The sequence below is a fragment of the Streptomyces sp. NPDC002787 genome (assembly GCF_053592095.1).
Genome location: NZ_JBSFVC010000005.1, coordinates 340,857 through 397,337 on the forward strand (window position 1 = coordinate 340,857; position 56,481 = coordinate 397,337).

At 70.7% G+C, this 56,481-nt stretch carries 53 protein-coding genes (2 of these 53 running past the window's edge); 30 read left to right on the forward strand and 23 right to left on the reverse strand.

The window, feature by feature from the left end; translation table 11 throughout:
• From ACWD26_RS09535 to ACWD26_RS09555, 5 genes are all read right to left on the reverse strand, one after another.
• On the reverse strand, positions 1-70 hold the 5' end (the start) of the coding sequence (locus ACWD26_RS09535) for a succinate dehydrogenase iron-sulfur subunit (protein ID WP_451267910.1). 710 nt of this gene lie to the left of the window's left edge; the window shows 70 of its 780 coding nt (coding positions 1-70); its start codon is at positions 68-70; the stop codon falls past the left edge of the window.
• Positions 70-1,824 carry a succinate dehydrogenase flavoprotein subunit gene (sdhA, locus tag ACWD26_RS09540; RefSeq protein ID WP_451267912.1) on the reverse strand — a complete coding sequence of 585 codons (1,755 nt, stop codon included), beginning with the start codon at positions 1,822-1,824 and terminating at the stop codon, positions 70-72. The genes ACWD26_RS09535 and sdhA overlap by 1 nt, the downstream gene beginning before the upstream one ends.
• Before the next feature lie 23 nt (positions 1,825-1,847).
• A complete protein-coding gene (locus ACWD26_RS09545) occupies positions 1,848-2,339 on the reverse strand; it encodes a succinate dehydrogenase hydrophobic membrane anchor subunit (RefSeq protein ID WP_451267914.1) in 492 nt (163 codons plus the stop codon).
• Positions 2,340-2,344: 5 nt separating this feature from the next.
• On the reverse strand, positions 2,345-2,725 hold the full coding sequence (gene sdhC, locus ACWD26_RS09550; RefSeq protein ID WP_078936941.1) for a succinate dehydrogenase, cytochrome b556 subunit: 381 nt from the start codon (positions 2,723-2,725) through the stop codon (positions 2,345-2,347).
• 284 nt (positions 2,726-3,009) lie between these two features.
• Positions 3,010-3,636, reverse strand: coding sequence for a 2-oxo-4-hydroxy-4-carboxy-5-ureidoimidazoline decarboxylase (locus ACWD26_RS09555; RefSeq protein ID WP_451267916.1), 627 nt, complete (start codon positions 3,634-3,636; stop codon positions 3,010-3,012).
• Positions 3,637-3,832: 196 nt separating this feature from the next.
• Between ACWD26_RS09555 and ACWD26_RS09560 the strand changes: the two genes are divergently transcribed.
• The 5 genes from ACWD26_RS09560 to ACWD26_RS09580 all read left to right on the forward strand — a co-directional run bounded on the left by ACWD26_RS09560 (position 3,833) and on the right by ACWD26_RS09580 (position 8,292).
• Positions 3,833-5,479, forward strand: a complete 1,647-nt coding sequence (locus tag ACWD26_RS09560; RefSeq protein ID WP_451267918.1) for a beta-N-acetylhexosaminidase — start codon at positions 3,833-3,835, stop codon at positions 5,477-5,479.
• A 151-nt stretch (positions 5,480-5,630) separates the two neighbouring features.
• Positions 5,631-6,437: a DUF4328 domain-containing protein gene (locus ACWD26_RS09565; protein ID WP_451267920.1), complete on the forward strand. Its 807-nt coding sequence runs from the start codon at positions 5,631-5,633 to the stop codon at positions 6,435-6,437.
• Positions 6,438-6,502: 65 nt separating this feature from the next.
• Positions 6,503-7,030: a hypothetical protein gene (locus ACWD26_RS09570; RefSeq protein WP_451267922.1), complete on the forward strand. Its 528-nt coding sequence runs from the start codon at positions 6,503-6,505 to the stop codon at positions 7,028-7,030.
• Between the two features lie 85 nt (positions 7,031-7,115).
• Entirely contained in the window at positions 7,116-7,685 is a 570-nt protein-coding gene (locus ACWD26_RS09575) for a hypothetical protein (RefSeq protein WP_451267924.1), read from the forward strand.
• A gap of 133 nt (positions 7,686-7,818) precedes the next feature.
• Positions 7,819-8,292, forward strand: a complete 474-nt coding sequence (locus ACWD26_RS09580; RefSeq protein WP_451267926.1) for a hypothetical protein — start codon at positions 7,819-7,821, stop codon at positions 8,290-8,292.
• Between the two features lie 235 nt (positions 8,293-8,527).
• Here the strand turns inward: ACWD26_RS09580 and ACWD26_RS09585 are convergent, their stop codons facing one another.
• On the reverse strand, positions 8,528-11,071 hold the full coding sequence (locus ACWD26_RS09585) for an FG-GAP-like repeat-containing protein (RefSeq protein WP_451267928.1): 2,544 nt from the start codon (positions 11,069-11,071) through the stop codon (positions 8,528-8,530).
• A 302-nt stretch (positions 11,072-11,373) separates the two neighbouring features.
• Here ACWD26_RS09585 and ACWD26_RS09590 point away from each other — a divergent pair, with 302 nt between their 5' ends.
• From ACWD26_RS09590 to ACWD26_RS09605, 4 genes are all read left to right on the forward strand, one after another.
• Positions 11,374-11,964 (forward strand): RNA polymerase sigma factor, encoded by a 591-nt coding sequence (locus ACWD26_RS09590; protein WP_451267930.1) that lies wholly within the window; start codon positions 11,374-11,376, stop codon positions 11,962-11,964.
• On the forward strand, positions 11,961-13,085 hold the full coding sequence (locus ACWD26_RS09595; protein ID WP_451267932.1) for a hypothetical protein: 1,125 nt from the start codon (positions 11,961-11,963) through the stop codon (positions 13,083-13,085). The genes ACWD26_RS09590 and ACWD26_RS09595 overlap by 4 nt, the downstream gene beginning before the upstream one ends.
• A 420-nt stretch (positions 13,086-13,505) precedes the next feature.
• On the forward strand, positions 13,506-14,192 hold the full coding sequence (locus ACWD26_RS09600; protein WP_451267934.1) for an RNA polymerase sigma factor: 687 nt from the start codon (positions 13,506-13,508) through the stop codon (positions 14,190-14,192).
• Positions 14,192-15,505 carry a hypothetical protein gene (locus ACWD26_RS09605; RefSeq protein ID WP_451267936.1) on the forward strand — a complete coding sequence of 438 codons (1,314 nt, stop codon included), beginning with the start codon at positions 14,192-14,194 and terminating at the stop codon, positions 15,503-15,505. The genes ACWD26_RS09600 and ACWD26_RS09605 overlap by 1 nt, the downstream gene beginning before the upstream one ends.
• 376 nt (positions 15,506-15,881) lie before the next feature.
• On the opposite strand, the gene ACWD26_RS09610 is transcribed toward ACWD26_RS09605, so the two are convergent.
• Positions 15,882-16,802, reverse strand: coding sequence for a L,D-transpeptidase family protein (locus tag ACWD26_RS09610; RefSeq protein ID WP_451267938.1), 921 nt, complete (start codon positions 16,800-16,802; stop codon positions 15,882-15,884).
• A 256-nt stretch (positions 16,803-17,058) separates the two neighbouring features.
• Between ACWD26_RS09610 and ACWD26_RS09615 the strand changes: the two genes are divergently transcribed.
• Together ACWD26_RS09615 and leuE are read left to right on the forward strand one after the other, a co-directional pair.
• Entirely contained in the window at positions 17,059-18,639 is a 1,581-nt protein-coding gene (locus tag ACWD26_RS09615; RefSeq protein WP_451267940.1) for an acyl-CoA mutase large subunit family protein, read from the forward strand.
• Between the two features lie 83 nt (positions 18,640-18,722).
• Positions 18,723-19,376, forward strand: a complete 654-nt coding sequence (gene leuE, locus ACWD26_RS09620) for a leucine efflux protein LeuE (RefSeq protein WP_451267942.1) — start codon at positions 18,723-18,725, stop codon at positions 19,374-19,376.
• 91 nt (positions 19,377-19,467) lie between these two features.
• On the opposite strand, the gene ACWD26_RS09625 is transcribed toward leuE, so the two are convergent.
• The 4 genes from ACWD26_RS09625 to ACWD26_RS09640 all read right to left on the reverse strand — a co-directional run bounded on the left by ACWD26_RS09625 (position 19,468) and on the right by ACWD26_RS09640 (position 24,090).
• Positions 19,468-20,409 (reverse strand): class I SAM-dependent methyltransferase, encoded by a 942-nt coding sequence (locus ACWD26_RS09625; RefSeq protein WP_451267944.1) that lies wholly within the window; start codon positions 20,407-20,409, stop codon positions 19,468-19,470.
• Between the two features lie 180 nt (positions 20,410-20,589).
• Positions 20,590-21,774: an acyltransferase family protein gene (locus ACWD26_RS09630; protein WP_451267946.1), complete on the reverse strand. Its 1,185-nt coding sequence runs from the start codon at positions 21,772-21,774 to the stop codon at positions 20,590-20,592.
• A gap of 7 nt (positions 21,775-21,781) precedes the next feature.
• Positions 21,782-23,116, reverse strand: coding sequence for an alpha-2,8-polysialyltransferase family protein (locus tag ACWD26_RS09635; RefSeq protein WP_451267948.1), 1,335 nt, complete (start codon positions 23,114-23,116; stop codon positions 21,782-21,784).
• Positions 23,113-24,090 (reverse strand): glycosyltransferase family 2 protein, encoded by a 978-nt coding sequence (locus tag ACWD26_RS09640; protein WP_451267950.1) that lies wholly within the window; start codon positions 24,088-24,090, stop codon positions 23,113-23,115. Before ACWD26_RS09640 ends, ACWD26_RS09635 begins: the two co-directional genes overlap by 4 nt.
• A 198-nt stretch (positions 24,091-24,288) precedes the next feature.
• Between ACWD26_RS09640 and ACWD26_RS09645 the strand changes: the two genes are divergently transcribed.
• From ACWD26_RS09645 to ACWD26_RS09715, 15 genes are all read left to right on the forward strand, one after another.
• Complete coding sequence (locus tag ACWD26_RS09645; RefSeq protein ID WP_451267952.1) at positions 24,289-25,632, forward strand: DUF6716 putative glycosyltransferase; 1,344 nt, start codon at positions 24,289-24,291, stop codon at positions 25,630-25,632.
• Positions 25,633-25,676: 44 nt separating this feature from the next.
• Complete coding sequence (locus tag ACWD26_RS09650) at positions 25,677-26,978, forward strand: cytidylyltransferase domain-containing protein (protein ID WP_451267954.1); 1,302 nt, start codon at positions 25,677-25,679, stop codon at positions 26,976-26,978.
• A gap of 14 nt (positions 26,979-26,992) precedes the next feature.
• On the forward strand, positions 26,993-27,931 hold the full coding sequence (locus tag ACWD26_RS09655) for an N-acetylneuraminate synthase family protein (RefSeq protein ID WP_451267956.1): 939 nt from the start codon (positions 26,993-26,995) through the stop codon (positions 27,929-27,931).
• Positions 27,932-27,975: 44 nt separating this feature from the next.
• A complete protein-coding gene (locus ACWD26_RS09660; protein ID WP_451267958.1) occupies positions 27,976-29,082 on the forward strand; it encodes a hypothetical protein in 1,107 nt (368 codons plus the stop codon).
• A gap of 13 nt (positions 29,083-29,095) precedes the next feature.
• Positions 29,096-29,356: a low temperature requirement protein A gene (locus tag ACWD26_RS09665; protein WP_451267960.1), complete on the forward strand. Its 261-nt coding sequence runs from the start codon at positions 29,096-29,098 to the stop codon at positions 29,354-29,356.
• A 557-nt stretch (positions 29,357-29,913) separates the two neighbouring features.
• Positions 29,914-31,167, forward strand: coding sequence for an amidohydrolase (locus ACWD26_RS09670; protein WP_451267962.1), 1,254 nt, complete (start codon positions 29,914-29,916; stop codon positions 31,165-31,167).
• Positions 31,168-31,470: 303 nt separating this feature from the next.
• Positions 31,471-32,529 carry a BMP family lipoprotein gene (locus ACWD26_RS09675; protein WP_451267964.1) on the forward strand — a complete coding sequence of 353 codons (1,059 nt, stop codon included), beginning with the start codon at positions 31,471-31,473 and terminating at the stop codon, positions 32,527-32,529.
• Positions 32,530-32,870: 341 nt separating this feature from the next.
• Entirely contained in the window at positions 32,871-33,923 is a 1,053-nt protein-coding gene (locus tag ACWD26_RS09680) for a BMP family lipoprotein (RefSeq protein ID WP_451267966.1), read from the forward strand.
• Positions 33,924-34,173: 250 nt separating this feature from the next.
• Positions 34,174-35,742, forward strand: a complete 1,569-nt coding sequence (locus ACWD26_RS09685; protein ID WP_451268039.1) for an ABC transporter ATP-binding protein — start codon at positions 34,174-34,176, stop codon at positions 35,740-35,742.
• The gene (locus ACWD26_RS09690) at positions 35,742-36,881 is read left to right on the forward strand and encodes an ABC transporter permease (RefSeq protein ID WP_451267968.1); all 1,140 of its coding nucleotides are present in this window, start codon (positions 35,742-35,744) and stop codon (positions 36,879-36,881) included. Before ACWD26_RS09685 ends, ACWD26_RS09690 begins: the two co-directional genes overlap by 1 nt.
• Positions 36,878-38,152, forward strand: coding sequence for an ABC transporter permease (locus ACWD26_RS09695; RefSeq protein WP_451267970.1), 1,275 nt, complete (start codon positions 36,878-36,880; stop codon positions 38,150-38,152). The genes ACWD26_RS09690 and ACWD26_RS09695 overlap by 4 nt, the downstream gene beginning before the upstream one ends.
• Positions 38,149-38,556, forward strand: a complete 408-nt coding sequence (locus tag ACWD26_RS09700) for a cytidine deaminase (RefSeq protein ID WP_451267972.1) — start codon at positions 38,149-38,151, stop codon at positions 38,554-38,556. Before ACWD26_RS09695 ends, ACWD26_RS09700 begins: the two co-directional genes overlap by 4 nt.
• Before the next feature lie 69 nt (positions 38,557-38,625).
• On the forward strand, positions 38,626-39,909 hold the full coding sequence (locus ACWD26_RS09705; RefSeq protein ID WP_451267974.1) for a thymidine phosphorylase: 1,284 nt from the start codon (positions 38,626-38,628) through the stop codon (positions 39,907-39,909).
• A 98-nt stretch (positions 39,910-40,007) separates the two neighbouring features.
• Entirely contained in the window at positions 40,008-40,586 is a 579-nt protein-coding gene (locus ACWD26_RS09710) for a Uma2 family endonuclease (RefSeq protein WP_451267976.1), read from the forward strand.
• 42 nt (positions 40,587-40,628) lie between these two features.
• Entirely contained in the window at positions 40,629-41,015 is a 387-nt protein-coding gene (locus ACWD26_RS09715) for an STAS domain-containing protein (RefSeq protein WP_451267978.1), read from the forward strand.
• Here ACWD26_RS09715 and ACWD26_RS09720 read toward each other — a convergent pair.
• Positions 40,908-41,915 carry a sigma-70 family RNA polymerase sigma factor gene (locus ACWD26_RS09720; protein ID WP_451267980.1) on the reverse strand — a complete coding sequence of 336 codons (1,008 nt, stop codon included), beginning with the start codon at positions 41,913-41,915 and terminating at the stop codon, positions 40,908-40,910. The genes ACWD26_RS09715 and ACWD26_RS09720 overlap by 108 nt on opposite strands.
• Before the next feature lie 234 nt (positions 41,916-42,149).
• Positions 42,150-43,436, reverse strand: a complete 1,287-nt coding sequence (locus ACWD26_RS09725; RefSeq protein ID WP_451267982.1) for an MFS transporter — start codon at positions 43,434-43,436, stop codon at positions 42,150-42,152.
• Between the two features lie 66 nt (positions 43,437-43,502).
• On the opposite strand from ACWD26_RS09725, the gene ACWD26_RS09730 reads away from it, so the two are divergent.
• Positions 43,503-44,495, forward strand: a complete 993-nt coding sequence (locus ACWD26_RS09730; protein WP_451268041.1) for a LysR substrate-binding domain-containing protein — start codon at positions 43,503-43,505, stop codon at positions 44,493-44,495.
• Positions 44,496-44,575: 80 nt separating this feature from the next.
• On the opposite strand, the gene ACWD26_RS09735 is transcribed toward ACWD26_RS09730, so the two are convergent.
• Entirely contained in the window at positions 44,576-45,346 is a 771-nt protein-coding gene (locus ACWD26_RS09735) for an alpha/beta hydrolase (RefSeq protein ID WP_451267984.1), read from the reverse strand.
• Between the two features lie 113 nt (positions 45,347-45,459).
• Between ACWD26_RS09735 and ACWD26_RS09740 the strand changes: the two genes are divergently transcribed.
• Positions 45,460-46,617 (forward strand): adenosine deaminase, encoded by a 1,158-nt coding sequence (locus tag ACWD26_RS09740; protein ID WP_451267986.1) that lies wholly within the window; start codon positions 45,460-45,462, stop codon positions 46,615-46,617.
• Positions 46,618-46,756: 139 nt separating this feature from the next.
• Positions 46,757-47,128, forward strand: coding sequence for an ATP-binding protein (locus ACWD26_RS09745; RefSeq protein ID WP_451267988.1), 372 nt, complete (start codon positions 46,757-46,759; stop codon positions 47,126-47,128).
• 116 nt (positions 47,129-47,244) lie between these two features.
• On the opposite strand, the gene ACWD26_RS09750 is transcribed toward ACWD26_RS09745, so the two are convergent.
• From ACWD26_RS09750 to afsQ1, 5 genes are all read right to left on the reverse strand, one after another.
• Positions 47,245-47,445: a PspC domain-containing protein gene (locus tag ACWD26_RS09750; protein ID WP_451267990.1), complete on the reverse strand. Its 201-nt coding sequence runs from the start codon at positions 47,443-47,445 to the stop codon at positions 47,245-47,247.
• A 125-nt stretch (positions 47,446-47,570) separates the two neighbouring features.
• Positions 47,571-48,089 carry a VanZ family protein gene (locus tag ACWD26_RS09755; RefSeq protein WP_451268043.1) on the reverse strand — a complete coding sequence of 173 codons (519 nt, stop codon included), beginning with the start codon at positions 48,087-48,089 and terminating at the stop codon, positions 47,571-47,573.
• A gap of 260 nt (positions 48,090-48,349) precedes the next feature.
• Complete coding sequence (locus tag ACWD26_RS09760) at positions 48,350-48,994, reverse strand: hypothetical protein (RefSeq protein WP_451267992.1); 645 nt, start codon at positions 48,992-48,994, stop codon at positions 48,350-48,352.
• Between the two features lie 44 nt (positions 48,995-49,038).
• Complete coding sequence (locus tag ACWD26_RS09765) at positions 49,039-50,631, reverse strand: ATP-binding protein (RefSeq protein WP_451267994.1); 1,593 nt, start codon at positions 50,629-50,631, stop codon at positions 49,039-49,041.
• Positions 50,628-51,305: a two-component system response regulator AfsQ1 gene (gene afsQ1 / locus ACWD26_RS09770; protein WP_013001223.1), complete on the reverse strand. Its 678-nt coding sequence runs from the start codon at positions 51,303-51,305 to the stop codon at positions 50,628-50,630. Before afsQ1 ends, ACWD26_RS09765 begins: the two co-directional genes overlap by 4 nt.
• Positions 51,306-51,627: 322 nt before the next feature.
• On the opposite strand from afsQ1, the gene ACWD26_RS09775 reads away from it, so the two are divergent.
• Positions 51,628-52,395: a SigE family RNA polymerase sigma factor gene (locus ACWD26_RS09775; RefSeq protein WP_451267997.1), complete on the forward strand. Its 768-nt coding sequence runs from the start codon at positions 51,628-51,630 to the stop codon at positions 52,393-52,395.
• Positions 52,396-52,622: 227 nt separating this feature from the next.
• Here the strand turns inward: ACWD26_RS09775 and ACWD26_RS09780 are convergent, their stop codons facing one another.
• The 4 genes from ACWD26_RS09780 to deoC form a co-directional block, all read right to left on the reverse strand.
• A complete protein-coding gene (locus ACWD26_RS09780) occupies positions 52,623-53,255 on the reverse strand; it encodes a uridine kinase family protein (protein WP_451267999.1) in 633 nt (210 codons plus the stop codon).
• Between the two features lie 268 nt (positions 53,256-53,523).
• Complete coding sequence (locus tag ACWD26_RS09785) at positions 53,524-54,435, reverse strand: aldehyde dehydrogenase family protein (RefSeq protein ID WP_451268001.1); 912 nt, start codon at positions 54,433-54,435, stop codon at positions 53,524-53,526.
• Positions 54,428-55,864, reverse strand: a complete 1,437-nt coding sequence (locus ACWD26_RS09790) for an aldehyde dehydrogenase family protein (RefSeq protein WP_451268003.1) — start codon at positions 55,862-55,864, stop codon at positions 54,428-54,430. The genes ACWD26_RS09785 and ACWD26_RS09790 overlap by 8 nt, the downstream gene beginning before the upstream one ends.
• A 5-nt stretch (positions 55,865-55,869) precedes the next feature.
• A protein-coding gene (gene deoC / locus ACWD26_RS09795; RefSeq protein ID WP_451268045.1) for a deoxyribose-phosphate aldolase crosses the window boundary here: on the reverse strand, positions 55,870-56,481 show its 3' portion. The gene runs 342 nt beyond the window's last position; only the last 612 of its 954 coding nucleotides appear in the window; the start codon falls outside the window, past its right edge — the gene reads right to left on this strand; the stop codon is at positions 55,870-55,872.

Genomic DNA, 56,481 nt, shown 5'->3' on the forward strand with positions numbered 1-56,481 from the left:
ACGGGGAGTCGGCGAAGCCGGGCTCGGGGCTGCCGGCCGCGTCCGCCTTGTCCAGGGTCGGGGTTGCCATCAGTACTTACGCTCCATCGGCTGGTAGCGGGTCTGGACGACCGGCTTGTAGTCGAGGCGGACGGTCTCGGAGCCGTCGTCGCCGACCTCGCGGTACGCCATGGTGTGACGCATGAAGTTGACGTCGTCGCGGTTCGGGTAGTCCTCGCGGTAGTGACCACCGCGGGACTCCTTGCGGGCCAGCGCCGACACGGCCATGACCTCGGCGAGGTCGAGCAGGTTGCCCAGCTCGACGGCCTCCAGGAGGTCGGTGTTGAACCGCTTGCCCTTGTCCTGGATCGCCACGTTCTTGTAGCGCTCGCGCAGCTCGGCGATCTTCTCGACGGCCGTCTTGATCGTCTGCTCGGTGCGGAACACCATGACGTTGGCGTCCATGGTCTCCTGCAGCTCACGCCGCAGCTCCGCCACGCGCTCGTTGCCCGTGGAGGCGCGCAGCCGCTCGATCTGCTCGACGACCAGGGACTCCGGGTTCTCCGGCAGCTCGACGAAGTCGGCCTTCTGGGAGTAGTCGGCGGCCGCGATGCCCGCCCGGCGCCCGAACACGTTGATGTCGAGCAGCGAGTTGGTGCCGAGACGGTTGGCGCCGTGCACGGAGACACAGGCGACCTCACCGGCGGCGTACAGACCCGGGACGACGGTGGTGTTGTCCGCCAGGACCTCACCCTCGACGTTCGTCGGGATGCCGCCCATGGCGTAGTGCGCGGTCGGCTGGATCGGGATCGGGTCCGTGTAGGGCTCGATGCCGAGGTAAGTCCGCGCGAACTCGGTGATGTCCGGGAGCTTGGCGTCGAGCTGCTCCGGCGGGAGGTGGGTGAGGTCGAGGTAGACGTGGTCACCCTCGGGGCCACAGCCGCGGCCCTCACGGATCTCCGTGTAGATCGACCTCGACACCACGTCTCGCGACGCGAGGTCCTTCATCACCGGCGCGTACTTCTCCATGAAGCGCTCGCCGTCCTTGTTGCGGAGGATGCCGCCCTCACCGCGGGCGCCCTCCGTCAGCAGGATGCCCATGCGCCAGATGCCGGTCGGGTGGAACTGGAAGAACTCCATGTCCTCCAGCGGCAGACCCCGGCGGTACACGGCCGCCTGGCCGTCACCGGTCAGGGTGTGCGCGTTGGACGTCACCTTGAAGAACTTGCCGCAGCCGCCGGAGGCGTAGATCACGGCCTTCGCCTGGAAGATGTGGATCTCTCCGGTCGCCAGCTCGTACGCGACGACACCGGCGGACTTCTTGACGCCGTCGACCTCGGTGATCAGCTGGTCCAGGACGTAGAACTCGTTGAAGAACTCCACGCCGTGCTTGACGCAGTTCTGGTACAGCGTCTGGAGGATCATGTGGCCGGTGCGGTCGGCCGCGTAGCAGGAGCGGCGGACCGGGGCCTCGCCGTGGTTCCGGCTGTGACCGCCGAAGCGGCGCTGGTCGATCGTGCCGTTGGGCGTGCGGTTGAACGGCAGGCCCATCTTCTCCAGGTCGAGGACGGAGTCGATGGCCTCCTTCGCCAGGATCTCGGCGGCGTCCTGGTCGACCAGGTAGTCACCGCCCTTGACCGTGTCGAAGGTGTGCCACTCCCAGTTGTCCTCCTCCACGTTGGCGAGCGCGGCGGCCATGCCGCCCTGCGCGGCGCCCGTGTGGGAGCGGGTGGGGTACAGCTTGGTCAGCACGGCGGTACGGCTGCGCTGCGTGGACTCGATGGCCGCGCGCATTCCGGCGCCGCCGGCGCCGACGATGACGGTGTCGTACTTGTGGATCTTCATGATCGGTTGCCTCAGCCCCGTGCCTAGCGGATGTTCGGGTCGAAGGTGAAGATCACCAGCGTGCCCAGCAGGATGGTGAACACCGTGGCGGTGTAGAGCAGGCCCTTCAGCCACAGGCGGGTGTTCGCGCGCTCCGCGTAGTCGTTGATGACCGTGCGCAGGCCGTTGGCGCCGTGCAGCATCGCCAGCCACAGCATCAGCAGGTCCCAGACCTGCCAGAACGGGGACGCCCAGCGGCCCGCGACGAACGCGAAGCCGATCTTGGAGACGCCGCCGTCGAGGACGAGCTGGATGAGCAGGTGGCCGATGACCAGGACGACCAGGACGATCCCGGACAGTCGCATGAAGAGCCACGCGACCATCTCGAAGTTGCCGCGGGTCGTCTTGGGGGTCTTCTTGGTGCGCTTGCGGGGCGGCTCGATGAGCGGGGCCGGGTGCTCGGGGCTGTAGCCCGACAGCTCGCCCGCGCCCTCGACCGGGCCGATACCGGATGCGGTGGTCTCAGTGGTGGACATCTGCCTCAGCTCCCGAAGACTTCACGAGCGGCGTGCCCGAGGACGGGGTACAGGGCCCCGATCATCAGCACGAGCCAGATACCGACGACCGACCAGAGCATCGTCTTCTGGTGACGGGGGCCGTTCGACCAGAAGTCGACGGCGATGACCCGAAGACCGTTCAGCGCGTGGAAGAGGATGGCGGCGACGAGGCCGTACTCCAGCAGCGCGACGATCGGCGTCTTGTACGTGGCCACGACCTTGTCGTAGGCGTCGGGGGACACACGGACGAGAGCGGTGTCCAGCACGTGTACGAACAGGAAGAAGAAGATGAGGACGCCGGTGACTCGATGAGCCACCCAGGACCACATTCCTTCCCGGCCGCGGTACAGCGTTCCAGCCGGCACGGAAGAACCCTCCGGGAGCGGGGATTGGGGCCGGCCGGCTTGCTTGTCGGTCTGACCCGGCCGGGTACGGTCCACCGGCCCCGGCCATGGTAGCGACGTCGTTGCACTTGGCTTAAGCCGGGAGGGTTGGTGTGATCAAACTGGCATACAAAGGTGCACGTAAGGGTGAGTAGCGGGCGGCTTCCGGGGAGGGGGTGCCCTGTGAAGTGCCGGGTGCGGGTGTGGTGTGGCTGGTCGCGCGGTTCCGCGCGCCCCTGAAAGACGCGCAGTTCCCGGCGCCCTTCTTAATGCGGGGCGGGGGTCGGAAAGTTCCCCAGCAGGCGTGCCAGGCGGTGTCGGGCCAGGCGGCGCAGCTCCTCCGCCACCACGACCCGTTCCTCCTCCGGGTCGTTCGCCAGGCGGGTGCGGATGCCCTCCAGGGCCCGGTCGAGGAGTTCGCCGGGGTCGGTGCCGTCCAGGGCGATGACGAAGACATGGCCGAAGCGGGCCTCGTAGGCGGCGTGGGCGGCGTTCAGGGCGGTGTGGGCGATGCCGTAGGTGTCCGGGGGGAGGGCGGGGAGGGTTTCGCCGGCCAGGGCCTCCGCCAGGTCCGTGGCCGTGAGGTCGTACGCGGCCTCGTCGGAGGCGGCCAGGAGGGCGTCGAGGTCGGGGTAGGGGCGGTGGTCGGCGAGGCGGTGGGCCCAGCGGAGGCTGCGGAGGCAGGTGAGCAGGGCCTGGCGGGCGGTCTCGGCGGGCGCGTGGTTGAACCGCTCCAGGGCCGACGGGCTCGGGGTGTGAGCCTGCTCCGGTATGGCGACCTGGCCGGGGAGGTGGGGGAGGCGGTGCGGAGGCAGCGTGGGTCCTCGGCGGTGCGTAGGGGGTGGCGGGTCAGGCTGTGAGAGATGCGCCACCACGTTATCGAGGCGGGTCATGGGCTGTCCGTTCGATGCCCGAAATTCACCCGAACGGGAGAGTTTCGGAAGCTGTGGTGGACGGGTGGGGCGGCTGGACGTCGTAGGTTCGATAAGGGGCTCGGAAGAGAGCCGGGAGAGAGGCGGGGGCAAGTCGCGGGCGAGAGGTGTGTGAGAGGTCGTGAACGGTGACCGGGATCGGGACCGAGGGCGCGGCGTGAACCGTGGTCGGCGCAGGGCACCCCGCAGGAAGACGGCGATCACGTCGAAAGGGTTGCTCCTGGGCACGGGAGTGGTTCTGGCGGGCGGTGCGGTCGCGGTGGCCGTGACCGTGTGGCCGGGCGGTGAGACGCGGACGCCGAGCGGGTCGCAGCCGTCGCCGCCCGGGTCGTCCGTGAGCGCCGCCGAGAGCTCACCCTCCCCGTCGCCCTCGCGCTCGTATCCGCTGTCCCAGAAACCGCGGACCGTCCCGGCCGTACGGCAGCACGAGGCCGCCCGTGGTCCCGGCTGGAAGCCCGCCGACGGCGGGCGGGTCGTCGTACGGAACGCGGCGCTGGCGGACGAGGGGCGGCTGACCGCCGACGAGCTGGGGCTGGCGTACGCGGGGGACTCGGCACCCCGGGACGGGGACGTGGAGCTGGCGCTGACCGGGTCGGACGAGCCGAGGTCGGAGGCGTACACGCTGACGGTGAAGGACCGGCGGGTGCGGATAGCCGCGCCCGCCGAGGCGGGCGTCTTCTACGGGACCCGCACACTGAAACAGGAGGTGCGCGGCGGCGGTACGGCTCCGGAGGGCGTCGTACGGGACGAGCCGGCCAAGCCGCGGCGCGGGTTCATGCTCGACATCGCGCGCAAGCACTTCACGGCGGGCTGGATCGAGGACCGCATCCGTGAGCTGGGCGACCTCAAGTACAACGAGCTCGGTCTGCACTTCTCGGACGACCAGGGCTTCCGGATCGAGTCCACGTCCCACCCCGAGGTGGTGTCGGAGCAGCACCTCACCAAGGCCCAGGTGCGAAAGATCCTGGACCTCGCGAAGAGCCGGCACATCGAGGTCGTCCCGGAGATCGACTCGCCCGGGCATCTGGGGGCCGTGATCGCCGCGAATCCCGCGCTCCAGCTGGTCAACGCGCAGGGTGTCGCCGCCCGCGGGGCCGTGGACATCTCCAAGCCGGCCGCCGCCGAGGTCGTCGACGAACTGCTCGACGAGTACGCCGGCCTCTTCGACGGCGCGTACTGGCATCTCGGCGCCGACGAGTACCGGGCGCTGATGGTGTCGAACCCCGAGGCCTCGTATCCGCAGCTGGCCGCCGCCGCGCGGCAGAAGTACGGCGCCGGCGCGACCGTCGCCGACCTCGCGACCGGGTGGCTGAACGACCGCGCCAAGGTGATGCGCGGGCACGAGCGGACCGTGCGGGCCTGGAACGACGGGATCTTCCGGGGCGGGTCGGTCCAGGCGGACAAGGCGATCCAGGTCGCCTACTGGACCGGCAAGGAGATCGGGGCCCGGCCGCCGGTCGAGTATCTGAGCGCCGGGCGGCAGGTGATCAACTACAACGACGAGTACCTGTACTACGTCCTCGGCGAGCCCAACCAGTTCTTCTACCCGACCGGGCAGCGCATCTACGAGTCCTGGACCCCACGGGTGCTGCGCGGTACGACCGCCGTCCCCGCCCAGTACGACGACCAGATCCTGGGCGGTGTCTTCGCCGTCTGGTGCGACCTGGCGAACCGGCAGACCGAGGCGCAGGTCGCCGCGGGTGTCCGGATGCCGCTGCGGGCGCTGTCGCAGAAGCTCTGGGATCCGGTGAAGCCGGGGATGAGCTGGGCGGAGTTCCGGGACCTGGCGGGGAAGGTGAGCTGAGTTCCCGGGCGGCCGGGAAAACGGGAGCCGGAGACCGAAACGGGTGGACGGGTGGGGCGGGTGAACCGTATGTTCCGCGTGTTCTGATTGCCGAGCGTGAGGGTCTGGGGAGGACCGCGTTCGGCGGGTTCGATTTCACGGGGGCTGGACGATGAACTGTGCGCGCTGCGGGAACTATGCGGCGGCACCCGGCGGTGAGGTGTGCCGGCAGTGCGAGGCGGCTGACCTGCACCCGGCCGCACCGGGGCTTTCGCCCGCGAGCACGGCGCTGCCCATTCAGTCGCCGCACGGTCCCGCCTGGCTGCGGTCGCCGGTGGGGCTCGGCCGGGCGGTGGCCGTCCTGCTGGGTGTGGTCATCGTGACCGACCTGGTCGCGGTGTGGGCGGACCTCGCGGTGCTCGACGTGCTGGGCAGGATGCGGGACGGCGAGGGCGGGCTCGCCCTCGACGCGGAGATCGAGCGGGCCGACCGGTTCTCCGGCCTGGCCGGCAGCGCGCAGATGACCGCCTATCTCGCCACCGTCGTCGTCTTCCTGATCTGGTTCCACCGGGTGCGGGTCAACGCCGAGGTGTTCGAACCGTTCGGGCACCGGAAGAAGCGGGGCTGGGCGATCGCCGGTTGGATCGTGCCGATCGTGAACCTCTGGTTCCCGCGCCGGATCGCCCTCGACAGCTGGGACGCCAGCAGCCCGGGAGGCAGGCCCCGCTCGCACGGGCTCGTCAACGCCTGGTGGACGATGTGGATCATCGGCGGGTTCGCGAGCCAGGCGAGCGTGGCCACCTACCGCCGGGCCGAGACGGCCGAGGACATGCATACGGCCACCGAGCAGGTGCTGTTCGCCGACGCCTTCGAGGTCCCCACCGCCGTGCTCGCCATCCTCTTCGTCCTGGCACTCACGCGGATGCAGGACGACATGGCGCGGAGCGGCCCGCGTGAGCCGGAGCCGGTCGCCGTCTGAGACCGGTAGCCCGGATTGCCCGATTCCGGGCGCGAACTGCCGTGCGGATGTGGTGTATTCCCGGCATGGGGTACTGGGGGTACTACGTCGTGGGCCGGAGCGAGCGGCCGCTCGTGGAGCTGGGCGCGTTGGCCGGGGCGGAGGGCATGGCCCTGCGGGCGACGGCCGCCGAGGGGTGGCAGGTGTGGGAGTACCCGACCGGCGCCGCCGGTGAGGAAGGCGCCGGGGACGTCGGGAACATGAACGCGCTCGCCCTGGAGACGGGGGCGCCCGCGCTGTTCGGGTACGTCATGGGCAGTGACTGCGTGGTCGTGGAGGCCGCCGGGCCGGAGAGCGGGGCGTGGACCACCTGCCTCGCGCGGCGTGCCATGGCCGCGTACCTGGGCGACGGTGAGGGACTCACCGTCGAGGACTACTTCCTCGAACCGCGCGACGCGGCCGAACGGGCCGCCGCCTGGGCGGCGGAGGCGGGGCGGGTCGTCGTCGAGCAGTCGCTGGCCGATGTGTTGGCCTCGGAGCCTGGACCGGCGGACCCCCTGGCTGAAAACATTCTCTTCCGGTTGCTCGACCGGCTCGGGGTCGTCCCTCTGTGACACTCCCGTGTCGTCGCACGCAGTAAGGGGAAGTGTGGGCTCCGTATATCCGGGGCGTGGTCGAGCGGGATCTAGGGGAGGCGTGATGAGCCTGGTGGAGCTGATCGTCCAGGCCGACGAACGCGGTCTGGCGGCAAGCGGGTTGGCTTGTTTGGACCGCTGCGTACCGCTTCTCGGAGGCGACGACGAGGTGCTGCGTCCGCTGTGGGCGGGGCTGGTGGACGACGGGGCGGGGTGGGGGGAGAAGGTGGCGAAGGTACGCGGTGAGTTGGGGGCCGCGGCTTCGTCGTCCTCCGGCGAGGAGGAAGAGGTCGTCCTGCTCGCCCGCCGGATGCTCGACGCGGTTCCTACGGAGCGGTCCGGTGACGGGCTGCGGGAGTGGGCCGACGTGTGTTCCGTCTCGGCCCTGCGGATCCATCAGTTGCTCGACCCGTTGGACCGCGGTGGTGAGGACTCCGTGGCGGCCTGTCGTGCGGGCCGTACCGAGGGCGCCTCCCATCTCGTCGCCGCCGAACTGCGTCGTCAGGTCGTGGTGTTGGAGCTGCTCGCGCAGCACGGTGCGGCGGGGGTCCGGCAGGCGCTCGGTGTGTCCACGGAGGGGCGACGGGTGTTGCGGGCGGTCGTGTCGCGGCGGGCGCGTGGGGCTCGGCGCTGAGCGCGGGCGGTAAACCCCGCTTTCTGAGCGGGTCCTGTGGGTGTCCTGGGGCGGGGTGTGGTGGTCCTGCACCGGTGTCGCGCACGCGCCGAAATCGCGAAACGTCTCGTGGGGGTCGGGCGCTTCTCCGAGTGTGAGCGCACAGCAGACATTCAGTTCGGTCAGCACGTCCCGTACGACCGGAACCGCGTCCGGTACCGAGTCCCGTGCCGCGTCCGGTGCTTTCGGGAGCTTCGGGAACCGGTCCGGGAGTGCGGCGAAGCCCGTTCGGTGGGCGGCCGACGCGGTGGCGATGATGCGGGAGGGGGCGCGGGTGCGCCTCGACTACTCCACGCAGAGTCTGTGGCGGGTGGACCGGATGATCGAGGAGATACGGCGGGAGGGGGCGCCGTACGCCGCGGTGGAGGGTGTCTTGCGGGGGTTCGGGGCGTACGGGGGTGAGGTCGTCGTGCGGTGGGCCGGAGGTGAGTGGGTCGAGTCGGGCGGGGGGTACTGGGTGCGGGCCGGGGACGGGCGCTTCTGGGATCCCTTCGACGAGGCTCGGCGGTGTTTTGTGAGTGACGGGTCGCTGCGGTTGCTGTGCCGCGATGCGATGGCCTCCGGGTGAGGCCTGGCTTTTTCTCGCCCCCGCCGCCCTACCCGTCCCTCCCCCACTCTCGGCTTCGCTCGAGCGGGAGGTGCCCCCACCAAGGGCTGCGCCCCTTCGACCCCCAGCCGCGGGTCCGGTGGGGGCTGGTCGCGCAGTTCCCCGCGCCCCTGAACAGCAGGGGCTGCGCCCCGTGCTGTTCAGGGGCGCGAGCAACCACAACACCACCCGTACCCGCCGGCGCACCGAACCTCCTCTACGGGGTCAGGAGTTGGCCCAGGCGGGCGCCCGTGGGTGTGGCCAGTTGGGGGAGGCCGTAGTACGACGACCTCGTCGGGGCCGGGGTGCCGTTCGGGGACGGGACGTACAGGATCGTGCCGTTGCCCGTGTCCTCGCCCTCCGTGCCGGTGAGGAGGTCGGCGTGGCCGTCGCCCGTGACGTCGGTGAGGGAGGCGGCGGAGCCGAACCTGTCGTCCGTCTCGGTGGAGCCGGGCACGTCGGGGGCGTCCTGGGAGAGGGCGAGGGAGCCGGTGCCGGTCAGCCCGGAGGCCGTGCCCTTGAGGAGCCATACCGAGCCCGCGTTGGCCCGGTTCCTCCCGGCACGGGTGATGTCCTCGTTGGGCGCGCCGGTGAGGACGTCGGCGTGGCCGTCTCCGTCGACATCGCCGACGGAGACGGAGGAACCGAAGCCGTCGGACGTCTCCGACGCGCCCTCGACGTTGGCCGAGGCCTGGTGGACCGTCGTCATGCCGGTGGTGGTGAAGCCGGTGGACGTGCCGGGGACCAGGGTGACCTGGCCGCCCGCGTTGCCGCCGGACTCGGAGGCGTACGGCTGGCCGATGACGATGTCGTCGTAGCCGTTGCCGTTGACGTCGCCCGCGGCGATGGACCGGCCGCCCTTGACGGTCAGCGTCGCGACCTTCGTCAGCCCCAGCGACCTGGAGCCCTTGAACCAGGTCACCTTGCCCACGCCGGAGGCGTCACGGTAGTTGAGGGCCACGTCCGCGTAGCCGTCCCGGTTGAAGTCGCCGGTCGCGGCGTCCGCGTACGCCAGCGTGCCCGTCGCGGTGGTGAGGTCACCGGCGACCTCGTGGCCGTCGTCGAAACGGGCCGCCCAGTTCCCGCCCGTACCGGTGGCCGCGGTGAACACGTCCGCCCTGCCGTCGGCGTTGAAGTCCCCGACCGCCACCGTCGCGCCGAACCGCGCCCCGCTCGGCTCGTAGTCGTCGCCGAGGGCCATCGTGTCGGCGCCGGCGGTGAACGAGGGCCCGTAGAGGATCGTCACCGCGCCCCGGTCCGCGTGCCCGGTCGTGTCGTCCTCGCCGGGCGCGCCGACCGCGAGGTCCGCGTAACCGTCGCCGTCGATGTCGCCCCACGCGGTGGCCGCGCCCCACTCGTCGCCGGACTCGGCGGCGCCCGGCACACCCGTGCTCGCCTGGTCGAGGCGCAGCCTGGACGCGGAGACGGGACCGTTCGCACCGCCCGGGACCAGGGTGATCGAGCCGCTGCCGGTCCGGTGCGTCGGTGCCACGAGGTCGCTGACGCCGTCGCCGGTGTGGTCGGCGGTCGGGATCGCGGAGCTACGACCGGGGGAGGCGGCGTAGCGGCGTATCTCGGGGAGTTTCGTGTAGAGGTTCGCGCCCGGGGACGTGGTGGTCGCCGCGTCCCGGCCGCCGGAGATCACGTCCAGCTCGGCCGACTCGCCCCGCGCGTACACGCCGGTGTCCTCGGCCGCGGTCAGCGTCACCTTCCCGGTCGGGTCACCGGCGTACTGGCCGAGCTTCCACGCCGCCAGCCGCGCCACGGACTCCACGGCCGCCCGGCTCGCCCTGCCGCCGCTCTGGAAGTCGCCGAGGACGGCGATGCCCGTCGAGTCCCCGTCGAAGCCGGGGGTGTGCTCGCCGCGCACCGACAGGTTCGTGCCGCCGGCCCGGCCTTCGTACACCCGACCGCACTTGTCCACCACGAAGTTGGGGCCGAGGTCGCCCCGGCCGGCCGTCCGGATGTCGTACGCCATGAGCGCGCGGATCAGGGAGGGGGACTCGGCGCAGCTGTAGGAGTTGGTGCCGCCCGTGTGCTGGACGAACACCGCGCTGATCCTGTCGACGTACTCGGCCGTACCTGTCACGGTCGATTCGTCGGCGCCCCAACGGGCCCGGCTGACGATCGGCGGGCGCGTGACCGTCGAGGCGAGGGGGGTGGGCACGTCGTCGGCGACGAACGCGGCATTGCTCATACCGCCGTCGGCCGGCATCCGGTCCCCCGACTCCTCCGCCGTCACCCCGGGATCGACCAGACTGATCTCAAGTTCCTTCGGCAGCGCGGTGCTTGGGGACCCGTCGGCCGCCACGACGCGGGCCTCCACGCCGTCGCTGGGGCCGACCCAGAGGGGCTCGGAGGCGCCGCGTGCGGCCCCGGCGGTGCGGGCGGTGGCCGGGGTGGCGAGCGTGCGCCAGTCGGTCCACTCGCCGGTGGCGGCGCTGCGCGTGCGTATCCGGGCGGTGCCGTCGAGCGGGGCGTCGGAGCCGGCCCAGGAGAGGCCGAGGAGCGAGAAGGGCTCGGTGGTGGTGCGCGCGAGGGCGCGTCGGCCGCCGTCGGCGCCGGTGAGCTTCAGGTCGTGCACCTCGGAGGAGCGCTCGGCCCGCGCGTCGAACGTGCTCCTGGCGGCGTCGGGCCCGGCCACGGCGTACGACACCACGCCCGCGCCACCGGCCACGACGGTGCCGAGCGTCAGCCACGCCCTGCGCTTCAGGCTCAGCGGCTCGTACACATGGTTCCTGCGGCGACTCAAATTCCCCACCCCTGGATGAACAGCGCGAAGACCCCACCCGGCACATGGGTGGCCATCTATTCAGCACACAGGCCGCCGTGAACATCGTCATCGGAGGGCGCTCGTGTGGCCCATGTCACGGGGGAGGCCGGTAATTCCCCTTCCGGGTGATCTTGGGGGCCGGTGCTGGACGCCCTGTGACACTTCCGGGAGGTCCGACGCAGATGAGCGTGGGGGCTTGGCGGCGGCCGGGACGGCCCCCGAGAAGCGATCCCGGCACTGACGTGGCACTGTCTCGGACAGCTTGGGGCCAGGGAGGGGAACCTCGGCGCGTGCAGCCGTACGACGGGGAACTGGGCGCGGCCGTAGCGCGGGCCCAGGACGGGGACGAGGCCGCGTTCGCGGTGGCGTACCGGCTCGTGCAGCCCGGGCTGCTGGGGTATCTGCGCGGCATCGTCGGGGACGACGCGGAGGACGTCGCATCGGACGCCTGGCTGGAGATCGCGCGGGACCTCGGACGGTTCAAGGGCGACGGGGCCGGCTTCCGGGGCTGGACCGCGACCATCGCCCGGCACCGGGCCCTGGACCATCTGCGGCGCCAGAAGGTCCGGCCCCGGGCGACCGCGCTGGAGAACGACCTGCTGGAACTGCCGGGCACCCACAGCACCCATGACCAGGCCCTGGAGTCCCTCTCCACCGAACAGGCCCTCGCGCTGGTCGCGCGCCTGCCCCGCGACCAGGCCGAGGCCGTCCTGCTGCGCGTGGTCGTCGGCCTCGACGGCCCCGCCGCGGCCCGCGTCCTCGGCAAGCGCCCCGGCGCGGTCCGTACGGCCACCCACCGCGGCCTGAAGCGCCTCGCCCAGCTCCTGCGGACCGAGGGTGTGACGGATGACGGCCCCCAGACGCTGGGGGAGTCGAGATGACCGACAGCGGCGACAGCGGCGACGGCGGCATAGGCAGGTACAGCGCCGACGGCCGGCGCGGCCTCGGCCGTGAGGGTGGCAGCGGTGGGGGCCATCGCGGCCGTGACAGCAACAGGAAGTACGGCGACGACAAGGAAGGGCGCGAGATGCCGTCGGGCGGGACGGAGTCGGACATGGACGAAGGGCGCGACAGCGGGAGGCGGAACGATCACCGCCGGTCCGCGGGCGACGCCTTCGCCGATGACCGTGCTTCCGGCGACCGTGCCGCCCCCACGCCCGGCCCCTTCACCCTCGGCGCCCCTTCCCTCGACGCCCTCCTCGCCTCCGCCGTGCGCGGTGGGACCGAGGTCGGTAGTGACGGGGAGGCGCGGGCGGTGGCTGCCTTTCTGGCGGTGCGGGAGAGAGGGGTGCGTACCGCGCGCACCCGGCGCCGGGATGACTGGCGGCCGAACGCCCGGCGCCGCGTCCAGCTCTCGATACGCACCACCCTGGCCGTACTCCTGGCCAGCCTGACCCTCGGCGGAGTCGCCTTCGCGGCGATCGGCTCGGCCGCGCGCCACCACGAGGGCGCCGGCGCGGGCCTCGGCGACCAGGACCGGCGTACCCGGACGACGGAAAGCGCCCCCACCCGGCCCGGCCCCTCGGACGCCCCGCGCGCGAACCCCTCCACCACCGACCGGCCCGCCCCCGCCCAGGACACCGAGGCCCACTGCCGCGCGTACGAGAAGAAGACCGAGGGACGCGGCAACGCCCTGGACTCCACCGCCTGGCGTCGGCTCACGGAGGCGGCCGGCGGCACGGCGGACGCGGATGTCCAGGCGTACTGCGCCGAGCGACTCGACGCCACCGGGAAGCGGCAGAAGGGCAGGGAGCGCGCCACCCCTGAGCCGGAGAAGACCGACCGGCCGACCAACGGCGTAGGCGGTGGCGACGGCAATGGCCTCGGTAGCGGCGACGGCAAGGGCGACGGCGACGGCGACAGGCCGGAGGGCGCCACCGGACGCGGAGAGCCGAACACATCGGGTGAGTCGGGGGAGTCAAGGGGGCCGAACGAGCCGAGTCGGCCGGGCGCGTCCGGGGCCCGGTCGGGGCAGGCGGGCAAGACCCGGGAAGCGAAGTAGGGCTCGGGAACGAAGCAGGGCCCGGGAACGAAGTGAGGCCGGCGTGCTCGCAAGACCCCCGTACTCGCAAGACACCCGGCCGACTCCGCCGATGGCAACGGTCGGGGCCGCCACCCCCCACAGGAGAGGCCCCGACCGTCGCGCGGCACGGGCCGCGCGGCGACCCGTACTCCCTACAGCGCCGAGCCCGCGCTTTCTGTCACACCTCGCCGCATCACGAGTTAGTTGCATGTTCTATGGACATGGACGGTCAGCGGTTTCAGGCCGTAACGTGCCTTTCGCGCCGGATCGCGGATGGCGGGAGACCACTGCAACCATCCAGCGGTCCTGAGACCGCAACCATTGATCGAGGAACCACGACGGCGAGAAACCGGTCCGCGAGAGCGGCGCCGGTTTAGGCGCAAAGAGGGGCGCGCGTAGGTGCTGGGGGACGACGCGGAGCTGACCGCCGCGGTGCTTGCGGCACAGGACGGGGACGAGACCGCGTTCCGGACTGTGTACCGCTCGGTGCACCCACGGCTGCTCGGGTACGTGCGGACGCTGGTCGGCGATCCGGACGCGGAGGACGTCACCTCCGAGGCCTGGCTCCAGATAGCCCGTGACCTGGAGCGGTTCAGCGGAGACGCGGACCGGTTCCGCGGCTGGGCTGCCCGGATCGCCCGCAACCGCGCCCTCGACCACATACGCATGCGGGGCCGTCGGCCCGCGATAGGCGGCGACGAGACCGAGCTGACCAGCAAGGCCGCCGAGTCCGACACGGCCGGCGAGGCCATGGAGGCCCTGGCGACCGATCAGGCACTGTCGCTCATCGCCCAACTGCCGCAGGACCAGGCGGAGGCGGTGGTCCTGCGCGTCGTGGTCGGACTCGACGCGAAGACCGCCGCGCAGACGCTGGGCAAGCGCGCCGGAGCCGTACGAACGGCCGCGCACCGGGGGCTGAAGCGGCTCGCCGAACTGATCGGGGAGAATCCGGAGACGGCTTCGGAGGCCGAACCGGAATCCGGTGACCCACTGGACGCCGTACCCCCACCGAGAGAACCGCGTGCCCGCGCGGCCACGTCCGCCGGTGTGACGCATACGCGTTCGCGGACGCAGAAGGATGTGTGATGGCCGACGAGCAGTACAGGTGGCTGAACCGCGATGCCGCGGAGCGGCTGCTGCGTGGGGAGCCGCTCGAAGCCGTCGACGCCGACACCCGGGCCTGTGCCGACCGGCTCGCCGAGGCACTCGGTGCCCTGGCCGCCGAGGCCGCGCCGGTGTCCCCTGAGTGTGCCGAACTCCCGGGCGAAGAAGCGGCGTTGGCTGCCTTCCGTACGGCCCGTACGTCCCGTACCGCCCGCTCCGCAGAGAACGCGAAGAGCCCGAAGGACGCCAGGAGCGCCAGGAGCGCCGGGAACGCCGAGGCGGCGGAACCCGGCCGCGGCAGTCGTCCGCACAGCATCACGGCCTCCGCCGCGGACGCCGGGCTCGTGCGCCTCGGCCGTCCCACGCCGTCCGTGCCGTCCGCGTCGGACGGCCGTCGGGCCCGCTGGGGCAGGCCGGTGCGGTTCGGGCTGGTCGCGGCGCTGACCGCCGGCATGCTTGGCGGTGTCACGCTCACAGTCGGCGGCGGCGCGCTGGGCGCGTTCCGCGACGACGAACCGAAGCCCTCCACCTCCGCCGGGCAGACGCCGGACCGGCCGCTGCTGTCGCCGTCGCCGAACGCCGAGCGCGGTGACGGCGGGCGGGGGGCATGGGGCGACGCGACGCCCGAGGCGTCTCCGGACGACTCCTCGAAGGGCGACGCCCCCTCCGGTGACGGCACCGGCGGCGCGGACGAGAAGGGACAGCCCGGTGACACCGGGCAGGACGAGGGCACCCAGGAGTGGTGGAACGGCGTGCTCTCCGCCTGCCGTGACGTCCGTGACGGCAAGGACCTCGACCCGGACCGACGGCGCGGCCTGGAGGGCGCGGCGGGCGGCAAGGGCGAGGGACATCTGAAGCGGTACTGCGCAGGCCTCCTCGACGGTGACAACCCCGGCAAGGCCAAGCGCCCCGGAACGGGGGCGGGCAACGGGACCGGCACGTCCGACTCCGGCGACTCCACCGGTCCCTCCGGCGGCCGGGCCAAGGACACGCGGTCCGGCAACGACTCCGACGAGGACGACGACTCGGACCGCGGCTGGGGCCGCAGCGGAGACGGCAACGGCAAGGGCCACGGAAACGGCCGCTGGAACGGCAAGAACGAGAGCGGCAACCACAAAGGCGACAAGGGCGGCCATCACCAAGGCGGCAAAGGCGGCAAAGGTGATAAGGGCGGCAAGGGTATCGGTGGCGGTGGCCACCGCGGTCAGATCGCGGCCGTGACCCCGGTCGTCGCCGGCGCCGACGGCCCGGACGTCTCTCCCGTCTCAGAGCCCCCGCTGTCCCGCGCGCTCTGACCGCGCTCGCGGCCGGTGCTCACCCACCCGTCCTGACCGGTGCTCCGCACCCACTCTGACCTGCGCTTTCCTGTCCGGCACGAATTCTTTCGCGGGACGGGTAACACTTTCGGCCGTCTGGGCGCAGTAATGAGTGAGCCGACTGGTCATCGGCCGTCGCACAGAGCCGGGGTTCCCCCCGTACCTACGGCTTGTGCACCTCGGCGCGGGCGGGACACGTTCCCCCGGTCCCGCCCGCGCCCCATACCCCCCGTGGTCCCCGTGACCCCGTACTCCTCCTGACGCGCCGGACCCCCTCCCCGCTATGCGTCACGTGACGCACGTCACTCCACTTGCCTGTCCGGTGAGCCCGGCGGGTGATCCGTCCGGGGTCCCGTCACCAGTACACGACGACCTTGTCGCCATTTCTGACCTGCGCGAACAGCTGTGCGATCTTCGCCTCGTCCCGGACGTTGACGCAGCCGTGTGAGGCCCCGTAGTAGCCGCGGGCCGCGAAGTCCGACGAGAAGTGGACCGCCTGGCCGCCGCTGAAGAACATCGCGTACGGCATGGGGGTGTCGTACAGGGTCGACCAGTGGTCGCGGGACTTGAAGTAGACGTGGAACAGGCCCTCGCGTGTCGGTGTGTACTGCGAGCCGAACCGCACCTCGACCGTCGACAGCGTCCTGCCGTCCACCATCCAGCGCAGCGTGCGGCTCGTCTTGCTGATGCACAGCACCCGGCCCGTCAGGCAGCGTGGGTCCGGCGACGCGGCCGGCTGCCCGCCGTACGCGTACAGGTCCCACTTGCCGGGCTCCCGCGTCATCGTCAGCAGCCGCGCCCAGGTGACGCTGTCCGTCTTGCCGGTCCGCGGCAGCCCCCGCTTGCCCTGGAAGCCCTTGACCGCCCGGACCGTCAGATCGTCGTACGTCCCCGTGGGCCCGGCGAAGAGCCAGGCGACCTGCCGCAGCCGCGCCTGCAACTCGCGTACGTCCAGCCCTTCGTCGCCCTCGGCCCAGAGAACCGGAGCGGGGGTGGGAGGGGGCGTGGGGGAGGGCGGCGCGGTCGTCGCGGACTTCTCGCGCCCCCTCTTGCCGTCGCCGTCGCCGTCCCCGCGATCCCCGCTGTCCTCATCGGCCCCACCGGCCTCGCCGTCGTCGGCCTTGTCGCCGTCGTCGTCCTGCTTCGGGTCGCCGCTCGGTGTGGCGGTCACGTCGATGCGCACGGGCTGGCGCTGGCCGCCGTGCACCTCGACCCCCTGGGCCGTGCAGGCGCCGGCCACGACGAGTGCCGCGAGCGCGGCCACCGATCTCCGCATGTCCTTGGTACGCAATCAGGGCCCCCGTCGTCTCATGATCCGCCGTCCGGTCGCTCTCCCGGAGAGGTTTCCCGGACGTGACCCGTCACGAACAAATGTGACCTGTCGCGCACAAAGGGGCATGGTTGTGAGCAAGGTCCCAGCACGGAGCACTCCATTGGACGCACGGCCGCCGCTAGATTCCGTCGCGAGGCCGGAGTACTGGCGAGTAACAAGCAGGCGATCGACCAACCTAGCAGCACGGAGGGCACACACCATGGCGCGCGAGTCGGAGTCCGGACTGCCCATCGAGCCGGTGTACGGGCCGGAGGCGCTGGAGGGCTGGGACCCGGCCGAGAAGCTGGGCGAGCCCGGCGGGTACCCCTTCACCCGGGGCGTGTACTCGTCGATGTACACCGGCCGCCCCTGGACCATGCGCCAGTACGCCGGCTTCGGTACGGCGGTGGAGTCCAACGCCCGCTACAAGCAGCTCATCGCCAACGGCACGACGGGGCTGTCGGTCGCCTTCGACCTGCCCACCCAGATGGGCCACGACTCCGACGCCCCGATCGCCCACGGCGAGGTCGGCAAGGTGGGCGTCGCGATCGACTCCGTCGACGACATGCGGGTGCTGTTCGACGGCATCCCGCTGGACAAGGTCTCGACGTCGATGACGATCAACGCCCCCGCCGCGCTGCTGCTCCTGCTGTACCAACTGGTGGCCGAGGAGCAGGGCGTCAGCGCGGACGAGCTGACGGGCACGATCCAGAACGACGTGCTGAAGGAGTACATCGCACGCGGGACGTACATCTTCCCGCCCAAGCCGTCCCTCCGCCTCATCGCCGACATCTTCAAGTACTGCAAGGCCGAGATCCCGAAGTGGAACACCATCTCGATCTCCGGCTACCACATGGCCGAGGCGGGCGCCTCCCCCGCGCAGGAGATCGCGTTCACCCTCGCGGACGGTATCGAGTACGTCCGTACGGCGGTCGCGGCGGGCATGGACGTCGACGACTTCGCCCCCCGTCTGTCCTTCTTCTTCGTCGCCCGTACGACGATCCTGGAGGAGGTGGCCAAGTTCCGTGCGGCGCGCAGGATCTGGGCCCGGGTGATGAGGGACGAGTTCGGCGCGAGGAACCCCAAGTCCCTGATGCTGCGCTTCCACACCCAGACGGCCGGGGTCCAGCTGACCGCCCAGCAGCCCGAGGTGAACCTGGTCCGGGTCGCCGTTCAGGGCCTGGCGGCGGTGCTGGGCGGCACTCAGTCCCTGCACACCAACTCCTTCGACGAGGCGATCGCCCTGCCGACCGACAAGAGCGCGCGCCTCGCCCTCCGTACGCAGCAGGTGCTGGCCTACGAGACGGACGTGACGGCGACGGTCGACCCCTTCGCGGGCTCCTACGTCGTCGAGAAGATGACCGACGACGTGGAGGCGGCGGCCGTCGAGCTGATGCGGAAGGTCGAGGACCTGGGCGGCGCCGTCTCCGCCATCGAACACGGCTTCCAGAAGAACGAGATCGAACACTCCGCCTACCGCATCGCCCAGGAGACCGACTCCGGCGAGCGCGTCGTGGTCGGCGTCAACCGCTTCCAGCTCGACGAGGAGGAGCCGTACGAGCCGCTCCGCGTGGACCCGGCGATCGAGGCCCAGCAGGCGGAGCGGCTGGCCGCGCTCCGCGCCGGACGCGACCAGCCGGCGGTGGACTCGGCCCTGGCCGCCCTGAAGAAGGCCGCCGAGGGAGAGGGCAACGTCCTCTACCCGATGCGCGACGCCCTGAAGGCCCGCGCGACGGTGGGCGAGGTGTGCGACGCGCTGCGGGAGGTCTGGGGGACGTACGTCCCCAGTGACGCTTTCTGACCGGCGGCGACGCGTTCTGACCAGCGGCGACGCTTTCTGCCTGACCTGCCGGAATGTCCTACCCCCGTGCGACACTCCTTCTCATGTTCGGTGTCATCGACCTTCCCACCTATCTGGCAGGCCTCGTCCTGATCGTCCTCCTGCCCGGCCCCAACTCGCTCTACGTGCTGTCCGTGGCCGCCCGCCGCGGAATACGGACCGGGTACCGGGCCGCCGCCGGGGTGTGGTGCGGGGACACCGTCCTGATGACCCTGTCGGCGGCGGGGGTGGCCTCGCTGTTGCAGGCGAACGCCGTGCTGTTCGGCATCGTGAAGTACGCCGGGGCGGGGTATCTGTCGTGGCTGGCCGTGGGCATGCTGCGGGCCGCGTGGGCGATGTGGCGGAGTCGGCGTGAGCGGGTCGCGCAGGAGCCGGGGGGCGAGGTCGCCGAGGGGGAGCGGCCGTTCCGCCGGGCGTTGGTGATCAGTCTGCTGAACCCGAAGGCGATCCTTTTCTTCGTCGCCTTCTTCGTGCAGTTCGTGGACCCGGCGTACGCCTACCCGGCCCTCTCCTTCGTCGTGCTCGGCGCCTTCGCCCAGCTCGCCAGTTTCCTCTACCTGAGCGCGCTGATATTCAGCGGCACCAGGCTGGCCGCCACCTTCCGCCGCCGGAAGCGGCTGTCGGCGGGGGCCACCTCGGCGGCGGGGGCGCTGTTCCTGGGGTTCGCGGTGAAGCTGTCGCTGGCCAGCGGCGCGTAGGCGCTTCTGAGGGGGTGCGGCCCCTTCAGAAGCTCCCGTCGCCGGTCTCGCCCGGCGTCACGTCACTGCTCGCGGGCCTCTTCGCCCGACGTCACCTGCCCACGGGCTTCTTTCCCGCCCGCGCCTTCCTGATCGCCCTCGTCACCACGGGCGGCAGCAGGTCGATGGCCAGCTTGCGGGCGCCGCTCTGCGGGGGCCGTGCCGGGCGGGGGCGGGCCTGGGGCTTGGGGGCCTCCGGGGGCGGGGTCGGGGCAGGGGGCTCCGGCTCGGTCCAGTGGCGGGACTTCGGGAAGGCGGGGGCCTTCATGCCCTTGGACTTGAGGCGGATGATGCGGTGGCCGGCGGCCTGCTGGTTGCTGAGGTGGCAGTCGTCGCGTTCGGCGATCATCGACAGGAGGGCGTCCTGGATGGGCTCGGGGTCGTCCCAGGTGCCGTAGAGCTTCTGGGTGCTGATGCAGATGGGGTTGAGACCGCGGTTGAGGACGGCCTCCCACGCGGCGATGGAGACACCCGGGGTGTGCTCCGAGCGGAAGTCGTCGAGGACGACGATGCCGCCGGGCAGGAGTATGTCGCGGGCGGCGGTGATGTCGCCCTGGACATGCTCGTAGAGGTGGGACGCGTCGATGTGCACGAAGCGGCAGGAGCGCGGCTTGACCTCGCCGGGGACGATCGAACTGGGGCCCTGCAGGACGCGGGGCAGCTCGTCGTGGAAGGAGAGGTAGTTCGCCTCGAAGGCCTGCCGGGTGAGCGTGCTGCGATACGACTTGGCGGCCTCCGCCGCGTTGGCGTCGTCCGGCGCGTCGCTCTCGAAGAGGTCGCAGACCGTGTAGGCCTCGCCCTCCTGGAGATGCCGGCCGAGGAAGATGGCGCTCTTGCCCATGTAGACGCCGACCTCCAAGAGGTCGCCCCTCTCGCCCGCCTTCTCCTGTCGGTTCAGGAACCAGTCGAAGAGCAGTTGGTCGAGCACCGGGAACCAGCCGGGTACGTCGTCGAGCTCGCTGGGTAGCCGGATCGTGCCTTGTTCAGAGGTCATGAGGACAGAAGACTCTCTCGCGTCGACGAGGCGAACGGGCGAACGGGCCTGGAACCTATGAGATGGCTTTGGCCCGGTCAAGGATGATGCCAAGCCTCTCCGGGGAAGCGTTTTCGAATCCTGGAGACGGGTGAACAGTCAGCCAATTCCGCGTCCACCGACGTTCAACTTGCGTTTCCCTCACGGAACTTGGCGCCCCTGGAGCGCCTTGCGCAGCAGCGGTTGCAGCGGCCGTTCGACCCACAGGTGCAGCAGCCAGGCGAGCGTCAGCATCAGGGCCACGGTGAGCGCGAGGGTGAGGGAGGACGGGATGTCGAGGCCCTGGTGCAGCGCCTCGACCACCGGCCAGCCCAGATGCTCGTGCACGAGGTAGAAGGGGTAGGTCAGAGCGCCCGCGGTGGTCAGCCAGGGCCAGTCGATCCGGTCCAGGAGCCCGAGGGCGACGGCACCCACGGCCACGAAGCCGACGGTGACGGCGAGAATGATGGCGAGCTGGGGCCGGTAGGAGAAGAAGTCGGCGTTCGGGGCGTGCCAGATGTGCTCGACCGTCTGGTACTGGCTCAGCAGCAGGCTGAAGACCACGATCAGCCAGGCCGTGGTGTCACGCCGGTCCCGGTGGACGAGGTAGAGGCCCATGCCGCCGATGAACAGGGGGGCGTACTCCGGCATCAGGATCAGGTCCAGGAGCGGTTCCTTCGCGCCCTGGGCCAGGACCGAGGCCAGGGTCCAGCCGCCGCAGAACCAGATCACCCGTCGGCGGGTGACTCCGGGCAGGACCACGCACAGCGCGAACAGGACGTAGAAGCGGACCTCCGCCCACAGGGTCCAGCACACTCCGAGCACACGGTCCGCGCCGAGCGGCATCTGGAGCATGGTCAGGTTCACCAGGAACTCGCTGGCCGACACCCGCGCGAAGGCGATGCCCGGGAGGGCGAACACCGCCGCGACCAGGATCACCGCGGCCCAGTACGCCGGGAACAGCCGGGCCGCCCGCGAGGCGAAGAACGACTGGACCGAGCGCCCCCAGCCGCTGGCACAGATGACGAACCCGCTGATCACGAAGAAGGCCTGGACACCCGCCCAGCCGTAGGCGAACCAGGTGTGGGCGGTCGGGAACTGCACGGCGGGCGAGGCCCCCCAGGCCTTGCCGATCTCGCCGTCGCGGCCTCCGTAGTGGTAGGCCGCGACGGCCAGAGCGGCGAGCAACCGCAGCCCGTCCAGCGCGTACAACCGAGGCTTGGGCTGAGCGCCCCCAGAGGGGCGCGGGGCTGTGACATGTGCGGCTCCGCCGCGTGGGCGCGCCCCGTCCCCACTCACCCGCGGCCGAGACTCAATCCTGTCGTCACTCTTGGTCGAAGACGTCACCCGGGGCTCACCCCAAAGTGGCTCGCTTGAGGGACCGGGCCCGTCGCGCGACTCTTCGTACGGTCGCGTTGCGCGGGATGAAGGCGAGCTGGACGGGGATACCGCCGGGCAACCCCAGCGAGGTGAGCCGACGGCGCTTGAAGTACCGCAGGGTGTGCGGGCTCAGATGCTTCGTCAGATACGCCTCGGCCTCCCCGCGCAGCGACGGGTAGATCTTCGACTGCATCGCGAAACCGACCGCCCGGACCAGGGCGTTGAGGTCCGCCACCTTCGTGCCCGGCTTCTGCGAGGTGACCGCCGCCCGGTCGCTCAGCTCCGGCAGCAGCGCGTCCACGATGGTGACGGGCACCCGGTTGCTGTTCTCGTACGGGGCGAGCCGGTCCAGCAGGGTGCCGGTGCCGACACGGGCGACCGGGAGCCCGTACAGCGCGGAGGCGGTGAGCAGGGCGGTGGAGAAGCAGCCGACGACGAGCGCCGGACGCATCCGCTGGTAGAGCACCTCGGCGAGGACCGGCGTGTCCAGGACGGTCAGCTCGGCGCCGAGCCGCTCCGCCTCCTTCTCCAGACCGCGCGACCAGCGGGCCGGGGCGCTGGGGTGCGGCTTGAAGACGACCTTGGTGTGGCCGAGCGCCACCGCGCCCTTCAGCATCCGTACGTGGAGGTCTTCCTCCTCCTCGGCGGTGAGGATGCCGAGCGCGGAGAGGTACTGGCCGAGCAGCAGCGCCGGTTCCTCGATCGCGGGCAACTCGTCACCGGTGTCGACCAGTTCGGCCAGCACCTTCACGAAGGCGTCCGTCGGCACGATCTCCGCCTCGACCCCGAACTCGGTGAGCAGCAGGGGCGTCAGGTCCGGTACGAGGTCCAGGTGGAGCAGACGGTCGATGCGGGTGCCGACCAGCGGGTCGATCTTGTTGCGGGTGGGGCCGTAGCTCATCAGGCCGTCCGCGTACACGGTCACCGGGGCGCCCGTGAAGATCTGGGTGAAGCCGAGCGCCGGGTGGACCTGGATGGACTCCACGGCCAGCTCGACGTCGTCGTCGCCGAGCCCCCACAGCAGCCGCAGATGCCGCTCCCACAGCGGTACGTCGTCCATGCGCGGGGACCAGCCGCCCGGGTGGAAGGGGGAGATGGTCTCGTTCCAGGAGATCACGTCGTCGAAGCGGCCGCGCAGCCGCTCGAAGCCGGGCATCTCGTCGAGGGAGGGTGCCGTCTCGGGCGTCGCCGCGTTGTTGGAGATCAGCAGGATGCGCCGGGAGGCGGGGCGGAAGCACTCGGTGTCCAGGGCGGCGGCCAGCGTGGCCGTGCCGTACAGCGTGGACGCCATGAAGATCTGCGTGGTCACGCGGCGACCCCCGTCGTGGCGGGACGGCGACGCAGCCGGCGCAGCCGGGTGGCGCGCTGGACGTCCATGGAGTCGAGGGCCTCGTCGAGCACGTCCTGCGGCATTCGGCGCAACGCCACCGCGCTCATCGACTTCAGTTTCCGTGCCACCGCCGGCTCGAACCTTTCGATGGATCCCAGATGATGGGAGATGATCGCGCAATAGGTGCGCACGGCCTTGGGGAGCAGTCGGTCGGCGTCCCGGTCCTTCGCGGTTTCCGCGATGACCTGGTCGAACGCGCGAATGAAATCGAGCTGCCGTACGTCACCGATCTGGGTCAGCGACGAGGCCACCCCGCGCCGGTAGAAGACGCCGAGCAGCCCCACCGTGGCGAAGGACTCGGCCTCCCGGTGGAGCTTCCAGATCCACGGCCGGTCCTCGGCCGTGCGCAGCCCGTGGGTGAAGTGCAGCACACCCTTGTCGACCAGCCGGCGGTGGTAGATGCCCGCCCAGGCGTACGCGTAGTCGACGGAGGTGGAGCGGTCGGCGGGCAGGATCGCGTCCCGCGGATTCATCACCACGCCCCGCCGCCCGTTGGGCACCCGGTGGATCGAGCGGGCCCGCGCCGTGCACTGGACATGGTCCGTACGCACGAAGTCGCAGCCCAACTCCTCGATCGCGCCGAGCAGTCGGGGGTAGTAGCCGGGGGCGAGCCAGTCGTCCCCGTCGAGGAAGGTGAGGTACTCGCCGCGGGCGTTGTCGATGCCCGTGTTGCGCGCGGTCGCCAGTCCTCCGTTCTTCTCGTGTCTGACATACACCGCCCCCGGCAGCTCGCGCTCCGCGCGCGCGAGAATGTCCGGTGTCTCGTCGCGCGAGCAGTCGTCGACGAGAATGAATTCGAAGTCCTCGCGCGCGTTCGCTCTGAGGCTCTTCAGGGTGTCGGGCGCGTATTGCTGCACGTTGTAGAACGGCACGATGACGGAGAGCTTGACCACCCCAGTGACGTTAGGGGGCCCTCCGGCATTCGTCTTGACCACCTGCTTGATGTCAGGTGAACGACGCGTGGCGGAACCGTGAACCGGGCGCTTTTCCGCGCCTTCCGCGCCCCGATTCGCCATTCGGCGATGTGCTGTTAACCCTTTGTTGTATTCGGGTTGGGCAGTTCAACGGAATCGCTTCCTAGCGTCTTCGATGTGCCAGCAAGTGCTACGAACGGCCCGCGAGTTGCCGTACTCGCGGATTCCGACACCCGGTGGAAATGGGGCGCGCTCACCGCGAACCGTCTCGCTCCGGAGCAGTCGGACATCCGCCTGGACGGCTTCCTCCTGCGCGGCCGAGCCACCCCCACAGCCCGCCAGCTCCAGGAGGTCGGCGTTCGCCCCGACTCCCTGCGCGAGGTGACCGGCCTCGAGTTCCTGCGTGCCATGAAGGAGGACACGTACGACGTCATCGTGCTCTCCCTCGTCGGCGGGGGCGTCCAGGCGATGCTGCACGGCCTGCGCCGGGCCTGGGACGGGCGTACGAAGCGGCCCGTGGTCGTCACCGGTTACGTCGGTGTCGTCTACGAGAAGCTCGCCGACGGTCTGCTGCTGCGGCACGGCGCGGACCTCGTCCTCGCCAACTCCCGCCAGGACGCGGACCGTTTCCGGGCCGTGTACGAGGGTGTGGGCGCCGACGCCTCCTCGGTCACCGAGGTCGCGCTGCCCTTCCTGGGCGGCAAGCCGTACGCCGGCGCCGAGGACCCCTACACGGTCGTCTTCGCCGTACAGCCGTCCGTCCCGGACAACCGCAGGGACCGTACGTACCTGCTGAACCGGCTCATCCAGCACGCCAGGCTGCACCCGGACCGCCAGGTCCTGCTGAAGCTGCGCTCCAAGCCGGGCGAGCACACCACACACATCGAGGAACTGCCGTACCAGAAGCTGGTGCAGCGGATCCCCGGCGGCGCGCCCGACAACTTCCGCCTGGTGTACGGGAACATGGGCGAGGTCCTCGACACCACCGACCTGCTGGTCACCATCAGCTCCACGGCCGCCCTGGAGTCGCTGCACCGCCGGATCCCCACCGTCGTCCTCACCGACCTCGGCATCCGCGAGACCCTCGGCAACCACCACTTCGTGGGCTCCGGCTGCCTCGCCTCCTGGGACCAGCTGGACGCCGGGCACGAGCCGACACCGGACCCGGAGTGGGTGGCCCGCCAGGGTGTGATCGCTGGGGGCACCTCCCGGACGGAGTCTGGGGGAGGTTCGTACGCCACCGCCTTCGACGCGGCCCGTACCCGCATCGCGAAGCTGGTCGCGGCGCCCGAACTGCCGCCCCTCGCGCCGTACTACACGCCCGTCACCGCGCCCGGCTATCTGCCCGGCATCCTCGCCCGCCACCACCTCGACCCCGACGGCGAACCACTGCCCGGGGCCCCCGCCGCCGACAAACAGGCCGGGCCCGTACGGCAGATCGTGCGCCGGGCGGCGCGCGGCGCCTACCGCCACGGGGTGCAGCGCGTGGCGCCCGTCATCCGGCGGATGGGGGAGCTGTGAGCCGCCGCCCCACCGCTTCGCAAGAGCCGCAAGGAGTCCAAGACATGTCCAACCCGGAAGCGGGCCAAGCGCCTTCCGTGCGCCGAGTGCTCGCCGTGATCCCCGCGCGCGGCGGCTCCAAGGGCGTCCCCGCGAAGAACCTCGCCCCCGTCGGCGGCGTTCCGCTGGTGGCCCGCGCGGTGCGCGAGTGCAAGGCGGCCCGCCTGGTGACCGACGTCGTCGTCTCCACCGACGACCACGCCATCGCCGCCGCCGCCCGGGAGTCCGGCGCCGAGGTCGTCCTGCGGCCCGCCGCCATCGCCGGGGACACCGCCACCTCCGAGGCCGCCGTCCTGCACGCCCTCGACGCCCACGAGGCGCTCCACGGCTCGCCCGTCGACGTCGTCCTCCTCGTGCAGTGCACCAGCCCGTTCATCCTCCGCGAGGACATCGACGGCGTCGCCCGCGCCATCGTGGAGCACGGCGCCGACACCGCCCTCACCGTCGCCCCGTTCCACGGGTTCATCTGGCGGGACACCGCCGACGAACCGGCGACCGCCGAAGCCGCCCACCCGGGAGCCGTGGACGGCGAGACGCTCGAACCCACCGACACGGACGGCGGCTACGGCGTCAACCACGACAAGTCCTTCCGCCCCCGCCGCCAGGACCGCCCGCAGGACCTGCTGGAGACCGGCGCCGCCTACGCCATGGACGCGGCCGGCCTGCGCAAGCACCAGCACCGCTTCTTCGGCCGTACGGAACTCGTCCGCACCGACCCCGCCCGGGTCCTGGAGATCGACGACCCGCACGACCTCGCCCGCGCCCAGGCCCTCGCGCCGCTCTTCGACGCGAACCGCCCCGGCGCCCTCCCCGCCTACGGCGACATCGACGCCGTAGTCCTCGACTTCGACGGCACCCAGACCGACGACCGGGTGCTGATCGACTCCGACGGACGGGAGTTCGTCTCCGTGCACCGCGGGGACGGACTCGGCATCGCGGCCCTCCGCAGGAGCGGCCTGAAGATGCTCATCCTGTCCACGGAACAGAACCCGGTCGTCGCCGCCCGGGCCCGGAAGCTGCAGATCCCGGTGCTCCACGGCATCGACCGGAAAGACCTCGCACTCAAGCAGTGGTGCGAGGAGCAGGGCATCGCGCCGGAGCGCGTGCTCTACGTCGGCAACGACGTCAACGACCTCCCGTGCTTCGCCCTCGTGGGCTGGCCCGTGGCGGTCGGCAGCGCCCACGACGTCGTGCGCGGCGCCGCACGCGCGGTCACCACCGTCCCCGGTGGCGAAGGCGCGATCCGGGAGATCGCCGGCTGGATCCTCGGTCCCTCTCTCGACTCTCTCGACCCCCTCGACAGTTAAGGAAACGTCCCACCATGAGCACCAACTCCCGTCTGCGCACGTTCGGTTCGAAGACCGCCGGCCCGGGTCACCCCGTCTACGTCGTCGGCGAGATCGGCATCAACCACAACGGTGAGCTGGAGAACGCCTTCAAGCTGATCGACGCCGCCGCCGAGGCCGGCTGCGACGCCGTCAAGTTCCAGAAGCGCACCCCCGAGATCTGCACCCCCCGCGACCAGTGGGACATCGAGCGCGACACCCCCTGGGGCCGCATGACCTACATCGACTACCGCCACCGTGTGGAGTTCGGTGAGGACGAGTACCGCCAGATCGACGAGTACTCCAAGGAGAAGGGCATCGACTGGTTCGCCTCCCCGTGGGACACCGAGGCCGTCGCCTTCCTGGAGAAGTTCGACGTCCCCGCCCACAAGGTGGCCTCCGCCTCCCTGACCGACGACGAGCTGCTGCGCGCCCTGCGCTCCACCGGCCGCACGGTCATCCTCTCCACCGGCATGTCGACGCCGAAGCAGATCCGTCACGCGGTCGAGGTCCTCGGCTCCGACAACATCCTGCTCTGCCACGCCACCTCGACGTACCCGGCCAAGGCGGAGGAGCTCAACCTCCGCGTCATCAACACCCTCCAGGCCGAGTACCCGAACGTCCCGATCGGGTACTCCGGCCACGAGACGGGCCTGCAGACCACCCTCGCCGCCGTCGCCCTCGGCGCCACCTTCGTCGAGCGCCACATCACCCTCGACCGCGCCATGTGGGGCTCCGACCAGGCCGCCTCCGTCGAGCCCCAGGGCCTCACGCGCCTGGTCCGCGACATCCGCACCATCGAGGCCTCCCTCGGCGACGGTGTCAAGAAGGTCTACGACTCCGAGCTCGGCCCCATGAAGAAGCTGCGCCGTGTCACCGGCGTCGTCGCCGAGGCGGAGATCGCGGCGGCGGCGGGCGAGCCGGTCGGCGTCTGACACCACCACCCCCACCCATCAAGGGAAGCGACGGTCGTACGTCGATGAGCCCCCGCGCCGGAACCGCCGGCCCCCACACTCTCGCCTTCGTCGAGAGTCCGGTACAGCTGTTGAACGTGCTGGAGTGGGCGCACGCCCACGCCCTCGGCACGCCCGAGGACCCCGGCGCGGGGCCCTTCCAAACAGACGGCGCGGGGCTCACCCTGGTGGTCCTGTCGCCCAACGACCCCATGACCCGTGGCCAGTTGCGCCGGATGGCGGAGCTGGCCCGGGACGAGGGCCACGACGTGCGCTGGGAGGAGGCGCGCGGCGGCACCGCGGCCCCCTTCCGCACCGTCGGCGGCCTCGCCCCGTTGCTGCGCGCCGCGAGCCGCATCGTCCTGGGCGACCCCTTCTCCCGCTACGTCCAGCTCCTGCTCACCATCACCCGGGCACCGGACGTGGTCGTCGTCGACGACGGCACCGCGACCATGGAGTTCGTCTCCCAGCTCGCCCGCGGCGAACGCCTCGTCCGCTGGCACCGCAAGGGCGGCCGCCCCGGCCCCCGCGACCTGATCTTCGCCCCGGTCTCCGCCAAGGCCCGCAAACGCCTCACCCCGACCGCGGGCAGACGCGTCGAGGTCTTCTCCTCCATGCCGATCGACGAGACCCCCGAGGGCGTCACCGTCACCGCCAACGCCTTCGCCTGGACCCGGGCCCGCTTCGGCCCGCCCCGCATCACCAAGGGCGCCGACCTCGTGGGCACGTCCCTCGTGGAGACCGGCGTGGTGGACGGCGACCGCTACCTCGAAGCCGTCCGCTCCCTCGCGACGGCCCACGGCGCCACCCGCTACTTCGCCCACCGCCGCGAGAGCACCGAGAAACTCCACACCCTGGCCACGGAGACGGGCCTGGAGATCGTCCGCCCCGACCTCCCCCTGGAACTCATCGCCCGCCGGGGCCCCATCGGCCGTACGATCCTGAGCTTCCCCTCGACGGTGGTCCACACCCTGCCCCTGGCGCTGGCCGGAACGGACGTACGCGTCGCGGTCTGCGACATCGACCCCTCCTGGCTCACCCAGAACGCCTCCCCCCGTGCCCAGGGCTTCCTGTCCGGCGTCACGGGCACGGCACGGGACGTCCACCGGTTGTCATCGGTGGCGTCGATCTGAGCCGCCCACCCGCGTGTTCGCTCCGGGGACGTCCGGAGCGTTCGCTTCCCCGGCCCTCCCGCCCTTCGCCCTGCTGCCGGCGGGCGCGGCCTTCGAGGCCGTGACCCGGATCCTGATCCGGCCGGCCGCCGTGACGATCGACTACGCGGGCATCTGCGTCGTCGGCAAGTGGGGGGCCGAGGGCGTGGCCTCCCCCGCCCACTTTGCGGAACGCCACGGCCTGATCGTCATCATCGCGCTGGGTGAATCCATGGTGCGACAGGCGTCGGCGTGACCGGCTACGTGGTGTGCCGGCCCCGGTCGCCTCCGCGGCGGCCCTGACCCCTCACGGAGTGCCCGCCCGGGTCCCGACCGGCGGCGCGGGGCTCTTCCACGTCGGCTCGGCCGTGATCCCCGTCACCCCGACCGCCCCACGTCACCCTGTCACTCGCCGTGATCCCCGCCCCCTCGCTCGCGCCCACAAACCGCAGGCCATGGCCGCCCCCGTCCCCTCACCAGGCCCCTCTCCGGTCACTCCTTCGAACACCTGGCGTAGCCGAACGGTCGCGCGGTGGTGAAGGTTCCGGCACCGTGAGATGGCGTGGACGTGGTATCCGTGGAGTGTGGGAATCGTCCGGGCACCCCTGGACGTTTAGACGATGGGAATCGCGGGCAAACCCGGCGCTCCCGTCTCCGAGGGTCACCCGCACCGCAAGACGGGCGGGTATACCCATCCCTGCCAATACGTATGCGTTGTGCGGCCGGAAAACTTCCCCTGACGGGCTGATTTTTTGTTGATCGAGGGTTAGAAGGTCGCTCGATCGCCCTACTCTTCAGAGGGTGAACCAACTGATGTCCCGAGAGTCCGAGGCCGATCTGCCGGGGGATGCCGAAGCGTCGCTCCCCGGCACCCTGCCGGAAGCCCTGCGTGCCGAACTCGTCGCGTTCCGCCGTGACTTGCACATGCACCCGGAGCTCGGCAACCAGGAGTTCCGTACGACCGCCGCGATCAAGGCCCGCCTGGAGAAGGCAGGGCTCAAGCCGCGTGTGCTCGACAGCGGAACCGGACTCATCTGCGACATCGGCGACTGGAACGGCACCGACCAGTCCGCGCTCGCCCTGCGCGCCGACATCGACGCCCTGCCCATCCCGGACACCAAGGTGGACTGCGACTACCGCTCCACCGTCCCGGACCGCGCCCACGCCTGCGGCCACGACGTGCACACCACCGTCGTCCTCGGCGCCGGCCTCGTCCTCGCCGACCTGCACCGCGAGGGCCAGCTGCCCCGCCCCGTACGGCTGATCTTCCAGCCCGCCGAAGAGGTCCTGCCGGGCGGCGCCGCCGACGTGATCCGGACCGGCGCGCTCGACGGCGTCGGCCGGATCATCGCCGTGCACTGCGATCCGAGGGTCGACGCGGGCCTCATCGGACTGCGCCACGGCCCCATCACCTCGGCCTGTGACCGGCTGGAACTCTCCCTGGACGGGCCGGGCGGCCACACCGCGCGCCCCCACCTCACCACCGACCTCGTCACCGCCGCGGCCCGCGTCGTCACCGACGTGCCCGCGCTGGTCGCCCGCCGCTTCGACGCCCGCGCCGGCCTCGTCGTGACCTGGGGCCGCATCGAGTCCGGCCACGCGCCCAATGTCATCCCGCAGCACGCCGAGCTCTCCGGCACCGTCCGCTGCCTGGACATCAACGCCTGGCGGCAGGCCCCCGACCTGATCCACGAGGCGGTCCAGGAGGTCGCGGTCATGCACCGCGCCAAGCCCGAGATCAACTACATCCGGGGCGTCCCGCCGGTCGTCAACGACCCCGTCGTCACCGAGCTGCTCCACGACTCCATGGCCGCCCGCCGCGGGGTCAAGTCCATCGAGGACACCGAGCAGAGCCTCGGCGGCGAGGACTTCTCCTGGTACCTGGAGCACGTCCCGGGCGCCATGGCCCGCCTCGGCGTCCGCCGGCCGGGTGACCTCACCGTCCGCGACCTCCACCAGGGCGACTTCGACGCCGACGAGCACGCCATCACCGTGGGCGTGGAACTCTTCACCGCCGCAGCCCTCCTCGACGCCCGCATGCGGGTCCTCGACGCGGCCGGCAGGTAAAACCCGGCTCCGGTTGCGCCCCGCCCGTCCTCGCGGCAGCCTGGTGCGCGTGTCCGTACGGCCCCCGTGCGGCGCGCGCACCTTCACGCTGGAGTCACCTCATGTACACGGAACGCGAGGGACGTGGGAGGCGCTGGGCCCGACACATCCCTTTCGATCCCCTGGTTCACGAGGGCGTAACGGCCACCGGCACGAATGGATAACGGCCAGTCGAAACCCCGTTCCCAGGAGTGTCTACGCGCGTTAATGTGCGCCGAACTGAGCACCCGGCTGCGGGGCTTTGGAGAAGATGGGGAACTTCAGATGCGTCGGATTTCCAAACTGACCCGCGTCGCGGTGGGGGTCGCGTCGCTGGCCCTCGCCGCGACCGCCTGTGGTGGTACCAGCAGCGAGAGCGGCGGAGGCGGCGACGGCGAGAGCAAGGGCACCAAGGGCCTCGCCATCGCGTACGACATCGGCGGCAAGGGCGACCAGTCCTTCAACGACGCCGCTTATGCGGGCCTGGAGAAGGCGAAGAAGGAGTTCGGGTACGAGACCGCCGACATCGAGCCCACCGAGGGTGAGACGGACGCGGACAAGGAGCAGCGCCTGGCCTCCCTGGCCAAGCAGGGCTACAACCCCGTCATCGGCGTCGGCTTCGCCTACGGCCCCGCCATGGAGGCCGTGGCCGCGGACTACCCGGACACCACCTTCGGCATCGTCGACTCGGTCGTAGAGGGCGACAACGTCGCGTCCCTCGTCTTCGCCGAGCAGGAGGCCTCGTACCTCGCCGGTGTCGCGGCCGCCAAGGCCACCAAGACGAACACCGTGGGCTTCGTGGGCGGTGTGGACATCCCGCTCATCCACAAGTTCGAGGCGGGCTACAAGCAGGGCGTCGAGGACACCAGCGGCGGCAAGGTCAAGGTCATCTCGCAGTACCTGACCCAGACGGCCGAGGAGGGTGGCTTCTCCAGCCCCGACAAGGGCAAGGCCGCCGCCGAGGGCCAGATCGAGAAGAAGGCCGACGTCGTCTACCAGGCGGCCGGTCTCTCCGGCCAGGGCGTCATCGAGGCCGCCGCCAAGGCCAAGGTCTGGGCCATCGGTGTCGACTCCGACCAGTACAAGCAGGAGGCCCTCGCCTCCTACAAGGACTACATCCTCACCTCCGCCCTCAAGGACGTCGGCGGCGCGGTCTACGCCCTCGCCAAGTCCGTCGAGGACGACAAGCCCCTCACCGGCACCCAGACCTTCGACCTCAAGGTGAACGGCGTCGGCCTCTCCGAGTCCAACCCGAAGATGGCCGAGATCGCCGGCCTCACGGACGCGGTCGCCAAGGCCAAGGAAGAGATCATCGACGGCACGATCAAGGTGAAGACCGAGTAACGGTCACATCTCCACAAGAGTGCTGACAGGCGGGGTGGGTGTACACGTACACCCACCCCGCCTCACTTGTGCCCCGGTCGAGGACGGCGTGCCCGAAGGGCGCGGGGAACCGCGCGACCAGCCACAACGCACCCGCGGCCGCGACTCGACCGGCACCACCCCGCCCTCGCGCCCGGACGGCCCAGCCAACGTTGCGACACGGCCCCATAACAACGTGGCCCACCAGGCTTCACCCGGAGGGTCTACGCGCGTTACTCTGCGGCGAAAGCCATATAAGGCGCCGACGCTGTGAAGCACTACTGATCAGTACCCTCCGGCGCTGTACGACAGGAGCACCACACATGCGCCGGGTTTCCCGCATCGCGGTCGCAGGCGCAGCGACCGCCTCCCTCGCCCTCGCCCTCTCCGCCTGCGGCGGTACCTCGTCGGAGGCGTCGTCCTCCGCCGACTCCAAGGGCGACATGGGCCTCGCCATCGCGTACGACGTCGGCGGCAAGGGCGACCAGTCCTTCAACGACGCCGCGTACGCGGGCCTGGAGCAGGCGGAGAAGGAGTTCGGCTACAAGACCGCCGACATCGAGCCCACCGAGGGCGAGACGGACGCGGACAAGGAGCAGCGCCTGGTCTCCCTGGCGAAGCAGGGCTACAACCCGGTCGTCGGCGTCGGCTACGCGTACGCGACGGCCGTGAAGGCCGCCGCCGAGCAGTTCCCGGACACCACCTTCGGCATCGTGGACGACTCCACGGTCCAGCTGGAGAACGTCGCGGACCTGGTCTTCTCCGAGGAGCAGGCCTCGTACCTCGCGGGTGTCGCGGCCGCCAAGGCCACCAAGACGAACACCGTCGGCTTCGTCGGTGGCGTGGACATCCCGCTGATCCACAAGTTCCAGGCCGGCTTCGAGCAGGGCGTCAAGGACACCAACCCGAAGGCCACGGTCCTCTCGCAGTACCTGACCCAGACGGCCGAGGAGGGTGGCTTCTCCAGCCCCGACAAGGGCAAGACGGCCGCCGAGGGCCAGATCGAGAAGAAGGCCGACGTCGTGTACGCGGCCGCCGGTCTGTCCGGCCAGGGAGTGATCGAGGCCGCCGCCGCGAACAAGATCTGGGCGATCGGCGTCGACTCCGACCAGTACAAGCAGGAAGCCCTCGCGAAGTACAAGGACTCCATCCTGACCTCGGCGACGAAGGACGTCGCCAAGGCGGTGTACAACCTGGCTAAGTCGGTCGAGGACGGTAAGCCCGGGACCGGTATCGTCAGGGGCGATCTGAAGACCGGCGAGGTCGGCCTCGCGGACTCCAACCCGAAGTTCAAGAGCGACACCGAGCTCCAGGAGGCCATCACCACGGCCAAGGAGAAGATCATCAGCGGCGAGATCAAGGTCAAGACCGGCTGACCCAGCTCCACCACGAGCGACCGGGTGATTCCGGGGGAGTCCAGACCCCCGGAGTCGCCAGTAACCGCGGGGTTACGTCCGCTCAACGGGGTACGGGGAGTATCGCTCCCTGTACCCCGTTGTCTCGGTGCGTCGCCGCCCGCTTTCGATGCCGTAGGGGCGCTACGCGCGTAGACGACCCCCTTTCCCAGGAGAGTGCGCCATCAACGCGTCCAGCAGCCCTCCGGCCGACGTGGCGGTCAACGAATCGGTGACCGCCGTCGAACTCGCCGGGATCACCAAGCGATTCCCCGGCGTCGTCGCCAACCACGACATCCACCTCACCGTCCGCAAGGGCACCGTCCACGCCCTCGTCGGGGAGAACGGCGCCGGCAAGTCCACCCTGATGAAGATCCTCTACGGCATGCAGAAGCCGGACGAGGGCACCATCGCGGTCGACGGCGAGCAGGTCTCCTTCTCCTCCCCGGCCGAGGCCATCGGGCGCGGCATCGGCATGGTGCACCAGCACTTCATGCTCGCCGACAACCTCACGGTCCTGGAGAACGTGGTCCTCGGCAGCGAGAAGCTCTACGGCATCGGCGCCAAGGCCCGCCGCAAGATCAAGGAGATCTCCGAGCGGTACGGCTTCGGGGTGCGCCCCGACGTCCTGGTCGAGGAACTGGGTGTCGCCGAGCGCCAGCGCGTGGAGATCCTCAAGGTCCTCTACCGGGGCGCCCGCACCCTGATCCTGGACGAGCCCACCGCCGTCCTGGTGCCCCAGGAGGTCGACTCCCTCTTCGCCAACCTGCGCGAACTCAAGGCGCAGGGCCTCGCGGTCATCTTCATCTCGCACAAGCTGGGCGAGGTGCTGTCCGTCGCCGACGAGATCACCGTGATCCGGCGCGGCACCACCGTCGGCACGGCCGTCCCCGCCGAGACCACCCCGCGCCAGCTCGCCGAGCTGATGGTCGGCAGCGAGCTGCCCACCCCGGAGACGGCCGAGTCGACGGTCACCGACCGCCCCGTCCTCACCGTCGAGAAGCTCCGCCTGGAGACCGCCGGCGGCAAGGCGCTCCTGGACGACATCACCTTCACCATCCACGCGGGCGAGGTCCTGGGCCTGGCCGGTGTCGAGGGCAACGGCCAGACCGAACTGGTCGACGCCCTCATCGGCCTCAAGCACGCCGACTCCGGCAGCATCTCGCTCGCCGACGACGAGATCACCACCTGGGCCACCCGCAAGCGCCGCGAACAGGGCGTCGGCTACATCCCCGAGGACCGCCACCGGCACGGCCTGCTCCTGGAGGCCCCCCTCTGGGAGAACCGTATCCTCGGCCATGTGACCGAGCGGCCCAACGCCAAGGGCGTCTGGCTCGACCCGAAGGCCGCCCAGGAGGACACCCGCCGGATCGTCGCCGAGTACGACGTCCGCACCCCCGGCATCGACGTCACCGCCGCCTCCCTCTCCGGCGGCAACCAGCAGAAGCTGATCGTCGGCCGCGAGATGAGCCACAAGCCGCGCTTCCTGATCGCCGCCCACCCCACGCGTGGTGTGGACGTCGGCGCACAGGCCCAGATCTGGGACCAGATCCGCGAGGCCCGCCGCGAGGGCCTGGCCGTGCTGCTGATCTCCGCCGACCTCGACGAGCTGATCGGTCTGTCCGACACCCTCCGGGTGATCTACAACGGCAGGCTCGTCGCCGACGCCGACCCGGCCACCATCACCCCCGAGGAGCTGGGCTCGGCCATGACCGGCGCCGCCACCGGCCACCTCGAACACGAAGAGACCCCCGAGACCCCGAGCAAGGCTCCCGAGTCTCCGGAAGACGAGGCCCGCTGATGAAGAAGTTCGACAGGGAGCGCGTGCTCCTCGCGGTGGCCGGACCGGTCCTCGCGCTCGCCGTGGCCTTCGCGCTCACCGCGATCGTGCTGCTCGCCTCCGGCAAGAACCCGGTCGAGCCGTTCTCGATCATGTTCGAGCAGGCCTCGTTCTCCGACATCCAGGTCCGGATCATCAACCAGGCCTCGCTGTACTACATCGCGGCCCTCGCGGTGGCCATCGGCTTCCGGATGAACCTGTTCAACATCGGAGTCGACGGCCAGTACCTGCTCGGCGCCATGATCACCGCGATCGTCGGCGCCCACATGGATCTGCCGGCCGCTCTGCAGATCCCGCTGCTGATGCTCACCGCGATCCTCACCGGCGCGTTCTGGGCCGGCATCGTCGGTGTCCTCAAGGTGACCCGGGGCGTCAGCGAGGTCGTCGCCTCGATCATGCTGAACGCGATCGCCACCTCCGTCATCGGCTACCTCTGGCTGCCGAACGTCTTCGGCGTCAAGGTCGGCAACAACAACACCACCGGCGAGATGGCCGAGTCCGGCTGGGTCCCCGGCATCGACATGGGCAAGGCCGGCGAGATCTACGGCCTGGTCCTCCTCGCCGTCCTCCTCGGCATCGGCTACTGGGTCGTCATCAACCGCACCCGCTTCGGCTTCGACCTGCGCGCCTCGGGTGCCTCGGAGTCGGCCGCCGCGGCCAGCGGTGTCGACCCCAAGCGCATGATCCTCACCGCGATGCTGATCTCCGGCGGCGTGGCGGGCCTCGCGGGCCTGCCGATCCTGCTCGGCGACACCCACACCTACAGCCTCAACTTCCCCACCGGCATCGGCTTCCTCGGCATCGGCATCGCCCTCCTGGGCCGGAACGGCCCCGTCGGCATCGCCTTCGCCGCCCTGCTGTGGGCCTGGCTCGACAAGGCCTCCCCGGAGCTGGACTTCCACGGCTACGACAAGGAGATCGCGGTCATCATGCAGGGCCTGATCGTGCTCTCGGTCGTCGTCTCCTACGAGACCGTGCGCGAGTGGGGTCTGCGCCGCCAGCAGCGCCGGGTCGGCGCCGAGCTCGCCGCGGGCCATGTCCTCGGCGCGGACGCCTCCGGCGACAACAACAACGTCAAGAAGGAGGTGGCGGGCCGATGACCACGAGCACCACCGCGACCGACGTCAACCAGCCCTCGCTGCAGCCGGCCGCCCCGACGGGCCGCAGGCTGTCGCTGCCCGTGCTGTTGCTGGTCATCGCCGGAGTCCTGGCACTCACCTCGATCGTCCGCATCATCACCGGCGCCGACGGCATCACCAACGTCAGCCAGATGTCCACCGCGCTCCAGCTCGCCGTGCCGATCGGCCTCGCCGGTCTCGGCGGCCTGTGGGCCGAGCGGGCGGGCGTGGTCAACATCGGCCTCGAGGGCATGATGATCCTCGGCACCTGGTTCGGCGCCTGGGCCGGCTTCCAGTGGGGCCCGTGGACCGGCGTCCTCGTCGGTATCGCCGGCGGCGCGATCGGCGGCCTGCTGCATGCCTTCGTCACCGTCACCTTCAACGTCAACCACATCGTCTCCGGTGTGGCCATCAACATCCTCGCTCTCGGCGCCACCCGCTACCTCGCCCCCCTCGCCTTCGTGGGCCACCAGGGCGGCTCGGCCAAGCAGTCCCCGGCGGTGGACTCCCTGGGCAACTTCACGGTGCCAGGACTCTCCGACGCCCTGCGGGACCTCAACGCCAAGGGCTGGTTCTTCATCTCCGACATCGCCGGTCTGCTCGGCGGTCTCGTCACCAACGTCTCCTGGCTGACCCTCCTCGCCATCGCGCTGGTCCCCGCCACCTGGTGGATCCTGTGGCGCACCGCCTTCGGTCTGCGCCTGCGCTCCTGCGGCGAGAACCCGATCGCCGCCGAGTCCCTCGGCGTCAACGTCTACAAGTACAAGTACCTCGCCGTGATCATCTCCGGTGGTCTGGCCGGTCTTGGCGGCGCCTTCCTCTCCATCGTCGCCAACCCCTTCTACCTGGAGGGCCAGACCGGTGGCCGAGGCTTCATCGGCCTTGCCGCGATGATTTTCGGCAACTGGATGCCGGGCGGTCTCGCCCTCGGCGCCGGCCTCTTCGGCTACACCGACAGCCTCAACCTGCGCGGCGGCTCCGAGAACGTCCACGCCCTGCTGCTCCTCGGCGCGCTGCTGCTCATCATCGGCGCGGTCTGGCAGGTGGTCCGCAAGAAGTACGTCGCCGCCGCGATCACCTTCGTCGTCGGTGCCCTCGTCCTCACCTGGTACGCCGTCACCAACGAGGTCCCCAACCAGGTCGTCGCCGCCACGCCGTACGTCATCACCCTGATCGTCCTCGCGCTCTCCGCCCAGCGGCTGCGGATGCCGAAGGCGGACGGCCTGCCGTACCGGAAGGGACAGGGCAAGTGACCGCCGGCGCACCGGCGGAGGTCGACTGGGACGAGCTGCGTGAGATCGCGCGGGACGCCATGTCCCACGCGTACGCCCCCTACTCGGGCTACCCGGTGGGCGTGGCCGCCCGCGTCGACGACGGCCGCACGATCTCCGGCTGCAACGTCGAGAACGCCTCCTACGGCCTGGGTCTGTGCGCCGAGTGCGGACTGGTCTCGGAGCTGCAGCGCACGGGCGGTGGCCGGCTGACGCACTTCACCTGCGTCGACGGCGAGGGCGAGATCCTCGTGCCCTGCGGTCGCTGCCGCCAGCTGCTGTACGAGTTCGGCGGCCCCGGCCTCCTGCTGGAGACCCCGGCGGGGATCGTCCCCCTCTCGGAGATGCTGCCCCAGGCCTTCGGTCCGGGCCATCTCACCAAGTAACTCCCGTGCGGCCCCTCCTGACGACCGGTCGGAGGGGCCGCACACTTTCCAGACTCCGGAAGGACAGCCATGGCCATGGACGCCATCTCCGTCATCCGCACCAAGCGGGACCGCGGCGAGCTCAGCGACGAGCAGATCGACTGGGTCATCGACGCGTACACCCGCGGCGAGGTCGCCGACTACCAGATGGCCGCCCTCAACATGGCGATCCTCCTCAACGGCATGGACCGCCGTGAGATCGCCCGCTGGACGGCCGCGATGATCGCCTCCGGTGAGCGCATGGACTTCTCGTCCCTGTCCCGCCCCACCGCCGACAAGCACTCCACGGGCGGCGTCGGCGACAAGATCACCCTCCCGCTGGCCCCCCTGGTCGCGGCCTGCGGCGCCGCCGTGCCCCAGCTCTCGGGCCGGGGCCTCGGCCACACGGGCGGTACCCTCGACAAGCTGGAGTCGATCCCCGGCTGGCGCGCCCTGCTCTCCAACGAGGAGATGCTGAACGTGCTGGACAGCGTGGGCGCGGTCATCTGCGCGGCGGGCGACGGCCTGGCCCCGGCGGACAAGAAGCTCTACGCGCTCCGGGACGTGACGGGCACGGTCGAGGCCATCCCCCTGATCGCCTCCTCGATCATGTCGAAGAAGATCGCCGAGGGCACGGGCTCCCTGGTCCTGGACGTGAAGGTCGGCACCGGCGCCTTCATGAGGACCATCGAGGACGCGAGGGAACTGGCGTCGACGATGGTGGGCCTGGGCACGGACCACGGGGTCAAGACGGTCGCCCTCCTCACGGACATGTCCACCCCCCTCGGTCTCACGGCGGGCAACGCCCTGGAGGTCCGCGAGTCCGTCGAGGTCCTGGCGGGCGGCGGCCCGGCGGACGTCGTGGAGCTGACGATCGCCCTGGCCCGCGAGATGCTCGACGCGGCCGGTGTGAAGGACGCCGACCCGGCGAAGGCCCTGGCCGACGGCTCGGCGATGGACGCCTGGCGCCGCATGATCGCCGCCCAGGGCGGCGACCCGGACGCCGTGCTGCCCACCTCCCGCGAGCAGCACGTGGTGAAGGCCGGCGCCTCCGGCGTCCTGACCCGTCTCGACGCGTACGACATCGGTATCGCCGCCTGGCGCCTCGGCGCGGGCCGCGCCCGCAAGGAGGACCCGGTGCAGGCCGCCGCGGGCGTCGAGATGCACGCCAAGCCCGGCGACACGGTGACGGAGGGCCAGCCCCTGCTCACCCTCCACACGGACACCCCCGAGCGCTTCGCGTACGCCCTGGAGGCGGTGGAGGGCTCCTACGACATCGCGGCCCCGGGGACGGCGTTCACGACGTCGCCGGTGGTGCTGGAACGTATCGCCTGACCTGGTCTTTTCCCATTCGGGTGAACGGGATCGGTGGACCGCCACCGGTCCCGTTCGGCATGGTGTAGTCGGTGACGCACCGATTGGAGAGAACCGCCATGAGCGCACTCACTGTCGACCACGATCCCGAGCAGAGCTGGGACGAGCTCGTCCGGTTCTGGGAGGAGATGGAGTGGCCTGAGGGCAGCAAGGTGGAGATCATCGAGGGGATCATCACCGTGTCACCTGCCCCCGCGTACCGCCACAACCTGATCGCGGCACGTATCCAGCGTCGCCTCTATTCCGTGATCCCCGAGGACTGGGAGATCTTCCAGACACTTGCCATCGCCGTACCATCGCGATTGGGCATGCTCATGCCTGACCTCGTCGTGGCCCCGGTACGGGAGGACACGGACACGCACATCCCGGCCGCCCTAGCGGAACTCGTCGTGGAGGTGACCTCCAAGTCCAACGCCCGCCACGACCGCATCAGCAAGCTCGCCGCCTACGCCACGGCCGGCATTCCGTTCTACCTTCTCGTCGACCGCTGGGCACCTGACGGCCCCACCGCAACGCTCTACGGGGAACCGAATGGTGACGTCTACCGGCCGCTGAGCACTGTCAAGTTCGGCGAGACAATCAAGATCCCCTCCCCCTTCGACGTCACCATCGACACCAGCGTCTTCCCCGACAAGTAGGGACGCCGGATCATCCCCGCGCGGCGGCCCGCTGGCTCGCCGATGAATTACGCGGCTACCCACGGTCTACAGATCGTGGACGCGACGACACCTGCCGTACTCATGCCCGCCGGCCCCGTCACCCGAGACGAGGTGGCGCGGCTGTGCGACGACGTGAGGGCGTTGCTGGACGTCCCCGGCACCGGGGTGGTGGTGTGCGACGTCGGCGGGATCGGACCGCCGATCCTCGGCACCGTCGACGCCCTGGCCCGACTACAGCTCACCGCACGCCGGGCCGGAGGCCGCATACGACTGCGGGACCCCGACCCGGCACTCCGCGCGCTACTGGGCCTGGTCGGGCTTTCCTTCGATGTGGAGGGGCAGGTCGAAGAGGGGGAACCAGCGGGCGGTGTCGAGGAAGCAGTGGAACCCGGCGATCCGGCCCTCTGATATCTCCAGCACCTGCACGGCCCACGCGCTGAAGCCGCCCTTCTCGGGGTCCGGCTTGTACTGCGCGAAGCCCGGCAGGCCGTTCACCGCGACCGGCACCAGGTGCGATCCGGCGCAGGGTGCGCCGAGCGTGGTCATGAACCCGGTGATGTCGCTCGTCCCGGTCAGCCACAGGTCGAACGGCGGCATCGTCATGACCGCGTCCTCGTGCAGCAGGGCCGTCAGCGCCGCCATGTCGTACCCCTCGAAGGCGGCCACATAGCGCTCCAGCAGCTTCTGCTGCTCGTCGTCCAGTGGGTCGGAGACATCGGCCGCCGCGATCTGCCCGTCGCCCTCGGCGAGGGTCGCCCGGGCCCGCTGCAAGGCACTGTTCACCGAGGCCACGGAGGTGTCGAGCAGCTCGGCGACCTCGCTCGCCCTCCACGCCAGCACCTCGCGCAGGATCAGCACCGCACGCTGCTTGGAGGGCAGCTTCTGCAGCGCCGCCACGAACGCCAGCCGCACGGATTCCTTCGCCACGGCGGCCTCCGCCGGATCGTCGGTCGTCGGCAGCACGCGGGCGTCGGGCACCGGCTCCAGCCAGGTGTTGTCGGGCCGGGGGGAGAGGGCGGCCTGGGCCAGCGGCGTGGACTCGGTGAGGTCCATGGGCCTGGCCCGCTTGTTCCCCGCGGTCAGCATGTCCAGGCACACGTTCGTCGCGATGCGGTAGAGCCACGACCGAAGGCTCGACCGGCCCTCGAACTTCTCATAGCTCCGCCAGGCCCGGATCATCGTGTCCTGCACGGCGTCCTCCGCCTCGAAGGACGACCCGAGCATCCGGTAGCAGTAACCGGTCAGCTCGACCCGGTGCCGTTCCAGCCGCACGTCGAGCTCTTCCACTGTCGCCGTACCGTCACTCATGGCCAACCCACCCCTGTGGCATTCCTGTGCGTACCAACACTTCGGAAGCTATCGCAGCCCACTGACAATGGCCTGGCGAAGCGACGAAGGAGCAGGTCAGGGGGGTCATGTGTCGTCCGGCAAGAAGCACGGGGCGAGCCCGTGCTTCTTGAGGGGCGGGGGGGAACCGTGCGAGCAACCACGATGGACCCGCACCCACCGACGAACCCGAACCCCCGAGCTGGCGCCCAGAGTTCAGTGCGCCGGCACCGGCCCCCGCCGAGCCGCGTGGGACCCCACCACAGTGATCCCCACGACCCCCAGCACAGCCAGCAGCCCCAGAGAGACGGTCCCCGACCAGCCCCCGGCGTGGAAGGCCACCGCCCCCAGCGTGCTCCCCGCACTGGACCCGACGTAGTACGCCGACTGGTACAGCGCGGACGCCTGGGCCCGCCCCTCCTTCGCCGTGTGACTCACCGAAGAGGACGCCACCGCATGCCCCGCGAAGAACCCGGCGGTGATGAGCACCAGCCCCGCCAGCACCGGCACCAACGAGTCGGACAGCGACACGAACAGCCCCACCGTCGTCGTACCGCCCGCGAGATACAGCGCACCCCGCCGCCCCAGCCGCCCCACCAGCTTCCCGGCGGTGGACGCCGAGACCGTACCCACCAGGTACACGAGGAAGATCGACCCGATGATCCCCTGCGGAAGCGAGAAGGGAGCGTCGGCCAGCCTATAGCCGATGACCGTGTAGACGGCACCGAACACGGTCATGAACAGCGCACCGATCGCGTACAGCCGGCGCAGCAGCGGGTTCCCGAGATGGGCCCGGACCGTTCGGCCCAGCACCCGCGGCCGCAGCGACCCCGCGACGAAGTGCCTCGGCGCGGGCAGCAGCAGCCGGAAGGCCACCGCGCAGCCGACCGCGATCACGCCGAGCACCCCCAGCGCGACCCGCCAGCCCCACTCCTGGGCGACCCAGCCGGTGATGACACGGCCGCTCATGCCGCCGACGCTGTTGCCTGCGACGAAGAGGCCGATCGCGGTGATGAGTGCCTTGGGCCGCACCTCCTCGGCGAGGTAGGCGGTGGCCGAGGCCGGCACACCGGCCAGCGCGGCGCCCTGCACGGCCCGCAGCACCACCAGCGCCCCCAGCGAGGGCGCGAAGGGGATCAGCAGCCCGACCGTCACCGCGACCGCCAGCGACGCCGTCATCAACGTACGCCGCCCGAACCGCTCCGACAGCGCGCTCATCGGCAGCACGAACACCGCCAGCGCACCGGTCGCCGCCGACACCGTCCAGCTCGCCGCGCTCGCCGTCGTCCCGAAGCCGTCCGAGATCAGCGGCAGCAGAGCCTGGGTGGAGTAGAGGAGGGCGAAGGTCGCGACACCCGCGAGGAACAGCGCCAGACTCATCCGGCGATAACCGGGCCCACCGGGGGTGACCCGGGAGTCGGCGGCGGGCGCAGGGTGCGAACGGGCGGATGTGGCTGATACGGCGCCCACGGTGGTGGACGCCCCGGTACTGGCGGAAGGCATGCCTCGAAACTACGTACGGCGCCGCTCATCCGTCCAATGCATGGAACCCCCATAATCGTTCCCGTGATGCATGAGCAGAGGTCAGGGCGGCAGCTGTCACAGTCCAGTGACACAAAACAAATCGGTGGCCATACCATCCATGACCCGGAGGGCATCGAGGACATCGTCCTGCGCCTGGCCCCCCGCCTCGCCTACTTCGCCGGAGTCGCCCGCACCGAGCACGTCACCCGGGCCGCACAGGGGATGCGGGTGCCGCAGTCGACCCTGTCGCGGGCCATGGTCCGCCTCGAACAGGACCTGGGCGTCGACCTGTTCGCCCGCCGGGGGCGCACGGTCTCCCTCACCCACGCAGGCCGCACCTTCCACGCCTCCGTGGAGCGCGCCCTCGCCGAGATCGAGCGCGCCGCCGACGAGGTCCGCGCCGACGCCGACCCCGCCACCGGCAAGGTCGCTTTCGGCTTCCTGCACACCATGGGCGCCGAGACCGTCCCCGGCCTCCTCCAGGCCTTCCGCGCCGAACACCCCCGCGTCCGCTTCAGCCTCGTCCAGAACTACGGCGAGGCCATGCTCGAACGCCTGCGCGCCGGCGAACTGGACCTCTGCCTCACCTCTCCCGTCCCCGACGCCCCCGACCTGGTGGCCCGCCGCCTCGACGAGCAGAAACTCCGCCTCGTCGTTCCCGCCGACCACCGCCTCGCCGCCCGCAAACGCGTCCGCCTGGCCGAGGCCGCCGACGAAACCTTCGTCACCCTCGAACCCGGCTACGGCATGCGCCGCATCACCGACGACCTCTGCAAGGAGGCCGGCTTCAAACCCCGCATCGCCTTCGAGGGAGAGGAGGCGGAAACCCTCCGGGGCCTGGTGGCGGCGGGCCTGGGCGTGGCCCTCCTCCCGCCACCCGCCGTCCCACGGCCGGGCGTCGTGGAACTGACGGTCACCGCCCCGAGAGCGGCCCGCGAAATCGGCGTGGCCTGGCTCGAAGGCCACCCGGACACACCCCCGGTGGCAGCCTTCAAGAAGTTCCTGCTGTCGAGAAGAGGCCGCCTCCTCCACGACTGACGCGAGCTGCGGCCAGGCCTATACAGGGGCGCGGGGAACTGCGCGAGAAGCCCCCCGGACCCGCAGCCGCGTCACAAACCTCAGACACCTCTCTGAGAGCGAGCCACCCCGAAGCCGGAGGCAAGCGGCATACGCAACCCCAACGGCGGAGGCGCCGCCAACGCATCCTCCACAGGCCGCGAGAAAGCCCTCCCGAACAACACCCCCATCACGAAGTCCGAAGCCAGCGCATGCACCTCGTCCCGGTACTGCGTCAGCCCATGCCGATCCGCGTGCACCTCGAACCGGCAGATGTCGGGGTTCGTCTTCTTCGCCCGCTCCGCGAACCGGAAGGAGAGCTCGGGATCCACCCGCTCGTCGTTGGTCCCGTGCACGATCATCACTTGCCGCCCGGCCAGCTGTTTCACCGGTTCGGGCGGCGCTGCCACATCCTCCTCGGGCAGCCAAGGAGCAATGGCCAGCACGGAGTTGACGGCATCGTGCCCACCCGCGTGCAGCGCCGCCCGCGCCCCCATGTGGAGCCCGGCGAGGCACACCGGCACATCCCCGTAGCGCCGCACCACCTCGTCCACCGCCCACTCGGCGTCCCGCGCGAGCCGCGCCTCCGAGCCGTTCCAGCCCCGGTAGCGGTAGTGCACGACATGCGCCGCCAGCCCCTCCGTACGGCCCGCGCGGGCCAGCCGGCGGCCGAGGGCGCGCACGGAGGCCGTGGCCACCATCGGGGAGGGTCTGCGGGTGGATGCCTCGTCACCGGCCGGGAGCAGCAGGACGACCCCGCTGACGGTGCCCGGCTCCGGCCCGATCGTTCGCCCAAGTCGGGGCGTACGGACCGGCATTGCTTGCTGCGCCATGACAGAACAGTGTCAGAAGAGATGGTGTACGCCACCCGTCCTGTGGGTCACCGTTGGGTATCGACAGGACCGCCCGACAGGCGCTCTACGCGCGTAGGCTATATCGTGCGAAAATGACGAACCAGACCGACCGGACCGGCAGCACCCCGGATTCGGACCAGATCCGCCGGGCGCCCAAGGTTCTGCTGCACGACCACCTCGACGGCGGACTGCGCCCCGGCACCATCGTCGAGCTCGCCCACGCCTCGGGCTACACCCCCCAGCTCCCGGAGACGGACCCCGACCGGCTCGGCGTCTGGTTCCGCGAGGCCGCCGACTCCGGTTCCCTGGAGCGGTACTTGGAGACCTTCTCCCACACCGTCGGCGTCATGCAGACCCGCGACGCGCTCTTCCGTGTCGCCGCCGAATGCGCCCAGGACCTCGCCGCCGACGGCGTCGTCTACGCCGAGGTCCGCTACGCCCCCGAACAGCACCTCGACGGCGGCCTCAGCCTCGAAGAGGTCGTCGAGGCCGTCAACGAGGGCTTCCGTGAGGGCGAGCGGCGGGCCAGGGCCGACGGCCGGCGTATCCGGGTGGGCGCCCTGCTCACCGCCATGCGGCACGCCGCCCGTGCCCTGGAGATCGCCGAACTCGCCAACCGCTACCGCGACCTGGGCGTCGTCGGCTTCGACATCGCCGGCGCCGAGGCCGGCTACCCGCCCACCCGGCACCTCGATGCCTTCGAGTTCCTCAAGCGCGAGAACAACCACTTCACCATCCACGCCGGTGAGGCCTTCGGGCTCCCCTCCATCTGGCAGGCGTTGCAGTGGTGCGGCGCCGACCGGCTCGGTCACGGCGTCCGCATCATCGACGACATCCAGGTCCACGAGGACGGCTCCGTGAAGCTCGGCCGCCTCGCCTCCTACGTCCGCGACAAGCGCATCCCGCTGGAGCTGTGCCCCAGCTCCAACCTCCAGACCGGCGCCGCCCGTTCGTACTCCGAGCACCCCATCGGGCTGCTGCGGCGACTGCACTTCCGGGCCACCGTGAACACGGACAACCGCTTGATGTCCCACACGAGCATGAGCCGTGAATTCGAGCACCTGGTCGAGGCTTTCGGGTACACGCTCGACGACATGCAGTGGTTCTCGGTCAATGCTATGAAGTCAGCATTCATTCCTTTCGATGAACGACTGGCCATGATCAATGACGTGATCAAGCCCGGATATGCCGAGTTGAAATCCGAATGGCTGTTTAGGCAGACGGCCTCCACCAGCGGCTCTGTCGACTAACAGAGCTGAACGGCGACCTCGGGAAGCGATCGCGTGGACGACGACGCGGCCGCTTTCCGATGTTTGCCTCCGGCGGGACTTTGGTGTTTACGTTTCGGCACCGCTCACCTGTCAAACGCATTCCAAGGACGCATTCACCATGAAGCAGTCTGCTGCCAAGACCCTCGGTGTCGCCGTCGTCGGCGCCGCCATCGCCGCTGCGGGCGCGGGTGCCGCGAACGCCGCCCCGAGCGCACCCGACGCCGCCCAGGCCGTAGGCACCGCCGCCCATGCGCTGCCCGTGGAGAACGTCTCGCAGACGCTGCCGCCCGCCTCCGGCGCCGTCACCGAGGGCCAGCGCGCGCTCGGCGCCGGTCTGGAAGCCGTGCAGCCGACCGTCACCGACCCGCTCGCCGGAGACCCGACCGCCCCCGCCACCGGGCTGCTCGGTGGTCTCCCCACCGGCAAGACGCTCCCCGCCAAGGGCGACCTCGGCGTGAACGGTCTGCCCCTCGGCGGCCCCACCGCCTGAGCCGCACCCGCTCCGCCCGCACGACATGGATGGGGCGCACCCCCGGAAACCGCCAGGAGGGGTGCGCCCCATCGGCGTACGCGTCGGTCGGCCGACGGTGGCCGGTCCTTCGCGCGTCACCAAGCCGTGCGGGCCTTGCCCTCGGAGGGGAGCAGGATCCACAGGGCTATGTAGAGCAGGAACTGCGGGCCCGGAAGCAGACACGACACCAGGAAGATCACGCGCATCGTGGTCGCGGAGGTGCCGAAGCGCCGTGCCAGCGCGGCGCACACTCCGCCGATCATCCGGCCTTCGGTGGGGCGGGCAAGGCGGCTCATGAGGGGCTCCTTCGTCAGCGTAGGACGTCGGCCGCGGGCCGACCGTGGGGCGGGGCCTCCTCGCGGCCGCCGCTCTCTTTTCCACACCTTCGACGCTACGGTGACGAAGCAGACGAAGCGTCCCTCTATGGAGCCATTCCGACCCTGGGAATCGTCGGGGTCCGACCCTGAGACGACTCCTCCCGGCGCAGACGCGCCGCCCGCACCCGGGTCTCGGCCCTCCGCCGCAACGCCGACCTGACCGCCGGCACGACCGCGAGATGGGCCAGGCCCACCCCGACCGTGTTCAGCAGGATCGAGTCGATGTCGACGACCTGACCGGGCACTCCGGTCTGCAACAGCTCGATGCCCAGCGACAGCAGCGCCCCGGCCGCGACCGACCGGGCCAGCGAGGCGAGCGGCGACCCGGCCAGTCTGCCGTGCGCCATCGGCAGCAGTACGCCCAGCGGAGCCAGCAGGGCCAGCCCCTCACCGATCCGGCGGGCCGCCTCCGGCCAGCCCAGGGCCAGATCCGCTCTGATCCCCGCGAGAGGCCGAAGATTCGCGGGACTCATCCAAGTGACGTCCAGCGGACGCAGCGTGATCCAGGCAACGACCGCGAGATGTGCGGCGAGGAGGACACCCCCCGCCGCACGGACACGGATCCCGGCGCTACCGCCGTTCGTACCTTGAGGCTGCACGCCCCCCAAGACGCGGCCCCCGGCACGATCGGTTGCACCTTCTTTTTTGGCTCGGTTCGCCGCCGGGGCGCTTGTGCCTGTGTCGAGAGCGCGACCGTGCTCGGCCCCTCCTTCGTCGGGGCCTGCGCGCGCTCGCGCTCTCGACACAGGCGCGCCCCTTTGGCTCACTCGCCGGCTCTTCTGCAGTTGCCCTGGCAGTGGGCCTTCGCGGGGGCCGCCCGGGGTCAGGAAACCCCGACCTCCGTCGACGGCGGGTTCCCCTCGCCCGGGTCCGACTGGACCTCCGGGGTGCACTCGTAGCGTCGCAGCGACTCGGCGCTGACGCTGCCGAGGACCACCGAGCCGTTGTCGCCGGCGGCCGCCGAGTCGGCGAAGGTGCAGACGATCTGGGCGAGGGCGTACCTGGGGAGGGAGTCGGGGGCGGTGGACAGGCGCAGGGCGTCCTCGGGATCACCGGGGCGGGGGCCGGTCACCGTGAGGCCGGCCGGTACGGCGGTGGCGTAGCCCGCCTCGTCCTCGACGTCGGAGAGGTCCGTCGCCAGGGCGTCCAGCAGGCCCTGCGCGACGGTGACGCGCCGCTCGGCCTCCTGTGTGCCCTCGGCCACCTCCACCGAGCGGTTGACCCGCACCAGCGCCCCGGAGCAGAGCAGGAACACCTCGACCGGCATGCCGGGCTGGGACGCCGGCGTCGCGACGTCCGTCACCGACAGCTCACACGGCACCATCGACGGGGCCGGACCGAAGTCCGTCGGCACCTGAGTGGCGCGGATGCCGCAGCCGGCGAGGAGCCCGGCGAGCGCCCCGGTCGCGACCAGCACCCGTACCCCGCGCACCCGTGAGTCCCGTACACGGACGTCTCGGACGCGCACGCCCTGGGATCCCGTGTCTTGTCGTCCTCGCGCGCCTCGTATCGTCACTGACCGTCCCCCTCGGTGCCCTCAGGGCCGTCGTCGCCCTGGTCGCCGTCCCGTTCCTCCGCGATCAGGGAGGCCGCGTCCCGGGGCAGGCGGAGCGTGAAGACCGCGCCGCCCTTGGGGGAGTTGGCGGCGGTGATCTCGCCGCCGTGGATGTGGGCGTTCTCCAGGGCGATGGACAGGCCGAGGCCGCTGCCCTCGGAGCGCGGGCGGGAGGCGCTCGCCTTGTAGAAGCGGTCGAAGACGTGCGGCAGGACGTCCTCGGGGATGCCGGGGCCGTGGTCGCGCACCTCGATCAGCAGGTCGTCGCCCTCTTCGTGCACCGAGACACGCACCGGGGAACCGCCGTGCTTGAGCGCGTTGCCGATGAGGTTCGCCATGATCACGTCGAGGCGGCGCGGGTCGAGGTTGGCCATGATGCCGCGCTCGGCGTCCAGGTCCACCGCGTCCAGCCAGGCGCGGGCGTCGATGCAGGCGGTGATCTGGTCGGCGATGTCCACGTCGTCGAGGACGAGGCGGGCGGTGCCCGCGTCGAAGCGGGTGACCTCCATCAGGTTCTCGACCAGGTCGTTCAGGCGCCGGGTCTCGCTGACGACGAGCCGTACGGCCGGTTCGATCATGGGATCGAGGCTGCCGGTGTCGGCGTCCAGCTCCTCCTCCAGCACCTCCGTGACGGCGGTGATCGCCGTCAGCGGCGTACGGAGTTCATGGGACATGTCGGCGACGAAGCGGCGGGACGCCTCCTCGCGGGCGCTCATGTCGTCGACCCTCTTCTCCAGGGACTCCGCCGCGAGGTTGAACGTCCGGGAGAGATCGGCCAGTTCGTCCGTGCCGGAGACCCGCAGCCGGGTGTCGAGCTTGCCCTCGCCGAGGCGCCGGGCGGCGACACCGAGGCGCTGCACCGGCTTCAGCACCGTCGTCGCGGCGGCCTGCGCGAGCAGCGCCGAGCCGATGAGCGACAGACCCGTCGCGATACCCAGCGACCAGGCCAGCGAGTTGAGATCCTTCGCCTCCTCGGCGAGGGACTTGCGCATGTAGCCGGTCGGCCCGCCGCCGATCATCTTCGCGCCGCCCACCAGATACGGGGTGTCGCCGTCTATGACCCGCTGCCAGTACACGTGGTACGCGTGCTGGTTGCCCGAGGTGAGTTGCTGCCGCTTGTTGACGGCCTTCTGCAGGGACGCCGGCACGTCCTCCAGCGAGAAGCCGTCCAGCGCGTTGTCGGTCGAGGACCCGGACACCGTCTCGCCGTCGGCGCCCTCGGCGATGAGCAGCACACTGGAACGCTCGCCGCCCTCGGCCATCTTCCGTGCCGCGACACGCAGTTGGTCCTGTGTCGGGTTCGGGCGCAGCGTGCTCACATGGCTCTGCATCTCCCGCTCGAAGTCGTTGAGCGCCGCGTCCTGCGCGCGCGTCTGCACGGCCTCGCGGTTGAGCCAGTACGCGATACCGGACGCCGACACGGCCGCGGTGAGCGCCACCAGACCGAAGACGACCACCAGACGCAGCCGCAGACTGGTGAAACGGATCCGGGACTGGACCTTCCTGCGAGCCGCGGCCCAGCCGCGGATCCCCCCTGGAGCCTTCGTCACTGAGGCGTGTCCAACCGGTAGCCCACGCCACGCACGGTACGGATCAGGGTCGGCGACGACGGTACGTCCTCGACCTTGGCGCGCAGCCGCTGCACACACGCGTCCACCAGGCGGGAGTCGCCCAGGTAGTCGTGCTCCCACACCAGACGCAGCAGCTGCTGCCGGGACAGGGCCTGTCCGGGACGGCGGCTCAGCTCCAGGAGCAGCCGCAGCTCGGTGGGCGTCAGCTGGAGGTCCTCGCCGTTCTTCGTCACGGTCATCGCCGCGCGGTCGATCACGAGGGAGCCGAACGTCGCCGCGTCGTTGGCCTCGCGCTCACCGCGCCGCAGCACCGCGCGGATACGGGCGTCCAGCACCCGCCCCTGCACGGGCTTGACCACATAGTCGTCCGCGCCGGACTCCAGACCCACCACCACGTCGATGTCGTCGCTGCGCGCGGTCAGCAGGATGATCGGCAGCTGGTCGGTGCGCCGGATCCGCCGGCACACCTCGAAGCCGTCGATCCCGGGCAGCATCACGTCCAAAACGATCAGATCCGGCCGCTGTTCGCGCAGCAGCTTGAGACCATCCTCGCCGGTGGCGGCGGTGGCGACACGGTGCCCCTGGCGCGTCAGTGAGAGCTCCAGGGCCGTGCGGATGGCGTCGTCGTCCTCGATCAGCAACAGGGAAGGCACGGGCTCATTCTGGCCCATGGCATGGCGCCGAATCGACCGTTGGAGCGCTCCCACCCGACACCCGCACACGATCGTGCCGTTCGCGTAGCCGTACGACTCTTCTCTGTGATCAACCTGTGCCCCGCCCGGGCCCGGCCCCCGCGTCCGGCCCCTGTGACAGGTCTGTGACAGTCGGCGGACACGGCCATGAAGGTGGGCGGGCAATCTTTTCGGCACAGGCAAGGAAACACCGCCCGACAGCACGAAGGGGCGGAGCCGGAGAAGCACGAACGAGCACCACGGCACAGCACCACAACCGGAACTCCACGACGGGGGGCGCGAGATGAACACGCTGCACAGCACCAGCACTAGCGCAGTTGTCACGCGTCTCCACGACGTCATCCGGAACACGGAGAAGTCCGGTGCCGTGAGCGGGCGGGGGTGCGCTCGCGGCACCGGGCGTCAGCACACCACGTACATGTCGGTGGTTGACGCGCATGTGGGGGGAAGCAACACGGGGGTCGCCCACGGGGGAACGGGGGCGACGGGGGCCGCGTACGGGGAGGGCACGGGGGAACGCCGGTCTGTGTCGGAGGCGGAGTTCACCGCCTACGTCCAGGAGCGTCGTGCCTCCCTGTACGCAACGGCCTACCACCTGACCGGAGACCGGTTCGAGGCCGAGGACCTGCTGCAGAGCGCGCTGTTCTCGACCTACCGGGCCTGGGACCGGATCAGTGACAAGGCCGCGGTCGGGGGCTACCTCCGCCGCACCATGACCAATCTGCACATCAGCGCGTGGCGCCGTCGCAAGCTGAACGAGTACCCGACCGAGGAGCTGCCGGAGACCGCCGGCGACACGGACGCGATGCGCGGCACCGAGCTGCGCGCCGTCCTGTGGCAGGCGCTCGCCCGGCTCCCCGAACTCCAGCGGACGATGCTGGTCCTGCGCTACTACGAGGGCCGCACCGACCCGGAGATCGCGGAGATCCTCGACATCAGTGTCGGCACGGTGAAGTCCAGCATCTGGCGGTCCCTCCGTCGGCTGCGCGAGGACGAGGTCCTCAGCTTCGGCCGTGACGAGGAGGAGTCCTTCGGGGAGCTTGTCGCCTGAAGGTCAGCGGGGGAGCAAGTAACGGGGGAAAAGCGGGGGGGGGTACGGGGGAACGAGGGACGTCACGGTGGCGCGGGGAGGCGCCGGCGCGACGACCGGGGGGAAAAACCGGCGGGGTTCGGGGGAACCACGACGGTGCGACACGGGGGATCACGGGGGAAGCGGGACTGGAGGGCCGGGGGGTCCGTCCAGTCCCGCTTTTTCGTGTGCCGCTCACGGTGCGCGCATTACGCCGCGGGTGCCTTCGCGCCGCGGCCCGCCGCGGCCGCCGCCAGACGGCCGAGCGCCTCGTCCCTGTCACACGGGTGGGCGCCCAACTCCGTCTGGCGGGCCACGATCGAGCGCTCCAGACGCATCAACCGCCAGCCGCGCCGCAGCAGGAACGGCACCGACTTGCGGCCCTCCTTCAGATCGCGCAGGAAACGGCGGCGGAAGGTCGTCACCGGACCCCGGGTCAGACACAGCGCGTCCGCCAGAACGCCGAGTTCACGGCAGCGCCCCACGATTTCGGCCGCGAAGATGCCCTCGGCGATGAACACCGGAGTCCGCCCGACGTCCAGAGCCTCCGCGCCGGTCCGCGCGCTGAGGGAGATGTCGTACGCCGGCACGGTCGTACGGCCCGTGCGGCACAGCTCCTCGATCGCCGCGACGGCGGTCTCCGCGTCCCACGACAACGGGTGGTCCCAGTCGATGTCCGAGCTGCCCTCCACCTGCGGCAGCGTCGGGTCGTCACCCTCCTTGTAGAAGTCGTCGAGCCGCAGCACGGGCAGGCCGGAGCGGGCGGCGAGGAGGGATTTGCCTGAGCCGGACGGACCGGACAGCAGGACGACCCGGGTCGGTATCGGGGGATGTGAACTCACGAGAGTCCAGTGTGAGGCATCACGCGGCTCCAGCCGAGACGGCGGGGTGCCCGTGGAGCGCACATCACACCTGAACTACCCTACGTGCCACCATGATTACTTTCCGCGTCGGTAACCGGTCGCGGAACAGTAGTGCCACCGCGGACGATGCCGCCCTGACGTCCAGGGTGGGTTGCGCTGAGTGCCCCGTGAGGGGCGCGGGGAACTGCGCGACCAGCCACGGACGGTCCGCGCCGTCGTGACGGCCGGCAGTTCCCCGGACCTCGTCTCAGTACGCCGAACCCGACGCGCCCAGCGACCCCGTCGGGTGCCACACCGTCTTCGTCTCCAGGAACGCCGTCATGCGGTCGATGCCGGGCGTGGCGGCCCAGTCGTCCACAGGCTGTGGACGCAGGACCCGCTTCAGGTTGTCGGCCGCGGCGATCTCCAGCTCCTTCGCCAGGACGTCGTCCGCGCCGGCCAGGTCGATCGCGTTGACGTCCTGGTGGGCGGCGAGAGGCGCCGCGATCTCCGCCGTGCGGCCGGAGAGGATGTTCACGACACCGCCGGGGACGTCCGAGGTGGCCAGGACCTCGCCGAGGGAGAGGGCCGGGAGGGGGGACTTCTCGCTCGCGATCACGACCGCCGTGTTGCCGGTCGCGATCACGGGGGCCAGTACGGAGACCAGGCCCAGGAACGACGACTCCTGGGGGGCCAGGACCGCGACCACGCCGGTCGGCTCGGGGGAGGAGAGGTTGAAGTACGGGCCCGCTACCGGGTTTCCGCCGCCGACCACCTGGGCGATCTTGTCGGTCCAGCCCGCGTACCAGACCCAGCGGTCGATCGTCGCCTCCACCTGGGCCGCGGCCCTCGACTTCGACAGGCCCTCGGCGTCGGCGACCTCGTGGACGAACTGACCCTTGCGGCCCTCCAGCATCTCCGCGACGCGGTAGAGGACCTGGCCCCTGTTGTACGCCGTCGCGCCGGACCAGCCGCCGAAGGCCTTGCGGGCCGCGACGACCGCGTCACGGGCGTCCTTGCGGGAGGAGAGCGGCGCGTTGGCCAGCCACTTGTCCTTGGAGTCCGACACTTCGTACACCCGGCCGCTCTCGGAACGCGGGAACTTCCCGCCGACGTACAGCTTGTAGGTCTTGAAGACGCTCAGACGGTTCTGCTCGGTCTTTTCGGTCTTGTCAGACATCGAGGTACGCCTCCAGGCCGTGGCGACCGCCCTCGCGGCCGAAGCCCGACTCCTTGTAGCCGCCGAACGGCGAGGTCGGATCGAACTTGTTGAACGTGTTGGACCAGACGACGCCCGCACGGAGCTTGTTCGCGACGGCCAGGATCCGGGAGCCCTTCTCGGTCCAGATGCCCGCCGACAGGCCGTACTGGGTGTTGTTGGCCTTGGCGACCGCCTCGTCCGGGGTGCGGAAGGTGAGGACGGAGAGGACCGGGCCGAAGATCTCGTCCCTCGCGATGGTGTGCGCCTGGGTGACGTTCGTGAACAGTGTCGGGGCGAACCAGTAGCCGGAGGTGGGGAGTTCACAGGCCGGGGACCAGCGCTCGGCGCCCTCGGACTCGCCGCGCTCGACGAGGGAGGTGATGCGGGTGAGCTGCTCCTCGGAGTTGATCGCCCCGATGTCCGTGTTCTTGTCCAGGGGGTCGCCGAGGCGGAGGGTGGACAGTCGGCGCTTGAGGGAGTCGAGGAGCTCGTCCTGGATCGACTCCTGGACGAGGAGGCGGGAGCCCGCGCAGCAGACCTGGCCCTGGTTGAAGAAGATGCCGTTCACGATGCCCTCGACGGCCTGGTCGACGGGGGCGTCGTCGAAGACGATGTTGGCGCCCTTGCCGCCCAGTTCGAGGGTGAGCTTCTTGCGGGTGCCCGCGACCGTCTTCGCGATCTCCTTGCCGACGGCCGTGGAGCCGGTGAAGGCGACCTTGTTCACGTCCGGGTGCGCGACCAGGGCCGCGCCCGTGTCGCCGTAGCCGGGGAGGATGTTGACGACGCCCTTCGGGAGGCCCGCCTGGCGGCAGATGTCCGCGAAGAACAACGCCGACAGGGGAGTGGTCTCCGCCGGCTTCAGCACGACCGTGTTGCCGGTCGCGAGTGCCGGGGCGATCTTCCACGCCAGCATCAGCAGGGGGAAGTTCCAGGGGATGACCTGGCCCGCCACGCCGAGGGGGCGCGGGTTCGCCCCGAAGCCCGCGTGGTCGAGCTTGTCGGCCCAGCCCGCGTAGTAGAAGAAGTGCGCGGCGACCAGGGGGAGGTCGGCGTCGCGGGTCTCCTTGATGGGCTTGCCGTTGTCCAGGGTTTCGAGGACCGCCAGTTCGCGGCTGCGCTCCTGGACGATGCGGGCGATGCGGAACAGGTACTTCGCGCGCTCCGCGCCGGGGAGCGCGGACCACTTCTCGAACGCCTTGCGGGCCGCCTTCACGGCGCGGTCGACGTCCGCCTCGCCCGCCTGCGCGATCTCGGAGAGCACCTCCTCGGAGGCGGGGCTCACGGTCTTGAAGACCTTGCCGTCGGCGGCCTCGGTGAACTCGCCGTCGATGAACAGGCCGTACGAGGGGGCGATGTCGACGATCGCGCGGGACTCGGGCGCCGGTGCGTACTCGAATGCGGATGCCATGGGGATCAGTCCACCGTCACGTAGTCGGGGCCGGAGTAGCGGCCGGTGGCCAGCTTCTGGCGCTGCATCAGCAGGTCGTTGAGGAGCGAGGACGCGCCGAAGCGGAACCAGTGGTTGTCCAGCCAGTCCTCGCCGACGGTCTCGTTGACCAGGACGAGGAACTTGATCGCGTCCTTGGTGGTGCGGATGCCGCCGGCGGGCTTCACCCCCACCTGCACGCCGGTCTGGGCGCGGAAGTCGCGTACGGCTTCCAGCATGAGCAGGGTGTTGGCGGGGGTGGCGTTCACCGCGACCTTGCCGGTGGACGTCTTGATGAAGTCGGCGCCCGCGAGCATGCCGAGCCAGCTGGCCCGGCGGATGTTGTCGTACGTCGAGAGCTCGCCCGTTTCGAAGATGACCTTCAGGCGGGCCGTGGAGCCGCAGGCTTCCTTCACCGCGGTGATCTCCTCGTGGACCTTCAGGTAGTTCCCCGCAAGGAACGCGCCGCGGTCGATGACCATGTCGATCTCGTCGGCTTCGGCCGCCACGGCCTCGCGGACGTCCGCCAGCTTGACCGAGAGCGGGGCGCGGCCCGCTGGGAAGGCGGTGGCCACGGAGGCGACCTTGACGGTGGAGCC

What these genes read in the sequence shown, in the direction of transcription:
- ACWD26_RS09650 (WP_451267954.1), top strand. Translation starts at nt 25,677, where the DNA reads ATGTCCAACCCGGAAGCGGGCCAAGCGCCTTCCGTGCGCCGAGTGCTC.
- ACWD26_RS09610 (WP_451267938.1), bottom strand. Translation starts at nt 16,802, where the DNA reads ATGCGGAGATCGGTGGCCGCGCTCGCGGCACTCGTCGTGGCCGGCGCC.
- ACWD26_RS09655 (WP_451267956.1), top strand. Translation starts at nt 26,993, where the DNA reads ATGAGCACCAACTCCCGTCTGCGCACGTTCGGTTCGAAGACCGCCGGC.
- ACWD26_RS09605 (WP_451267936.1), top strand. Translation starts at nt 14,192, where the DNA reads ATGGCCGACGAGCAGTACAGGTGGCTGAACCGCGATGCCGCGGAGCGG.
- ACWD26_RS09695 (WP_451267970.1), top strand. Translation starts at nt 36,878, where the DNA reads ATGACCACGAGCACCACCGCGACCGACGTCAACCAGCCCTCGCTGCAG.
- ACWD26_RS09775 (WP_451267997.1), top strand. Translation starts at nt 51,628, where the DNA reads ATGAACACGCTGCACAGCACCAGCACTAGCGCAGTTGTCACGCGTCTC.
- ACWD26_RS09730 (WP_451268041.1), top strand. Translation starts at nt 43,503, where the DNA reads ATGCATGAGCAGAGGTCAGGGCGGCAGCTGTCACAGTCCAGTGACACA.
- ACWD26_RS09570 (WP_451267922.1), top strand. Translation starts at nt 6,503, where the DNA reads ATGGGGTACTGGGGGTACTACGTCGTGGGCCGGAGCGAGCGGCCGCTC.
- ACWD26_RS09680 (WP_451267966.1), top strand. Translation starts at nt 32,871, where the DNA reads ATGCGCCGGGTTTCCCGCATCGCGGTCGCAGGCGCAGCGACCGCCTCC.
- ACWD26_RS09575 (WP_451267924.1), top strand. Translation starts at nt 7,116, where the DNA reads ATGAGCCTGGTGGAGCTGATCGTCCAGGCCGACGAACGCGGTCTGGCG.
- leuE (WP_451267942.1), top strand. Translation starts at nt 18,723, where the DNA reads ATGTTCGGTGTCATCGACCTTCCCACCTATCTGGCAGGCCTCGTCCTG.
- ACWD26_RS09675 (WP_451267964.1), top strand. Translation starts at nt 31,471, where the DNA reads ATGCGTCGGATTTCCAAACTGACCCGCGTCGCGGTGGGGGTCGCGTCG.
- ACWD26_RS09625 (WP_451267944.1), bottom strand. Translation starts at nt 20,409, where the DNA reads ATGACCTCTGAACAAGGCACGATCCGGCTACCCAGCGAGCTCGACGAC.
- ACWD26_RS09785 (WP_451268001.1), bottom strand. Translation starts at nt 54,435, where the DNA reads ATGTCTGACAAGACCGAAAAGACCGAGCAGAACCGTCTGAGCGTCTTC.
- ACWD26_RS09615 (WP_451267940.1), top strand. Translation starts at nt 17,059, where the DNA reads ATGGCGCGCGAGTCGGAGTCCGGACTGCCCATCGAGCCGGTGTACGGG.
- ACWD26_RS09565 (WP_451267920.1), top strand. Translation starts at nt 5,631, where the DNA reads ATGAACTGTGCGCGCTGCGGGAACTATGCGGCGGCACCCGGCGGTGAG.
- ACWD26_RS09750 (WP_451267990.1), bottom strand. Translation starts at nt 47,445, where the DNA reads ATGAGCCGCCTTGCCCGCCCCACCGAAGGCCGGATGATCGGCGGAGTG.
- ACWD26_RS09715 (WP_451267978.1), top strand. Translation starts at nt 40,629, where the DNA reads ATGAATTACGCGGCTACCCACGGTCTACAGATCGTGGACGCGACGACA.
- ACWD26_RS09555 (WP_451267916.1), bottom strand. Translation starts at nt 3,636, where the DNA reads ATGACCCGCCTCGATAACGTGGTGGCGCATCTCTCACAGCCTGACCCG.
- ACWD26_RS09790 (WP_451268003.1), bottom strand. Translation starts at nt 55,864, where the DNA reads ATGGCATCCGCATTCGAGTACGCACCGGCGCCCGAGTCCCGCGCGATC.
- ACWD26_RS09595 (WP_451267932.1), top strand. Translation starts at nt 11,961, where the DNA reads ATGACCGACAGCGGCGACAGCGGCGACGGCGGCATAGGCAGGTACAGC.
- ACWD26_RS09710 (WP_451267976.1), top strand. Translation starts at nt 40,008, where the DNA reads ATGAGCGCACTCACTGTCGACCACGATCCCGAGCAGAGCTGGGACGAG.
- ACWD26_RS09670 (WP_451267962.1), top strand. Translation starts at nt 29,914, where the DNA reads ATGTCCCGAGAGTCCGAGGCCGATCTGCCGGGGGATGCCGAAGCGTCG.
- sdhA (WP_451267912.1), bottom strand. Translation starts at nt 1,824, where the DNA reads ATGAAGATCCACAAGTACGACACCGTCATCGTCGGCGCCGGCGGCGCC.
- ACWD26_RS09545 (WP_451267914.1), bottom strand. Translation starts at nt 2,339, where the DNA reads ATGTCCACCACTGAGACCACCGCATCCGGTATCGGCCCGGTCGAGGGC.
- ACWD26_RS09745 (WP_451267988.1), top strand. Translation starts at nt 46,757, where the DNA reads ATGAAGCAGTCTGCTGCCAAGACCCTCGGTGTCGCCGTCGTCGGCGCC.
- ACWD26_RS09735 (WP_451267984.1), bottom strand. Translation starts at nt 45,346, where the DNA reads ATGGCGCAGCAAGCAATGCCGGTCCGTACGCCCCGACTTGGGCGAACG.
- ACWD26_RS09725 (WP_451267982.1), bottom strand. Translation starts at nt 43,436, where the DNA reads ATGCCTTCCGCCAGTACCGGGGCGTCCACCACCGTGGGCGCCGTATCA.
- ACWD26_RS09740 (WP_451267986.1), top strand. Translation starts at nt 45,460, where the DNA reads ATGACGAACCAGACCGACCGGACCGGCAGCACCCCGGATTCGGACCAG.
- ACWD26_RS09690 (WP_451267968.1), top strand. Translation starts at nt 35,742, where the DNA reads ATGAAGAAGTTCGACAGGGAGCGCGTGCTCCTCGCGGTGGCCGGACCG.
- ACWD26_RS09705 (WP_451267974.1), top strand. Translation starts at nt 38,626, where the DNA reads ATGGCCATGGACGCCATCTCCGTCATCCGCACCAAGCGGGACCGCGGC.
- ACWD26_RS09660 (WP_451267958.1), top strand. Translation starts at nt 27,976, where the DNA reads ATGAGCCCCCGCGCCGGAACCGCCGGCCCCCACACTCTCGCCTTCGTC.
- ACWD26_RS09720 (WP_451267980.1), bottom strand. Translation starts at nt 41,915, where the DNA reads ATGAGTGACGGTACGGCGACAGTGGAAGAGCTCGACGTGCGGCTGGAA.